The organism is Paenibacillus sp. BK033 (assembly GCF_004345425.1).
Lineage (GTDB): Bacteria > Bacillota > Bacilli > Paenibacillales > Paenibacillaceae > Pristimantibacillus.
The window spans coordinates 171,078-228,748 of record NZ_SLVP01000004.1; the positions used below are offsets into that span (position 1 = coordinate 171,078).

General features: G+C 52.9%; 52 protein-coding genes (2 of these 52 cut by a window edge). 36 read left to right on the top strand and 16 right to left on the bottom strand.

Annotated features, from left to right (window positions below):
- Positions 1-952, bottom strand: the 5' portion of a protein-coding gene (locus EV294_RS15660) for a sulfatase family protein (protein WP_132308348.1). It extends 344 nt beyond the left edge of the window; the window shows 952 of its 1,296 coding nt (coding positions 1-952); its start codon is at positions 950-952; the stop codon falls past the left edge of the window.
- A 634-nt stretch (positions 953-1,586) separates the two neighbouring features.
- Between EV294_RS15660 and EV294_RS15665 the strand changes: the two genes are divergently transcribed.
- From EV294_RS15665 to EV294_RS15695, 7 genes are all read left to right on the top strand, one after another.
- Positions 1,587-3,473 carry an FtsX-like permease family protein gene (locus EV294_RS15665; protein WP_132308349.1) on the top strand — a complete coding sequence of 629 codons (1,887 nt, stop codon included), beginning with the start codon at positions 1,587-1,589 and terminating at the stop codon, positions 3,471-3,473.
- Between the two features lie 58 nt (positions 3,474-3,531).
- Positions 3,532-4,017: a MerR family transcriptional regulator gene (locus EV294_RS15670; protein WP_132308350.1), complete on the top strand. Its 486-nt coding sequence runs from the start codon at positions 3,532-3,534 to the stop codon at positions 4,015-4,017.
- A 105-nt stretch (positions 4,018-4,122) separates the two neighbouring features.
- Positions 4,123-4,557 carry an SRPBCC family protein gene (locus tag EV294_RS15675; protein WP_132308352.1) on the top strand — a complete coding sequence of 145 codons (435 nt, stop codon included), beginning with the start codon at positions 4,123-4,125 and terminating at the stop codon, positions 4,555-4,557.
- A gap of 122 nt (positions 4,558-4,679) precedes the next feature.
- Positions 4,680-5,276, top strand: a complete 597-nt coding sequence (locus tag EV294_RS15680) for a GNAT family N-acetyltransferase (RefSeq protein ID WP_132308353.1) — start codon at positions 4,680-4,682, stop codon at positions 5,274-5,276.
- Between the two features lie 62 nt (positions 5,277-5,338).
- A complete protein-coding gene (locus tag EV294_RS15685) occupies positions 5,339-5,839 on the top strand; it encodes an SRPBCC family protein (RefSeq protein ID WP_132308355.1) in 501 nt (166 codons plus the stop codon).
- A complete protein-coding gene (locus tag EV294_RS15690; RefSeq protein ID WP_132308357.1) occupies positions 5,802-6,482 on the top strand; it encodes a YdeI/OmpD-associated family protein in 681 nt (226 codons plus the stop codon). Before EV294_RS15685 ends, EV294_RS15690 begins: the two co-directional genes overlap by 38 nt.
- A gap of 2 nt (positions 6,483-6,484) precedes the next feature.
- Positions 6,485-6,862: an MmcQ/YjbR family DNA-binding protein gene (locus EV294_RS15695; RefSeq protein WP_132308359.1), complete on the top strand. Its 378-nt coding sequence runs from the start codon at positions 6,485-6,487 to the stop codon at positions 6,860-6,862.
- A 32-nt stretch (positions 6,863-6,894) separates the two neighbouring features.
- Here EV294_RS15695 and EV294_RS15700 read toward each other — a convergent pair whose 3' ends face one another.
- Positions 6,895-7,422 (bottom strand): YfiT family bacillithiol transferase, encoded by a 528-nt coding sequence (locus EV294_RS15700; RefSeq protein ID WP_132308361.1) that lies wholly within the window; start codon positions 7,420-7,422, stop codon positions 6,895-6,897.
- Positions 7,423-7,566: 144 nt separating this feature from the next.
- On the opposite strand from EV294_RS15700, the gene EV294_RS15705 reads away from it, so the two are divergent.
- Complete coding sequence (locus tag EV294_RS15705; protein WP_132308363.1) at positions 7,567-8,538, top strand: iron-hydroxamate ABC transporter substrate-binding protein; 972 nt, start codon at positions 7,567-7,569, stop codon at positions 8,536-8,538.
- Between the two features lie 55 nt (positions 8,539-8,593).
- On the opposite strand, the gene EV294_RS15710 is transcribed toward EV294_RS15705, so the two are convergent.
- Positions 8,594-10,087 carry a DHA2 family efflux MFS transporter permease subunit gene (locus EV294_RS15710; RefSeq protein WP_132308365.1) on the bottom strand — a complete coding sequence of 498 codons (1,494 nt, stop codon included), beginning with the start codon at positions 10,085-10,087 and terminating at the stop codon, positions 8,594-8,596.
- A 235-nt stretch (positions 10,088-10,322) separates the two neighbouring features.
- On the bottom strand, positions 10,323-10,871 hold the full coding sequence (locus EV294_RS15715) for a helix-turn-helix domain-containing protein (RefSeq protein ID WP_132308367.1): 549 nt from the start codon (positions 10,869-10,871) through the stop codon (positions 10,323-10,325).
- A 214-nt stretch (positions 10,872-11,085) separates the two neighbouring features.
- On the opposite strand from EV294_RS15715, the gene EV294_RS15720 reads away from it, so the two are divergent.
- On the top strand, positions 11,086-11,856 hold the full coding sequence (locus EV294_RS15720) for a DODA-type extradiol aromatic ring-opening family dioxygenase (RefSeq protein WP_132308369.1): 771 nt from the start codon (positions 11,086-11,088) through the stop codon (positions 11,854-11,856).
- Between the two features lie 54 nt (positions 11,857-11,910).
- Here EV294_RS15720 and EV294_RS15725 read toward each other — a convergent pair whose 3' ends face one another.
- Complete coding sequence (locus tag EV294_RS15725) at positions 11,911-14,442, bottom strand: choice-of-anchor A family protein (protein WP_132308371.1); 2,532 nt, start codon at positions 14,440-14,442, stop codon at positions 11,911-11,913.
- A gap of 145 nt (positions 14,443-14,587) precedes the next feature.
- Here EV294_RS15725 and EV294_RS15730 point away from each other — a divergent pair, with 145 nt between their 5' ends.
- The 4 genes from EV294_RS15730 (at position 14,588) to EV294_RS15745 (ending at position 19,726) form a co-directional block, all read left to right on the top strand.
- Entirely contained in the window at positions 14,588-15,868 is a 1,281-nt protein-coding gene (locus EV294_RS15730; RefSeq protein ID WP_243711680.1) for a glycosyltransferase family protein, read from the top strand.
- Positions 15,869-15,996: 128 nt separating this feature from the next.
- Entirely contained in the window at positions 15,997-17,091 is a 1,095-nt protein-coding gene (locus EV294_RS15735) for an endospore germination permease (RefSeq protein ID WP_132308373.1), read from the top strand.
- Complete coding sequence (locus EV294_RS15740; RefSeq protein ID WP_132308375.1) at positions 17,088-18,563, top strand: spore germination protein; 1,476 nt, start codon at positions 17,088-17,090, stop codon at positions 18,561-18,563. The genes EV294_RS15735 and EV294_RS15740 overlap by 4 nt, the downstream gene beginning before the upstream one ends.
- A gap of 14 nt (positions 18,564-18,577) precedes the next feature.
- Positions 18,578-19,726, top strand: a complete 1,149-nt coding sequence (locus EV294_RS15745; RefSeq protein WP_132308377.1) for a Ger(x)C family spore germination protein — start codon at positions 18,578-18,580, stop codon at positions 19,724-19,726.
- Positions 19,727-19,728: 2 nt separating this feature from the next.
- On the opposite strand, the gene EV294_RS15750 is transcribed toward EV294_RS15745, so the two are convergent.
- Complete coding sequence (locus tag EV294_RS15750) at positions 19,729-20,469, bottom strand: SDR family NAD(P)-dependent oxidoreductase (protein WP_132308379.1); 741 nt, start codon at positions 20,467-20,469, stop codon at positions 19,729-19,731.
- 123 nt (positions 20,470-20,592) lie between these two features.
- Between EV294_RS15750 and EV294_RS15755 the strand changes: the two genes are divergently transcribed.
- The 5 genes from EV294_RS15755 to EV294_RS15775 all read left to right on the top strand — a co-directional run bounded on the left by EV294_RS15755 (position 20,593) and on the right by EV294_RS15775 (position 25,730).
- On the top strand, positions 20,593-21,471 hold the full coding sequence (locus EV294_RS15755) for a LysR family transcriptional regulator (RefSeq protein WP_132308381.1): 879 nt from the start codon (positions 20,593-20,595) through the stop codon (positions 21,469-21,471).
- Positions 21,472-21,555: 84 nt separating this feature from the next.
- A complete protein-coding gene (locus EV294_RS15760; protein ID WP_132308383.1) occupies positions 21,556-22,098 on the top strand; it encodes an NADPH-dependent FMN reductase in 543 nt (180 codons plus the stop codon).
- A gap of 220 nt (positions 22,099-22,318) precedes the next feature.
- The gene (locus EV294_RS15765) at positions 22,319-23,728 is read left to right on the top strand and encodes an MBOAT family O-acyltransferase (protein ID WP_132308385.1); all 1,410 of its coding nucleotides are present in this window, start codon (positions 22,319-22,321) and stop codon (positions 23,726-23,728) included.
- Positions 23,729-23,745: 17 nt separating this feature from the next.
- Positions 23,746-24,897: a DHHW family protein gene (locus tag EV294_RS15770; RefSeq protein ID WP_132308387.1), complete on the top strand. Its 1,152-nt coding sequence runs from the start codon at positions 23,746-23,748 to the stop codon at positions 24,895-24,897.
- A 26-nt stretch (positions 24,898-24,923) separates the two neighbouring features.
- Positions 24,924-25,730 (top strand): DUF4358 domain-containing protein, encoded by an 807-nt coding sequence (locus tag EV294_RS15775; RefSeq protein WP_132308389.1) that lies wholly within the window; start codon positions 24,924-24,926, stop codon positions 25,728-25,730.
- A gap of 323 nt (positions 25,731-26,053) precedes the next feature.
- Here EV294_RS15775 and EV294_RS15780 read toward each other — a convergent pair whose 3' ends face one another.
- Together EV294_RS15780 and EV294_RS15785 are read right to left on the bottom strand one after the other, a co-directional pair.
- On the bottom strand, positions 26,054-26,704 hold the full coding sequence (locus tag EV294_RS15780) for a GntR family transcriptional regulator (protein WP_132308391.1): 651 nt from the start codon (positions 26,702-26,704) through the stop codon (positions 26,054-26,056).
- 77 nt (positions 26,705-26,781) lie between these two features.
- Positions 26,782-27,585 (bottom strand): S-layer homology domain-containing protein, encoded by an 804-nt coding sequence (locus EV294_RS15785; RefSeq protein ID WP_165930694.1) that lies wholly within the window; start codon positions 27,583-27,585, stop codon positions 26,782-26,784.
- Between the two features lie 140 nt (positions 27,586-27,725).
- On the opposite strand from EV294_RS15785, the gene EV294_RS15790 reads away from it, so the two are divergent.
- The 6 genes from EV294_RS15790 to EV294_RS15815 all read left to right on the top strand — a co-directional run bounded on the left by EV294_RS15790 (position 27,726) and on the right by EV294_RS15815 (position 35,113).
- On the top strand, positions 27,726-29,909 hold the full coding sequence (locus EV294_RS15790; RefSeq protein ID WP_243711681.1) for a YhgE/Pip domain-containing protein: 2,184 nt from the start codon (positions 27,726-27,728) through the stop codon (positions 29,907-29,909).
- 139 nt (positions 29,910-30,048) lie between these two features.
- Positions 30,049-30,345 (top strand): hypothetical protein, encoded by a 297-nt coding sequence (locus EV294_RS15795; RefSeq protein ID WP_132308395.1) that lies wholly within the window; start codon positions 30,049-30,051, stop codon positions 30,343-30,345.
- Between the two features lie 164 nt (positions 30,346-30,509).
- Positions 30,510-31,367 carry a class II fructose-bisphosphate aldolase gene (locus EV294_RS15800; RefSeq protein ID WP_132308397.1) on the top strand — a complete coding sequence of 286 codons (858 nt, stop codon included), beginning with the start codon at positions 30,510-30,512 and terminating at the stop codon, positions 31,365-31,367.
- Between the two features lie 152 nt (positions 31,368-31,519).
- On the top strand, positions 31,520-32,224 hold the full coding sequence (locus EV294_RS15805) for a GDSL-type esterase/lipase family protein (protein ID WP_132308399.1): 705 nt from the start codon (positions 31,520-31,522) through the stop codon (positions 32,222-32,224).
- A 175-nt stretch (positions 32,225-32,399) separates the two neighbouring features.
- On the top strand, positions 32,400-33,146 hold the full coding sequence (locus EV294_RS15810; RefSeq protein WP_132308401.1) for an ABC transporter ATP-binding protein: 747 nt from the start codon (positions 32,400-32,402) through the stop codon (positions 33,144-33,146).
- Positions 33,143-35,113 carry an FtsX-like permease family protein gene (locus tag EV294_RS15815; protein WP_132308403.1) on the top strand — a complete coding sequence of 657 codons (1,971 nt, stop codon included), beginning with the start codon at positions 33,143-33,145 and terminating at the stop codon, positions 35,111-35,113. The genes EV294_RS15810 and EV294_RS15815 overlap by 4 nt, the downstream gene beginning before the upstream one ends.
- 61 nt (positions 35,114-35,174) lie before the next feature.
- On the opposite strand, the gene EV294_RS15820 is transcribed toward EV294_RS15815, so the two are convergent.
- The 3 genes from EV294_RS15820 to EV294_RS15830 form a co-directional block, all read right to left on the bottom strand.
- Complete coding sequence (locus tag EV294_RS15820; protein WP_132308405.1) at positions 35,175-36,167, bottom strand: sensor histidine kinase; 993 nt, start codon at positions 36,165-36,167, stop codon at positions 35,175-35,177.
- On the bottom strand, positions 36,164-36,835 hold the full coding sequence (locus tag EV294_RS15825) for a response regulator transcription factor (protein WP_132308407.1): 672 nt from the start codon (positions 36,833-36,835) through the stop codon (positions 36,164-36,166). The genes EV294_RS15820 and EV294_RS15825 overlap by 4 nt, the downstream gene beginning before the upstream one ends.
- 100 nt (positions 36,836-36,935) lie before the next feature.
- Positions 36,936-38,390: an MDR family MFS transporter gene (locus EV294_RS15830; RefSeq protein ID WP_165930695.1), complete on the bottom strand. Its 1,455-nt coding sequence runs from the start codon at positions 38,388-38,390 to the stop codon at positions 36,936-36,938.
- A gap of 122 nt (positions 38,391-38,512) precedes the next feature.
- On the opposite strand from EV294_RS15830, the gene EV294_RS15835 reads away from it, so the two are divergent.
- Complete coding sequence (locus EV294_RS15835; RefSeq protein WP_132308411.1) at positions 38,513-39,415, top strand: LysR family transcriptional regulator; 903 nt, start codon at positions 38,513-38,515, stop codon at positions 39,413-39,415.
- Between the two features lie 50 nt (positions 39,416-39,465).
- On the opposite strand, the gene EV294_RS15840 is transcribed toward EV294_RS15835, so the two are convergent.
- A complete protein-coding gene (locus EV294_RS15840) occupies positions 39,466-40,224 on the bottom strand; it encodes an SDR family oxidoreductase (protein ID WP_132308413.1) in 759 nt (252 codons plus the stop codon).
- A gap of 221 nt (positions 40,225-40,445) precedes the next feature.
- Here EV294_RS15840 and EV294_RS15845 point away from each other — a divergent pair, with 221 nt between their 5' ends.
- The 4 genes from EV294_RS15845 (at position 40,446) to EV294_RS15860 (ending at position 45,771) form a co-directional block, all read left to right on the top strand.
- The gene (locus tag EV294_RS15845) at positions 40,446-41,054 is read left to right on the top strand and encodes a TetR/AcrR family transcriptional regulator (RefSeq protein WP_132308415.1); all 609 of its coding nucleotides are present in this window, start codon (positions 40,446-40,448) and stop codon (positions 41,052-41,054) included.
- Positions 41,055-41,187: 133 nt separating this feature from the next.
- Entirely contained in the window at positions 41,188-41,919 is a 732-nt protein-coding gene (locus tag EV294_RS15850) for a class I SAM-dependent methyltransferase (RefSeq protein WP_132308417.1), read from the top strand.
- An 85-nt stretch (positions 41,920-42,004) separates the two neighbouring features.
- Positions 42,005-43,594: a histidine kinase N-terminal 7TM domain-containing diguanylate cyclase gene (locus EV294_RS15855; RefSeq protein WP_132308419.1), complete on the top strand. Its 1,590-nt coding sequence runs from the start codon at positions 42,005-42,007 to the stop codon at positions 43,592-43,594.
- Positions 43,595-43,779: 185 nt separating this feature from the next.
- Positions 43,780-45,771, top strand: a complete 1,992-nt coding sequence (locus EV294_RS15860; RefSeq protein ID WP_132308421.1) for an ATP-binding protein — start codon at positions 43,780-43,782, stop codon at positions 45,769-45,771.
- 53 nt (positions 45,772-45,824) lie between these two features.
- Here EV294_RS15860 and EV294_RS15865 read toward each other — a convergent pair whose 3' ends face one another.
- Together EV294_RS15865 and EV294_RS15870 are read right to left on the bottom strand one after the other, a co-directional pair.
- Complete coding sequence (locus EV294_RS15865) at positions 45,825-46,187, bottom strand: FlxA-like family protein (protein ID WP_132308423.1); 363 nt, start codon at positions 46,185-46,187, stop codon at positions 45,825-45,827.
- 100 nt (positions 46,188-46,287) lie between these two features.
- Positions 46,288-47,496, bottom strand: coding sequence for an MFS transporter (locus tag EV294_RS15870; protein WP_132308425.1), 1,209 nt, complete (start codon positions 47,494-47,496; stop codon positions 46,288-46,290).
- Between the two features lie 147 nt (positions 47,497-47,643).
- Between EV294_RS15870 and EV294_RS15875 the strand changes: the two genes are divergently transcribed.
- Entirely contained in the window at positions 47,644-48,288 is a 645-nt protein-coding gene (locus EV294_RS15875; protein ID WP_132308427.1) for a sterol desaturase family protein, read from the top strand.
- Between the two features lie 90 nt (positions 48,289-48,378).
- Positions 48,379-49,104: a phosphotransferase family protein gene (locus EV294_RS15880; RefSeq protein ID WP_243711682.1), complete on the top strand. Its 726-nt coding sequence runs from the start codon at positions 48,379-48,381 to the stop codon at positions 49,102-49,104.
- 53 nt (positions 49,105-49,157) lie between these two features.
- Here EV294_RS15880 and EV294_RS15885 read toward each other — a convergent pair whose 3' ends face one another.
- The gene (locus EV294_RS15885; RefSeq protein WP_207918153.1) at positions 49,158-50,525 is read right to left on the bottom strand and encodes a dicarboxylate/amino acid:cation symporter; all 1,368 of its coding nucleotides are present in this window, start codon (positions 50,523-50,525) and stop codon (positions 49,158-49,160) included.
- A 431-nt stretch (positions 50,526-50,956) separates the two neighbouring features.
- On the opposite strand from EV294_RS15885, the gene EV294_RS15890 reads away from it, so the two are divergent.
- The 4 genes from EV294_RS15890 to EV294_RS15905 all read left to right on the top strand — a co-directional run bounded on the left by EV294_RS15890 (position 50,957) and on the right by EV294_RS15905 (position 56,174).
- Entirely contained in the window at positions 50,957-51,733 is a 777-nt protein-coding gene (locus EV294_RS15890) for a hypothetical protein (protein WP_132308429.1), read from the top strand.
- 50 nt (positions 51,734-51,783) lie between these two features.
- Positions 51,784-54,852, top strand: a complete 3,069-nt coding sequence (locus EV294_RS15895; RefSeq protein ID WP_132308431.1) for an S-layer homology domain-containing protein — start codon at positions 51,784-51,786, stop codon at positions 54,850-54,852.
- 68 nt (positions 54,853-54,920) lie between these two features.
- Complete coding sequence (locus EV294_RS15900; protein WP_132308433.1) at positions 54,921-55,616, top strand: cytochrome c biogenesis CcdA family protein; 696 nt, start codon at positions 54,921-54,923, stop codon at positions 55,614-55,616.
- Positions 55,617-55,631: 15 nt separating this feature from the next.
- Positions 55,632-56,174, top strand: a complete 543-nt coding sequence (locus EV294_RS15905) for a TlpA family protein disulfide reductase (RefSeq protein WP_132308435.1) — start codon at positions 55,632-55,634, stop codon at positions 56,172-56,174.
- A gap of 44 nt (positions 56,175-56,218) precedes the next feature.
- Here EV294_RS15905 and EV294_RS15910 read toward each other — a convergent pair whose 3' ends face one another.
- A complete protein-coding gene (locus EV294_RS15910) occupies positions 56,219-57,283 on the bottom strand; it encodes an LLM class flavin-dependent oxidoreductase (RefSeq protein WP_132308437.1) in 1,065 nt (354 codons plus the stop codon).
- Between the two features lie 238 nt (positions 57,284-57,521).
- On the opposite strand from EV294_RS15910, the gene EV294_RS30695 reads away from it, so the two are divergent.
- Positions 57,522-57,671, top strand: the 5' portion of a protein-coding gene (locus EV294_RS30695; protein WP_243711683.1) for a phosphotransferase. It continues 1,302 nt past the right edge of the window; 150 of the gene's 1,452 nt are visible here — the first part of the coding sequence; it begins with the start codon at positions 57,522-57,524; its stop codon lies off the right edge, out of view.

The window sequence follows — 57,671 nt, forward strand, 5'->3', positions numbered from 1 at the left end:
CCGGAATGCCGGCAGCGTCAAGCAGGGTCGGGGGTAAATCAACAAGCGATACCAATTCCTGAAGGCGTCCGCCGGACCGGAAGAAGCCGCCAGAGAAAGCGGTTGGGACCCGAATGGAGCTCTCGTGACAGGAACGTTTATACTCGTAGTTTCTTGTTTTGAAATGGCACGCGTGATCCGAAGTAAACAAAATAATCGTATCGTCGTAGAGATTCAGGCTCGTTAAAGCATCTTGTATCCGTCCTAACGCTTCATCCAGCCGTTTCACCATTCCATAGTAACCGGCAAGATGGGCGTGGGTTGTGCCGCCGAGGGCGGCCAGGTCGGTCGGTACGTATTGCCCGCCTCCATAACGCCCTTCGTAACCTTTAGGCGCCGGATAATTGTCCCACGAATTCTGATGATGCGGTTCGAGATAGGAGAGGAACAGGAAGAACGGATCATCCTTCTTCTGATCGATATAGCGGATAGCCGCATCGGTTAACGCGTCAACCCGATACCCCGGCAGTTTTACAGCTTCGTTCTCGTTATCGTATACGACGGTATCGTAAGCATCCGAAGTAAGCTCAAGGCAATTGGAAGCCAGCCAGTAGCGATAGCCGCCCCTCATGTGCTCAGGCACCGCGCCTGTTCCGCTGGCCAGATGCCATTTGCCGATATAACCGGTTTCATAGCCCGCTTCGTTAAAATAATGCGCCAGCGTCCGCGCATCCTCCGACAAAGGTATTCCGTTCACATGACAGCCCGTTGTCGTCGCGTACTTGCCGGTTTGCAGCGACGATCTCGCAGGACCGCATACCGGCTGGCAGGTGAAGGAGTTGTAAACATGCGTTCCTTCCATCGCCATGCGATCGAAGTTTGGCGTAAGCCCAAGCGGGTTTCCGTGAACGCCAGTGGTGTCCCATCGCTGCTGATCCGTGAAAAAAACAATTACATTTGGCTTTTTCGTCATGATCACGTCTGCCCTTCTATTTAATTTTAGGTATAATTATGATTTTGAACAAGAATATTATAGTAAAATTAAACTGTAAAGTAAACAAATTTATAAAGTGTTGTGTATCTCCTTCCTCAATGGGCCGAACGAACGAATAGCGTTTTTCGGCTATTTTTACCCCTTTTTATGGAAATTAAGATTATTTAATCCTACTTCTTTACTAACTGATGCCGACTTATCTGATGCGTATCCCTGGGGTTAGAGGAGAATAGGCGAAGGCATATTTTAACCGATTAACTGAATTGTTTAATGGGGTGTATTTATGCAAGGAGAACCTGGTTTTGATATTAATGAAGCAAAATTCGAGTCTGTATATTGTGTGTAATACGACAAAAATCGACGTATTTCACCTTTTTGTTTCCGGCTAATTGATCATATATCGCGCGCAGCAGCTGCGATTGAGCCGGGCTTTCAATCTGCTGAACAACAGCGTATTCCACCGCTTGTTCCGCGGGCGGTACTGCGTGTCGGCGTGCGCTTACCGGAAGAGAAGCTGAACCTTTCAATAATGTAAGGAAACGTAAGGTTAATCGATAGCAGCCTCATTCCCTCCTTTGTTACGATGGGATCAAATCAACAGGGAGGGCTTATTATGAGCTTGCGACGGTTTGCTTTCAATAACGTAATCCGCAATCGGAGGATTTACGCGGGGTATTTTCTAAGCAGCGTGTTTTCGGTTATGGTGTTTTTCGTCTACTCGATATTTGCTTTTCATCCGGGACTTGCGGATGGCGCGCTCCATATGAGCGTGTCTACCGCCATGCACTTCGCGGAATCGGTCATTTACGTCTTTTCGTTTTTCTTCGTGCTCTATTCGATGGGATCTTTCCTGAAGACGCGCAAGAAGGAGTTCGGCATTCTCATTATGCACGGAATGACCAGCATGCAGCTGCGCCGCCTTGTGTTTATGGAAAATATCGTGATCGGCTTTGGCGCAACGGCAGCGGGCATTGCAGCCGGGCTTGGCTTTGCCCAGGTCATTCTTCTGCTGTCCCAGAGGCTGCTTAGTCTCGATGAAAGGCTGCCCTTTTATTTTCCGACCAAGGCGATTGTGCTGACCGGTGCGGCTTTTATGGCGCTGTTCCTGCTTATTTCGTTATTTACGGTGACGGTGCTGCGCAACAACTCGCTTATTGATCTGCTCAAGGGCTCGAACAAGCCTAAGCCGGAGCCGAAGGCATCCGCGCTGCTGTCCTGGCTGGCGCTGCTCTTGATCGTTGGCGGTTATGCCGCGGCGCTGGCGGCCAAAGGCATGATCGTCTTTTATGCCATGATTCCGGTGACGGTTGTCGTGATTATCGGTACGTATTTCCTATTCACGCAGCTGAGCGTGTATGCCGTTCATAAAGGACGCAAGAGCCGTTCGATTTTCTGGCGGAAAACCAACATTGTTCTGTTATCGGATTTGGCTTACCGAATGAAGGATAACGCAAGAACGTTCTTTATGGTGGCGATTCTGTCGACGGTGGCTTTCTCCGCGATTGGCTCGCTGTTCGGGTTCAAATCGATGTATACGGATATTATTCGGAACGACAATCCGTTCGCTATGAAATATACCTCGTATGACAAGCCTTCCGAGCAGGACGTTGCGATGATTGAGCAGACGCTGAAGGAAGCGGGGCTGTCTTATCAGTCGTATGCGCTGACCGTTAAAAATGTGGAGACGAAAGACGGCAAGCGGCTTTCCGTCGTGCCGCAATCCGCCTTTAATGCGCTCGAAACAGCTGTCAAAGGGACTAAGGCCGATGTGCAAGGCGATGATGCGGCTATTGTCCATTACAGAAGCACGATGATGGGAGCGGCGCAGCCGGAGCTGACGCCGGTTACGCTGAAGGAAGCGGGGATTACTTTTAAGCCCGTGCAGACGCTCGATACGCCGGTTATTCAGGCAGGATCCGATTATTACGTGGTGCCCGATGAACGGTTTGAACAGTTGAAGCAGCCGGAGAGCGTCATTTACCAGTATGCCTTTGACGTTTCGGGCTCGCATGATGCGCTTAAAGAGGCAGGAGAAGAGATTGACGGCAAGCTTGGCAAGACCGACAATTGGTTTATGGGCGTGGATTATGCGCTGTACCAGCAGGATCAGATTTTTGGCGTCGTCCTGTTTGTCGGATTTTTTATCGGTATCGTATTCTTCGTAGGTGCGGGCAGCTTCTTGTATTTTCGCCTCTATACCGACCTTGGCGAGGATAAACGGAAGTTCCAGGCCATCCACAAGATTGGGCTTACGGACCGCGAGCTGTCCTCCATTCTGACGAAGCAGCTGATGATTCTGTTCTTCGCCCCGATTTTAGTGGCCGTAATTCACGGAGCGGTTGCCCTTACGGCGATGCAGCATATGTTCGAGTATGGTATGGTGAAGCCGTCGCTGACGGTGCTTGGCTCCTTCGTTGTCATTCAGCTTGTATACTTCCTCCTTATCCGCACCAAATATATTTCTAATGTAAAATCGGCTTGGGGGTTGCACCTTACGTAACGTCATGTTTTAAAATAGAGTTACCGGTATGAAGCTAGCATCCACGAAAGGACTGAGCATGAACAATCTTTGGAAAGTTGGAGACCTCGCCAAACTGACGGGGCTGACGGTCAGAACTCTGCGCTTCTACGATCAGATCGGCTTATTCTCGCCGTCGGGGCAGACCGATTCGGGTCACCGGCTGTACGACGAGTCCGATCTTTCCCGCCTGCATCAGATTCTGACGCTGAAGGAGCTGGGCTTGTCGCTGGAAGAGATTAAGGAGACCTTATCCGCCAAGCAGATCAGCCCGCTGGAGATGGTAACGCTGCAGAAGCAGCGGATCAAAGAGCAGATCACGCGGCAGCAGAAGCTGCTTGAACAGCTGGAGCACGCCTCCAAGCTGCTCATCGGCAAGAAGGGCCTGACGGTGGATGATTTTACGGGTCTTCTACAGGCGATGAAGATGGAGTTCGAGAAGCCGGTGCTTGAACGGCGCATCAGTTGGGAGCAGCGCTTGGACAGGCTGGGCAGCCTGCTTGAGCAGGGGGAAGACGAGCCGTAATCGAAGGGAATTCGCTTACGTGGCTTGAATGGCATCGCAATTCATTACGTTTATGCTTACGAAGCATGAATTGCTTCACAATTCATTTGAGGAGGATCACTCACTATGAGCGAAAGATTTGTTAAGCATGCGACCTTTGTTGTCGAACGTACTTACAAGACGAATGCGGAGCGGGTATTCGAAGCTTTTGCCGACCCGGAGGTAAAGGGCAAGTGGTTCTCGAAGCCCGATCAATTCGAGTTCCGGGTAGGCGGGCGCGAATACAGCAGCGGCGGGCCGCCGGAGGGACCGGTGTTTACGTTTGACGCGGTCTATCAGGAGATTGTGGCGGCCGAGCGTATTGTCTATACCTACACGCTGGATATGAACGACACGCGAATGTCCGTCTCGACGACCACCATCGAATTGTTCCCCGTAGACGGCGGAACCAAGCTGGTATTCACCGAGCAAGGCGCCTTCTTCGACGGGCATGATACGCCGGAAATTCGCGAGCATGGCACAGGCGAAATGCTGGATGCGCTGGGTAAGCTGTTTGAATAGAACTTGGAAGAGTCTCTTGGCAGAGGCTCTTTTTTTTGCGTTTAAACGCCGATTGCATTGTGATGGCCGTTCACGGTATTTTAGTTATACAAGAGGAAGAGATGGCATGCGGGAGGCAAAACATGACGAATATAACGATAGAAGTTGTAAAGGACGGCAACATTGAACCCTGCCGGGAGCTGTGCAACGAGCTGATGGCCTTTCAGAAGTCCCGGGCTGTCATGGCTCCGGAGGTATTCGACTGGATGAACTTTGATACGCGGATGCGCAGAAGCTATGACGGTGCGCTTCATGCCCATGTCCTGATCGCCAGGGACGAAGACGTGCCGGTTGGCTATGCATTCTCGACCATAGAAGATCTTGAGCCCGGGGATGATAAGCTTCCTGCTTGGGCTCCCAATCGGCACCTTGCCGACAGCAAGGGCTTTTACCCGGACTGGGTAGAGCTGCCGAAGAAGATAGGCTTCCTCAGCAATTTGTATTTGCGTGACGGCTACCGGAGCATGGGGCTTGGCGCAAAGCTGTTCAAGGCCTCGATGGAATGGCTGGAAAGCTTTCCTGACGTTGACCTGCTGCTCATTTATGTATCGAATGGCAATGAAGACGCGCTTCAATATTACCTGAAGCATGGGTTCACCTACAGTCATGACGTATTTGGAGGGTTTATCAAGGCGGTTTACAAGAAGCTAAGCAAACCGGCGAAGGCAGAGCAGGTTTAGCAGGTCGACCGCCGGCCAATATAGAAATAAGGAAGTAGTAAACGACAGGGGGAGGTTTGAAGGTGACAGCAGCAATAGCAGCTAAAGCTGAAATGATGATCAGGCGTCCGGTGAGCGATGTGTATGAATCTTTCATCGATCCGGCTATAACGTCGAAGTTCTGGTTCACAAGTGGCAGCGGGAAGCTGGAAGAAGGCAGTCAGGTGGAGTGGTTCTGGGAGATGTACGGAGCATCGGCACCTGTCCGCGTACTGGAGCTCGAGACTAACAAACGCATTGTTATCGATTGGGGAACAAGAGCCGAATGGACGTTTACGGCTTTGTCCGAAACGGAAACCTTTGTGACCGTTACCGACTCCGGCTTTCAGGGAGAAGCAGAGGAAATCGTGCAGCGGGCGATTGGCTCGACGGAAGGCTTCACGATTGTATTATGCGGGGCAAAGGCCTATCTGGAGCATGGCATTCAGCTTAACCTGGTTTATGACAAAGCACCCTACGCGCATGTAAAACAATCGGAGGTTCCTGATGAGCAAGACGATCGTGGAGAAGTTGAATTTACATAAGTATAAAAAAGCAGCCGTTCTGCATCTGCCGGAGGGCAGCGAAGCGCTCGCCGGCTTGGAGCCGTATGAAAGCGAGCTGCAGGCGGGCAGCCGCTACGATCTGATATTCGCTTTCGTTCTCGATATGCCGGCTCTGCAGCAGCTAATGACCGAGGTCATCGACAACCATTACCTGGAGGAAGGCGGTTATTTGTATGCCGCCTATCCGAAGAAGGGCAATAAAGCATATCCGACCTACATCCACCGCGACAGTCTGTTTGAGGGGCTGGGCGCGAGCGAGGAGGATGGCTATATCGGAACCAGCGAGGTCAAATTTGCCCGCATGGTGGGATTGGATGACGTCTTTACGGTTGTAGGCTTCAAGTCCGAGGCCCGCAAGAAGGGTTCGTCGGCCTCCAAGAAACCGAGCCAAAGCGTAGCCGACTACGAGGCTCTTGTGACTCAGATTGAGGAGGAGCTTCAGGATCATCCGGAGGTTCTGTCGTTTTTCCGTTCGCTTACCCCGGGGTACCGCAAGGATTGGGCCCGTTATGTGTTTAGTGCCGTGCAAGAGGAGACCAGAGCCAAACGGAAAGCCGAGATGAAGGTTATTCTTGGAGAAGGCTATAAGAGTATCGATCTGTATCGGAGAAGAGAGGGATAGGGATGAAGACGGAGCTTGGGAAAGCGATGCTGGAGCGGGTGCAGGGCATTTGCTCGGCATTGCCGGAGGTAGACCAGATCGTTGACGGGTTTGGGCATGACGTGATGAAAGTAAGGGGCAAAACCTTCATTATGATGGGGGAAGGGCATAATAGCGTCCTGCCAAGCTTGTCGATCAAAGCGACGAAGGAGCAGCAGTACCTGCTGCTTGAGCAGGGCGGCTATGTCAAGACGCCGTATATCGGCCATCATGGCTGGGTTTCCGTTGACATGGAAGCGGGTCCGAGTTGGGACGAGCTGGCCGTGCTTATACAGGAGGCTTATTTGCTGGCGGCGCCGAAACGTCTGGTGAAGCAGGTGTTGGAGAGCGTCGCAAGATAACCGCAGGAGGCATTTAAATGTAAGCGTATGGGCTACCAGCCCATACGCTTTTTTAATGAATTGATCTGCGCAAGATGATGCCGGCCATGCCATTCGAAGCGCTGTATCGCCGTATCCAGCGTCATAAGTCCGTTTGTCGGGCTCGTAAAGGTTCTCGCGAAGTCCCATGACTGCATCCCTTGCAGCAGCACGGCAAACCGGCTGCGCAGCGCTTCGATCAGAACAATCGATGCCTCAATGGGCGCTTCATAGTCGTTAAGCTCTGCCCACATGTTCTGCCGGTACGTGGAAGCCGCCGGATTATCTTCGGTCATGGCTTTCTTGAACCGGATATAGGCGTTCATATCGTTATCCGCCAGATGGTGAACGACCTGCCGAATCGTCCAGCCGCCGGGGCGGTAAGGGATAGCCAGCTGCTCTTCGGACAGCTGTTCCACCGCTTTCCGAAGCCGCGACGGCATCCGTTCAATCTCCTTCATCCAATTGCTGCGCTGTTCGGCGGTGGGATCGCATACTTCTTCGAAAGGTCCTATGGGATACCGCAAATTGTCCGTAGTCATTGCACAATCATCCTCCAGCCTAATCCTAATAAAATTTTATTTTGCGCTCATTGACAGAGTTTCAATAACCATTTATAGTTATTCATTGTGATATTGATAATCATTATCGTATATAATGCCATTTCAAATAAAAGGGGTTAAACCATGAGAAAATGTATTCCCGCAATCATGCTGCTTGTACTTGTTGTTGTACTGAGTGCCTGCGGCAGCAACAAATCCAACAACGCGAACAATGCCGATAACGGCTCCGCAGCAGCTGCCGAAACGCCTGCGGCAACAAATTCCGCAGCGGCGGAACAGCCGGCCTCCGGTACGGTTACTTACCAGTCCGAAAGCGGTCCGGTTGAGATTCCCGCCAATCCCAAGCGCATCGTAGCACTGGCTTACGCGCCAAACATGATTTCCATGGGAGCCGACCTTGTGGGCGTAGACCAATGGACCAACATGAGCCCGCTCTTCAACGACAAGCTGAAAGGCGTTGAGGTAGTATCCGATGAAGATCTGGAGAAAATCATCGAGCTTGATCCGGACCTGATCGTCGTTGGCACGGAGAGCAAGAACGTTGCCAAGCTGAGCGAAATCGCTCCTACGGTTGCCTTCACTTGGGGCAAATTGGATTACCTGAATCAGCAGGTCGAAATCGGCAAGATTCTTGGCAAAGAAAAAGAAGCGCAAACTTGGGTTGACGACTTCAAATCCCGCGCTGCCGCAATCGGCGACGAGGTGAAAGCGAAGATCGGCGAGAACGCAACCGTATCCGTTATCGAAACGGACGCGAAAAGCTTCTACGTATTCGGCGACCACTGGGCACGCGGCACGGAAGTGTTGTACCAAGCCATGGGTCTGAAAATGCCGGAGAAAGTAACGAAGGATGCTCAAGGACCAGGTTACTTCACACTGTCGCAAGAAACGCTGTCCGATTATGCCGGCGATTATATCGTACTCAGCAGAAGCACGGCAAACGACAATGCCTTTATGAATACCGATACATGGAAGAACATCCCTGCGGTTAAAAATAACCATGTCATCGAAATCGATACGGAAGCCTCCACCTACAGCGACCCTACTACACTGGAAAGCCTGCTTGCTATCTTCAAAGAAAGCTTCCTGAAATAACTTCAAACAGCAAGCGCCCTTCAGAATCTTCTGGAGGGCGCTTTTGTTTTGTTGATTAATGGCTCATGCTGACTTGCTTCTCGCCTTCCGCTCCCTGATCGCCCTCGGGCGGCTTGGTGCGTTTCACAAACAAACCGATAACAATGGCAGCAATGGCGACAACAAGGCCTATCCAGAAGGCATCATGGATACCCGCGACCATGCCGTGAGCCTGCTCGGCCGGCGAGCCCGGATCGGAGGAGGTCTTCAGATAATCCTTGGTGCCGTTACTCATAATACTGATGAACAGCGCTGTGCCGATCGCGCCCGACACTTGCTGCAGGGTATTCAGGATTGCCGTACCGTGCGGATACAGGTGGCGCGGCAGCTGGTTCAGGCCGGAGGTTTGAGCCGGCATCATGACAAGGGAAATACCGATCATCATGATGATGTGAATCAGGATGATATGTCCGTTGCTTGCCGCGGCATCAATGCCGGTAAACATCCACAGCGAGATCGCTACAAGGATAAGACCTGGAGTTACCAGAATGCGAGGCCCGAATTTATCGAACAATACGCCGGAGATCGGAGCCATAATGCCGTTAACGATACTGCCGGGAAGCATAATGAGACCCGAAGTGAAAGCCGTCATGAGCAGTGCTCCCTGCAGGAACATCGGCAGCAGCGTCATGGTGGAGAACAGCGTCATCATAAGAACAAAGAGCAGAATCGTTACGATGGAGAACATTGGCGATTTGAAGGCGCGCAGGTCCAGAATCGGAGCCTCCAGCCTCAATTGGCGGAAGATAAAGATAATCAGTGCGACAGCGCCGATTGTTATCATCCAGATTACCTCCTGATCCGACCAGCCCTTTTCTCCCGTCGAGCTGAAGCCGTACACGAGTCCGCCGAAACCGATTGTGGAAAGCAGGATCGAGAGGATATCCACCTTTGGCTTCGTAATATCCGACACATTCTTCAGGAACATAAAGGAGAAGATAATCGATAAAGCCGCCAAAGGAATAACGAGAATAAACAGCCAGCGCCAGTTGAGCGAGTCCATGATAACGCCGGACAGCGTTGGACCGATCGCCGGAGCCGCCATAATGACAAGACCGATGAGACCCATCGCTCCTCCGCGTTTCTCGGGCGGGAAGATAGCCATAATGGTGTTCATCAATACGGGAAGCATTAAGCCGGTCCCGATAGCCTGAACAATCCGTCCGACAAGCAGAACGCCAAATTCGGGCGCAACGGCCGAAATAACGGTACCGGCAAAAAACAACGTCATAGCGCCGATAAACATCTGCCTGGTTGTAAACCATTGCTGAAGCAACGCCGTGACCGGAACGAGTACGCCAACAACAAGCATGTAGGCGGTTGTGAGCCATTGAATAGTTGAAGGGCCAACTTCAAAAGCTTTCATTAATTCCGGAAGCGCGTTACCAAGCAGCGTTTCATTCAGAATGGCGATAAAAGCGCCAATTATAATCGTAGCAATAATAGGCCCGCGCTTAATATTCGTTAAGTCGGGGGCAGTGCTGGATCCACCAGCATGAGAAGCATTCATGGATAATGGCCTTCCTTTCCTTCGCTTTTCAACGAAAAGGTATGTATATTAGTTTGTTTAGGCTCGCCGGACGGTATTCGTCCTTGTTTTCCCCTCCGCGGATCTTTATTTGGCCCAATTTCCACTTTATCACAGGGTGCTAGGCCGAGAAAAGGGCGTCAGGCGGGAACAAATGTGTATAATTTATTTTGTTGCTGGATGAAGAAAGGGCGCCCCGGGGCACCCTTTCTTCTTCTTATAGAAATGCTTTTGAAGGATCGGATTCGGTGTAAACCGAGATCATGACGATCGCGGTATCCTCTCCGATATTCTTTACCGTATGCGGCGTGCAGGCATTCCAGCTGAAGGAATCGCCCGCGCTCAATTCGGCTGCATCCTCGCCTTGCTCGATATAGAGGGTTCCCTGAATGACGACATGGACCTCTTCGCCTTCGTGGGCATGATTTTCTCCGGTCGACGCGCCGGGCGGCAGCTCAACGATCATCATATGGACGTTTTTGGTGGAGCTCAGGTGAGACACCTTCAGCTTGTCCGGCCCGCTAGTCGTTATCCGGCGCTCATCCTTGCGGACGAGCTGCATTTTTTCCTTTTTATCCAGCAGCAAGTAAGCTAGCGGAACCTCAAGCGCATTTGCAATGCTTTGCAGCGTTGTAATCGACGGGGAGGTTTTATTCGTTTCGACCTGGCTCATAAAGCCTTGAGACAAACCGGTCTCCTCGCAAATTTGGGCGATCGTGATATTCTTCCGCTTGCGGATGGCCCGAATGGTGGAGCCGATATCCATAACGCAGCTCACTCCTCGAAATATTAGTGGTACAAAACTAATATTTATATTAACAATTTTTCAATTGACAGGCTAGTCGTTGCGGCATTATATTTCTTATAGAAAATAATTATTTTCATTACTAATATAATTGAAGCAAAACGGATTTCCTGCGATGGATCAAGGAAGACGCAAGAGGATAAAAACCATAATCATAGATAAGGAGTGAACGGCAATGCTTCCATCTTATTTCTTCGCGCATGGCGCGCCTTCGATTGTTTTGGAGGATAACAGCTATACGGACTTGCTGAAGTCCTTCGCGGTTAATCATCCAAAGCCGAAGGCCATTGTTCTGTTCTCGGCCCATTGGGAGGAGAACGTGCAGGCTGTCAGCGCCGTTAAGACGTACAGCACGATTTACGATTTTGGCGGATTCCAGGATGAGCTGTACCGGATGACTTATCCGGCGAAAGGGGATCGCACCCTGGCGGACCGCATCGTATCCCTGTTTGAATCGCAGGGAATACGGGCGGTAACGGATGAAGAACGCGGCCTGGATCACGGTGCGTGGGCGGTACTGAAGCTCTTGTATCCGGACGCGGACATTCCGGTTATCGCTTTATCGGTGAACCGGTACCTGACGAACGAGCAGCAGTATCAGATCGGCAAAGCGATTGCTGAGCTTAGAGAGCAGGATGTCCTGATGATCGGAAGCGGGGGGACCGTTCATAATCTGCGGGCTTTGAACTGGCGACCGGATGGCGTGGATGAATGGGCAGCAAGCTTTGATCAATGGCTGCAGGATCATCTGGAGGCATGGGATCTGGACGCGTTGTTCCATTACCGTACACTCGCTCCTTACGCGACACAAGCGGTGCCGACAAGCGAGCATTTTATTCCGCTCCTGCTGGCCATGGGGGCGGGGGACGGTACGCGTCAGGCGAGGCTGCTTCACCGCAGCTACCAGTACGGCAACTTGAGCCTTAGCTGCTGGGAATTTGCCTGATCAAGATGAGAAAAGCCCAAGATCCTTGTTCACAGAGGTCTTGGGCTTTTGCTATTATTCTTCCTCTTCCTCGACGATAACGCGAACCGTGTTAGTAAGCAGGCCTGCCCGGAAGCAAGAGGCCCCATACCGGAATTCGAAAAGAACGGCCGCTTGGTTAAGGACAATGCCCCCCATCGGCTCAGCCAGTACGTTCACCTGGAAGGTAAGCCTGCGCGTTACTCCCGGCGCTATTGTGCCAAGCGGAATGCCCGCTTGAGGGTCAGGCTGCGGAATGCCATCCACGGTAAGGCTTCCCGAGATGTATTGCAGCTGATTGTCGAGCGGATCGTAGAAGATGACGTTGGTTGCGATGATGTCCGTCGATAGGTTGGTGAGCATGATATTGTAATGGTAACTTTCCCCGGCCTTGACGATTTGAGCATCGGCTGTTTTGAGGAAGGACGCGTAATCCGATGCCCGAATCATGGATACCGGATTGGATATCGTGTTGGATGCGAAGGTTTGCGAGAGAAGCTGCTGATTCGGCAGCAGGAAATCGGCCTTTACTTGCGCGGTATTCGTTAGCGAGCCGCTCCCCCTTACGAGGATGTCAAACCGGACCAGGATGCTTTCGTTTTGAGCAATCGGCCCAAGACTGATGCCTTCGTTAGGATTGTCATCCAGTCGAAGCACGTTGTTGACTCGGATGGTTCCCGGAATGAAGACGGCATTGGAAGGAAGGATATCCGTTAATACCGTTCGGCCGGATACCGCGTTGCCATTGTTGACGACGAAGATGGTATAAGTAATTCGCTGCCCGACAAATAAGGTAAGAGCAAGGAACGTTTTGGAGATGTGCAGGTTAGGGGCGTTCATCACCGTTGTCCATGGGACCGTCACAAAGCTGGTCGAGACGATCGGCTGAATCGAACCTGTCAAAACCGGAATCGTTACGCCAACAAGCGGCGGAAGCGTAATGCCCGGAACGGATATTTGTTGGTTCAGCAACACGCTTCCGTCCGGATCGGTTATTGGCCCCAAATTCGGAACCTGACCCGGTGTCGGCGTTACACCCGGTTTGAAGACGGGAAGGACAGGAAGAAAAAGTCCCGGAACAGGCGTTACGCCTGGCAGGGCGTTAACGGAGATATCCCCCGGTGTACACGTTGCGGGTACAGTGCCTGGCGGAACCGTAACCACAAAGCCTGTATTCGTAATCAGTCCGTTCGGAGGATAGCCCGTAACAAAGGCCTGAAATTGAATCGTGACAACCTGACCGACATTGATAATACCGATAACGACCTGTTCCGTAATGTCGACGCCGCTAAAAAAGCCGCCGTCTATCAACAGGCTGGATGGAATGAAGTGAACGCCCGGCGGCAGCGCCTCCACGATTACGGCTTCTCCCGGAGCGGTTCCTATGTTTGTTACGGTAATCGTATAAGTAATCGTATCTCCAATCTGTGCCGTCGTGACATTAGGGGTTTTGGTCGCTGTAATAATCGGCCCCGTGACAATCGCAGGCGTTGTTGTTGAAGTAGAGGTTGTGGTTGTGGTTGTCGGCACCGGCGTTGTGCTTGTCGTCGTGGTCGTTGTTGTGGAGGTGGTGGGAATGGCTGTTGTTGTACTGGACGTGCTCGACGTTGATGAGCTGCTTGATGTCGATGTCGTGCTTGCGGTGGATGTCGTTGAAGTTGTCGAAGCTGTCGTCGAAGCTGTCGTTGTTGATGTCGTCGACGACGTTGTCGAGGTCGTTGTTGTTGAGGTTGTAGGCGGATTTACATCCGGCAGACAGCCCATAAAAGGAACATTATGCGCTTCAAGCGTGCCGCCTACATTCGTGAGAGATTGGGCGACAAGCGTACCGTCAATATTGCCGAAGCCGATCGCTTCCCAGTTCGCATAGGGAGCAAGTACCGAACCGAGAATCGAAAGATTCTGGTTATAAGCCGTGGTAGCCTGATAGAGGTTCCATAGAATGAATTGTCCCTCGGATGGGTTAGGCGTAACGCCGTTGCGGAAGATCTGATAGCTGCCGAACCCGACATTGTCATCCCCTACATTAATGAGAATAGTTGAGCCTGCCGGTGCAATGATATTAATGCCGTTGGCCGTATCGAGCCGCAGCCCGTTGCCGTCCACGTTATTGCCGTTAAACATAAATATGTTAAGAGCCGGATCTGTTCCGAATAGAAATATGGTACCGAAGTTATTGACCACGGTTCCGTTGACCGGCAGCCCGGCAAGGTTAAGCGATAGTTGGGCCAGCGATTGTTCCGCACCGTCGAAGTCGACCGGTGTCCCTACAAGAGGCTGGCCAGGCACTCCGTTATTATTGGTCATCGAATAATTGATAACCGTGCCGTTCGGGAATATGGTGGTGTTCCCCGCGAAGTTGGTTCCCCCCGTAATATTGATATTTCCCCTTACGATAAGGTCCGATCTCGTTGTAGAAACGGGCAGCTTATCGCCTATCCCATAGCTGTTATAAGTGGCATTGCCGCCAACGGCTACTCTCCCCTCCGAATCAACGAAGGATTGCGTGTGGTTGCCGAACAGAAACAAGTTGAAGCCGTTGGCTGTTCCGAGATTGACACAAGCCATCCCATTATCCCCTCCCAAGGTCGTTTGTCAGCCGAATTGCACACACCCTAAATACCTATGCATAACCCCTTTGTTTCAGGCATAGAAGAAAGTATTATTTCTGATTAAATAAGGGGTGAAGGCCATTAAGACGGCTATTTTGACCATGTTCAACGGGTTATCCAAGACTTATTCCTTAGTCAGCGTGGTGGAAGAGCACCTGCATATGCTGCTGGGCGGCGGAGTAGACGTCAAGGTGCTTGTAAGTCAGGATTGCCCGGACTCCGAACGATACGGCGTCTATAGCGATGAACGGATTGAATGGGTGAAAATAACGAACAGACTGCATGGCAACCAAATTCATTGGATGGATTACACGCAGCCTACGGGGAGAGTCCACCCCAGCTTCTTCCAGGAGGCGGAGGTTATTGCCGACAGCTTGCATGAGGCTTTGCTGGATGTGGACGTTGTGTTCCTCCACGATATCCTGTACCAGGGCTGGCATCTCGTTCATAATATCGCCGTCCGTCACGTTCAGGCCCGGCTTCCCAGGCTTCGTTTCCTTGCCATGACGCATTCTTACCCGGCCGTCAGGCCGCAGCGGATGGACTGGCCCCTCTCCGCAAGGTTTTCGCCGCTGCCGAATACGACGTATCTGTATCCGGCCGAGTCGGGGCTTGCCGCGCTTGCGGAGCAATACATGGTTCCGATTGAGCAGTGCAGGGCTATCCCTAACAGCCTGAATCTCTTTGGCGGAATGGGAGAAGAAGTGCGGCGGCTTGGAACGCGAACCGATCTGCTGTCGCCGGACATTCTGGCGGTCTATCCCGGCCGGCTCACGACAGGCAAGCAGCTGGAGAAAGCCGCTGCGCTTCTGGGGGCAATAGGATTGGCGTCGGGCAAAAGGGTGAAAATGATCTTTTGCGATTTTCCTTCACTGGATATCGAGCCGGCTGCTTACAAACGGAGAATCAGGAGCGAAGGAGAGCTGTACGGTCTTGGAGGGGAAAACCTTGTATTCACCTCGGAGCAGGGCTGGCCGGATGGCTTCCCGCATTCCGGGGTCATGGATCTGTTTACTTTGAGCAACCTGTTTATATGTACCTCTTATTCGGAATCCTTTGGGCTTATTGTGCTGGAGGCAGCCAGCCGGGGCAATATGCTTGTCCTTAATCAGGCGGTCCCGGCCTTGGAGGAGCTGGGCAGCCGGCTTCATGCGTATTTTATGAGATGGAATGCGAGAGGGTTCGGCGTGGATACGAGGGAGAGCTATCATCCCTCGGAGGAGGCGTATTTGCTCGAGCATGCGGAGCGGATCGCGGGCCTCATGGCGATTAATCCGGTTCTTCAGGCCAAAACCCTGATTCGCCGGCAATACAACCCGATGTGGATCTGGGAGAACCGGCTCAAGCCGTTAATTGAACATCGGCCCATAGCCGAGCAATAAATGAGGGCTCTCCAACTCCGGAGAGCCCTCATTTATTGCCGCCATGAATAATTTGGCAGGCAGGATGGGAATGAATAACCTATCTTTTGCCCTGTGCGAAAGGGAACAACAGGAACGGAATGATGCTTATGAGTGGAAAGGCCAGCAAAATCAATATCGCCCAAATGCTTATGATTTTTGCTTTGACCAACGGTCTTATCGATCATGTCATTGTGAATCCGATGCTCCTCGACGCTTCCGGGCGGGATGCCTGGATTACGGTCATCGTGACGGGTGCCGCATTTATCGTATGGTGCTTGCTGCTTACATGGATGATGAGAAAATCCGGGCAGCTGAAGTGGCAGAAGTGGATAGCGGATAGGACTCATCCCATTGTCTCATGGATTCTGATTCTCCCGGTGTGCGCCATTCTTTATTTGATTGGAGCAACAACCGTTCTCCATACCGTGAAATGGAACACAACCAACTATCTGCCGGACTCCCCCGCGCTGGTGCTTGTCCTTACTTTAGTTATTATCTGCTTTTTCATTACGGTATGGGGTCTGCGCTCTATTGCGATAACGGCGGGCGTATTGTTTCCCATTGTCTGCGCATTGGGGGTATTCGTCAGCGTCTTTAATCACTCGGAAAAGGACTACAGGCTGCTGACTCCGATTCTGGAGCACGGATGGGCGCCTGTTGCTGACGGCATTTTGTATGCGGCAAGCGGTTATATCGAGGTTGTTTTCCTGCTTCTCTTGCAGCATAGGCTAAGCGAAAAAATCAAAATGTGGCAGGTCCTCCTCTACAGCCTGTTTATTGTAGGAATTATGCTGGGCCCAATCGTTGGGGCTATTACCGAATTCGGTCCCAGGGAAGCGGCCAATCAGATGACCTCGCCTTACGAGCAGTGGCGTTTGGTGAAGGTGGGGCAATATATCGAGCATGTCGATTTCTTCTCGATCTTTCAATGGATGTCGGGGGCATGTATTCGCATATGCATTGCGGTGTATCTCTTGACCGATGTTCTGAAGATGACGGGGAATGTCCGCAAATGGACAACGGCCATAATTATGGCCAGCTATATTTTTATTGGTATCATCCGTACGAATGACTACTCCTATTACCAGTGGATGTACAAGGTGTTTTTGCCTTCTTCTCTTGCTATTCTGCTGGTTGTCACTCTGACATGGATGATCATCACGCTGTTCGCCAAACCATTTCGGAAGGATGAGCCTCAATGACAGCATCCGCAGGGACAGCACCCGCAGGCAGCGTAATCTGGAACGAAGAACGATTGAGGCAGCTCTATCAGGGATCGGCGGACGTATTCGTCAAGCCATGCCGGTTCGGAGCCAGCGACAAGCCTTCCGTTGTTCTGGTGTACGCGAATGCACTATGCGATACCGGGCAAATTCACGAGTTTGTCCTCCCGGTTCTTACCGAGTATTACGAAGCAGCCGGCAAAGCCTCGGCAGAAGACATCCATCAGATGATTTCCCGGCTGTCGCTGTTTTCTTATAAAGGAATCCCCACCGCGGACGACATTGACGAAGTCGTCTTCGAGGGAGGGCTATTTCTTTATTTTGTTCAGGAGAAGCGTTACTTCAATATGGGAATCAGCGACCGTCCGCAACGGATGCCAAGCGAATCCAGCACGGAAATTTCCATTAAAGGCCCCAAAGACGGCTTTATTGAGGATATGTCCGTCAATGTAGCGCTGATCCGCAAACGGCTCCGCAGTCATTCGCTGCACGTAAAGGAATATACGATCGGCAAGCGGACGAAGACAAGGCTGTCCCTGCTGTATTTCGAGGACATTATTAGTCCAAAAATATTAAATGCGGTGCATAAAAGTCTGCAGTCCATTGATACTGACGGTCTCTACAGCATTAACCAGCTGGAGGAGGCGTTAACCGGCTCGAAATACAAGCTTCTCCCGCTGCTGGACTATACGGGAAGACCGGATTACTGCGTAAACTCCCTGCTTTCCGGCAGGTTTCTAATTGTTATGGACGGCAATCCGCTTGTTATCGTAGGGCCTGCGGGATTAAGCCTGCTGCTGAAGTCGCCGGAGGACATTCATTTCAACTACACCTACATTTCGTTTGCACGGTTTATTCGGATATTCAGTCTGTTTCTTACCGTATTTCTGCCAGGGATCTGGGTAGCGCTGATGGCCTTCCACCAGGACCAGCTGCCGTTCCGGATTATGGCGACCATCTCGGTCTCCCGGCTGGGGCTGCCATTTTCCGCCCAGATCGAGATGTTTATTCTGCTGATGCTCCTGGAGATCTTCCGCGAGGCCGGTGTCCGGCTGCCGACCTCCATCGGTCAGACTTTAACGTCGATCGGCGGTCTCATCATTGGCGATGCCGCGATCCGCGCGGGACTGGTATCGCCGTCGGTTGTTGTGATTGGGGCGATTACCGCAGTCTCGGGGGTAACGCTGGTTAACCAGTCGTTAAGTACGGTCGTCAGCATTATCCGGCTGTTCTTTTTCCTGCTGTCCTCTTTCCTTGGCATGTACGGGGTTATTCTCGGGATCGTCATCTTTATTGCGCTTATGGGAAGCCAGCGGTCCTTCGGCGTGAGTTATCTTGCTCCCCTATCGCCGCTTAAAATCAAGGATGTTGCGGCTTCGTTCCTAAGACTTCCTTGGTTCTTAATGAAGCGTCGTCCGTCTGTCCTGCAAAATCCGGATGACGAGCGATAAAGGAGTGGGGTAGAGTGCGTTTTTGGATTGGGAAAATCCTAATTTGTCTATTGGCTGCCGGATCTTTGTCAAGCTGCGCAAACTCGCGGGATATTCAAAACATGGCCTATGTTACCGCCCTTGGCATCGATTACGTAAATGGCGAATACAAGACTTATATTCAAGTGCTGAATTTCTCGAATATCGCGAGATCCGAGAATACGTCGCTGGGCCAAAAGGTGCCGATCTGGATTGGCACGGGACATGGGAAAACCCTTGCTCTCTCGCTCTCGGATACAAATGCGACCTCTCAGTTTCCTTTGTTCTGGGGACATTTGAAAGCCATCGTGCTAAGCGAGAATCTGATGAAGCGGGGCGGCAAAGAAACGTATGCGACGTTAAACCGCTATTACCAGATCCGTTATAACGTGCTTGTATTTGGAACCAAGGATAGGATGGAGGACATTTTAACTCAAAAATCGATCTTTAATCTGTCTCCGCTGGATACCATCATGTACACGAGCGCGCAGAATCACAGTCAAAGTCCCTATATCATTGCCTCTTACGGCAATCGGCTTATCGCCAACATGAATGAACCGGGCAATTCCCTCTATATGCCTTCGATCACCATTAATAAGGACACGTGGCTGGAGGATAAAGCTACCCGGGGGATGTTTCAAATGAACGGGGCGTATTTTTTCGATAAAGGCAGTTTAGTAAACTGGATGTCGATCGCGGAGCTGAAGGGACTGCGGTGGGCAACGGAAAAAATCAGCAAGACCACGCTTCAAGTGCCTCTGGAGGAAGGGAATGAAGGGGCTATTCAATTCGGGCATCCCCGAATGAAAGTCATTCCGAAGGTGCAGAGCAACGGGGACGTCAAGTTCGATCTTAAGGTTACCGCAAAAGGAACCATTAGGGATTCCGACAATGCAACGATCCCCGAGCTGGAAAAAAGGGCTGAGCAGGCCATACAAGAGGAAATTAAAGAGACGTACCGGGTTGGACTCGCGAAGCATTGCGACCCGTTTCAAATGGAAGAGACGTTGTACCGGCAGTGCCCACGCCTGTTTCATCAGCTGACCAAGGGAGGCTTCTTTTTCCTGAATGAGCGCTCCCTTGGCGCGGTGCAGGTTACCGTAAAAATTACAAGCACAGGGAAGTACAAGGAAATCGTGAAATAGCGCTACATCGTTTGGCCGCTGTCGACGGTAATCATCTGGCCGGTCATGGCCTCCTGCTCCAACGAGGCGCAGATCAGCTGCGCAATATCCTCTGGAGTCGAGATGCGCTGCAGAAGCAGATTAGGGGCAAGCCGCAGCATTTGGTCCTCCCGGCCGGACCACCACCTGGTGGCGACGGCGCCCGGCACCACGCAGTTGACTCTTATATGAGGAGCCAAAGCGCGCGCGAGTGATTTGGTAAGGCCATGGACGGCGGCTTTGGATACCGCATAAGGCAGAGACGAGCCTAAGCCGGTTGAGCCGGCTATGCTGCCGACGTTTACGATGGCGCCTTGTCCCTGTCTGTTCATGAGGGGAGTAGCTGCCCTTGCGCAATAAAACATGCCCTTTACATTGACATCAAACAATTCGTCCCACACTTCGCCGGTTGCGGCGTCGAGGTCGGAGAATGGAATGTGGCGGGTGATGCTGGCATTGTTCACCAGCAGATCCAGGGTGCCGAAGGATTGGACGATGGTCTCCGCCATGTCTTTGACCTCCTCCTCCTTCGAGACATCCGCCCGAATGGCTATTGCCTTCCCGCCCAAGCTCTGAATGAGCTTCACGGTTTCTTCCGCTTCTTGCCGGGAACGCGAATAATTAACGGCAACGGCCGCCCCTTTGCCGGCTAATGCCAGACTTGTCGCACGGCCGATTCCCGTGCCTCCGCCGGTTACCAACGCTGTTTTATGTTTGAGCTCCATAAGATGACCTCCCTGCTAGTTCGTTTATTGTCATTGTATAAGTCGCTCATCGATTTGTATAATTGAATAAAATGAAGGATTGGTTCAAAAATATTGAATTCATCCGGGGAGATCGAGAGACGAATGGATTTGAAGACTTTAAAGACCCTGCATGCCATCGTCCGGCATGGCAGCTTTCATCAAGCGGCGGAGGAGCTGAGCTATGCCCAATCCACGGTGACGATGCAGATTCAGAGACTGGAGGCGGATCTTGGCGTCAGGCTGTTTGACCGGGGGAAGAAGGTAAGGCTGACGGAAGCGGGAAGGCTGTTCCATGAGCAAAGCCTGGATATTGTCCGCCGGATGGAACGGCTGCAGAGCGATCTGGCCGAGCTGCAAAGCGGCGAAGCCGGGAAGGTGAGGCTTGGCGTAACGGAGCCGACGGCCAGCTTCGGTCTGCCGCGGCTGCTTACGGCTTTCATGGGCTTGCAGCCCAAGGTTGAGGTATCTCTTGAGATTGCCAGCACGCCTCTGCTGGTGAACAGCTTAAGGCAGGGCGAGCTGGACTTTGCGCTATGCTCCGCGCCGGAATCCGGAGAGGAATTGTATTTCCATCCGCTGTTTCAAGAACGGTTTGTCTTGCTGCTTCCGGAGAACCATCCGCTGACCGGCTTTGAACGCATCGAGCTTGCCGACCTGGAAGGGCACCGGCTCCTGATTACGGCGGCAACCTGCCCCTACCGGAAGAAGCTTGAGAGAATCCTGCAGGATCGCGGACCTCTGTCGATCGAGACGATGGAGATCGGTAGCATGATGGCGCTTAGGCATTATGCGGCAAGCGGATTTGGCATCGCTCTTGTTCCGCTTGCCGCCCTGCAGCCATTGCCCGAAGGCACGCAAATAAGGGAGCTTCGGGACGTATCGGTAGACATGCTGATGGGGCTGGTCAGCCGTACGGGACCGTTGTCGCCGGCGGCCCATAAGCTTTACGAGAATTTAAGGCAGGCTCTGGAAAGGATTTAGACCCTTGCATAGAGAAGGAATGATATGGAAACGATAGTGCAAGGTTCAAATCGTTTTTACTATTTCTAAGAAAGAAGGTATATCATGTCTAAGCTGAATATCGGGATTATTTTGGGAAGCACGCGCCAGGGCCGCGTATGTCCGCAAGTAGGCGAGTGGGTGAAGGGTGTTGCCGATAAACGCGGCGATGCCAACTACGAGATCGTGGACGTGGCAGACTACAAGCTGCCGCTGTTTGGTGAAGTGGATGCTTCGGAGCAAGCAGGCGCTTGGAATGCCAAGCTGGCGGGTCTCGACGGTTTTGTGTTTATCGTAGCGGAATACAATCACAGCATCACGGGCTCCTTGAAAAATGCGCTCGATTTCGCGCGCGAAGCCTGGAACAACAAAGCAGCCGGCATCGTGAGCTACGGCTCGGTGGGCGGCGCCCGCGCCGCAGAGCATCTTCGCGGCATTCTTGGCGAGCTGTCGGTAGCCGACGTACGCGTTCACCCGGCGCTGTCGCTGTTTACGGACTTCGAGAACGGCTCGGTATTCAAGCCGGCCGATCTTCATCTGACGAACGTAAACGGCATGCTGGACCAGGTTCTTGCCTGGAGCGGCGCGCTTAAGACGCTTAGACAATAAAACGATTGCCTTTACGAAGAGCATCCTCCTTAAGAGGGTGCTCTTTTTTGCTGTTTTTTTGCGGCAAATTGTAACTTTCTTGTCCTAATCCGCGTCAGTAGCACTGATATGTATGCGATATCATTACCTTGCATCGAGGAGAGTGCTGGACGTGAAACGATTAGTAGATCAATTGAAACCTGCCGCGCAAGGCGGATTTTGGACAGTGACGTAACCGGCTATGGTATTTAGCAGCCTGTTGTTCCTGTTTATTTTTTTGCCGTCGGTGCTCCTGCTCTATTGGCTGTCGCCGCGAAGAGGGAAGAATCTGATTCTGTTCCTCGCCAGTCTGGTCTTCTACGCCTGGGGCGAACCGGTCTATATCGTCATTATGCTGATTTCGACGGTGACGGATTACAGCTTCGGCCTTTTGTTAAGCAAGCCGGAGTGGGGGCCGAAGCGGCGCAAAGCGATCGTCGTTGCCTCCGTTATCGTGAACCTGGCGCTGCTGTCGTATTTCAAATACGCCGACTTTGCGATCCTCAACGTCAATTCCCTGCTAGGCACGGATATTCCGCTGACGGAGCTGGCGCTTCCGATCGGCATCTCGTTTTATACGTTCCAATCGATGTCCTACATGATCGACGTATACCGGGGAACGGCGAAAGCCCAGCGCAACTGGATCGACTTCGGTACGTTCGTAGCCCTGTTCCCGCAGCTCGTTGCGGGGCCAATCGTGCAGTACAACACGCTGGCGGGGCAGCTGAAGGAACGCCGCGTAACGATGGAGATGTTTGCGGAAGGGGTAAGGCGTTTTATTGTCGGTCTCGCTAAAAAAGTGCTTCTGGCCAATAATATCGGCCTGCTCTGGCATGCCATCTCTGATGTCGATGCGGGGACGCTGCCGGTGCTCACCGCATGGCTTGGCATGATCGCTTTCGCGTTCCAGATCTACTTCGACTTCAGCGGCTACTCGGATATGGCTATCGGTCTTGGATTGATGTTCGGCTTCCGGTTCAATGAGAACTTCAATAAGCCCTATGCGGCGCAAAGCATTACGGATTTTTGGCGTAGATGGCATATATCGCTGAGCACCTGGTTTCGCGATTACGTCTATATTCCGCTTGGCGGCAACCGGAAGGGTCTGCCGAAGCAGCTCCGCAACATCCTGATTGTCTGGCTCCTGACCGGAATCTGGCATGGGGCGGCATGGAACTTCATGTTGTGGGGCTTGTATTTCGGCGTTATCCTTATTTTCGAAAAATGGGCCGGTCTACGGCTGCTCGCCCGCGCGCCGCGCTGGATCCGGCATGTCTACGCCAGCCTGCTTATCCTGATCGGGTGGGTGCTGTTCGCCTTTGACGAGCTGCCGAAGGTTGGCCGTTACCTGAAAGCGATGTTTGGCCTAAACGGCCAGCCGGTCTGGGATGACGGGACGGTGTACTTCTTGTATACGAACCTGGGATTGCTCGCGGTGCTTGTTCTGGCCTCAATCGCCTGGAGGGAACGGAAGGCGGCCGACCGGGAAAACGGCAGCTTATCGGCTATCCGTTCGCTGGCGGGCTTTGCCGCGATGCTTGTGTTGTTCTTCCTCTCCGTCTCTTATCTCGTCGACGCGACGTTTAATCCGTTCCTGTATTTCCGTTTCTGACAGCAAGGGGGGACATCATGATGAAAAAACAAACCGACCGGCTGCTCGCCATCTGGTTTATCGTCACGATCTTTGTGCTGGCCTTGGCATTCCTCTTCTCGCCGGCAGGCAAGTTTTCCGAGCTGGAGAACCGTTATTTGCAATCGGCGCCCAAGCTGACGTGGGATAATCTGATCTCGAAGCGGTTTGCGGAGGAGGCGGAGACGTACGTGACGGATCATTTTCCGCTGCGCGGGCAGTGGGTATGGGTAAAGTCGCTTTCTGAGCAGCTGCGGCTGCAGCAGGAGAACAACGGAATCTATAAAGGGAAGGACGGCTATCTGTTCGAGAAGTTTGCGAAGCCGGATCCGGCGTTGCTTGCCCAATATACGGCCGCGGTGAAGGCTTTTGCCACCGCTAATCCGGGCGTTGACCTGACGTTTCTGTTGGCGCCAACCTCGATTGGCCTTTATCCGGACAAGCTTCCCTGGAAAGCGCCTCATGACGGGCAGGATCGGGTGAACGAAGCCGTAGGGGAGCAGCTTCAGGGGCTGGCTAATCTAACGTATATGAATGGGTTCAACGTTCTGAAGCCGCATGCCTCTGAAAATATTTTTTACCGGACCGACCATCACTGGACAACGCTAGGCGCTTATTACGCTTATGAGGCATATGCGAAGCAGATGGGGTGGACGCCGCATCCGCTGCCCTCCTATACGGTCAAGACGGTCAGCGATTCGTTCCTCGGCAGTTATCATACGCGCGGGCAGTTCAGCCTGGTGAAGCCGGACCTGCTGCAAGTATTCCTGCCGAATAAGCCGGTGGCGACGTCGATGTATGTAGCGGATACTGATACAACCACGAACAGCTTGTACGACGAGAGCTACCTCGCGAAAAAAGACAAATATTCGTATTTCCTCGGCGGCGTTCACGCGCTCTTGACGCTGACAAGCGACATTCCGCCGGGTGATGTGGATCTGGACAAGCTGCTTGTAATCAAGGATTCGTATGCCCACAGCGTCCTGCCCTTCCTCGCGCAGCATGCGAAGGAGATCCATGTGATTGACATGCGTTATTACAACGGAAGCATCAGCCAATATATGAAAGACAATGGCATCAGTCATGCGCTGTTGCTGTTTAACACAGCGACATTCGCCGAGAACAACGAGATTCTGAAGCTCGGCAAATAATCGATATAACAAGGGAGAGTTCTTACATGAAAAAACGCGCCATTATTCTTCTTCTCGCGACTATGATTATGGGCGGCGTGCTCAGCGCCTGCGGCGGCAATAACAACAACAGCAGCAGCAATAATACGGCAGCTTCGCCAACTCCTTCGGCTTCGGCTCCCGCGGAGGAAAGTCCGTCCGTAAGCCCGGATCCGCAGCCAAGCGAAGAGGCATCGGAGACGCCTGCCGAAAGTCCGTCGGCAAGCCCGGAGCCAGCGGCAAGCGCTTCACCCGCGCCAAGCAAGACGCCGGCGCCAACGAAGGAGCCTTCCGCCACGAAGGAGCCGTCGGCAAGCGCGAAGCCTTCCGAGCCCGCAAAGAAGCCGGCGCCGACCGCAAAGCCGTCCGCTACGCCAAAACCAACGCCAAAGCCAACCGTAAAGCCTAGCCCAAGCCCGTCTGCGGAGGCTGCCGCAAGTGGTATCGTCGATGCGATGCTGAAAGCGGTCGAGCAGCCTGCCCTGATCGCGATGACCGCCGATGACGTGAAGAACATGTATGGCATTGATGCCTCAATGCTTGCCGATTACTCCGGCCGCATGCCGCTTATGAACGTAAAGACAAACGAGATTGCCGTATTCAAGGTGAAGAAGGAGAAGGATATCGACGCCGTGAAGAAAGGCATGGTCAGCCGCGCCGAAGCGGTTCAGAAGCAGTTCGAATCGTATTTGCAGGACCAATACGAGAACGCGAAGAACTACAAGATTGTCGTCGAGGGTAATTACGTGCTCTTCGTTATTTCGGAGAGCGCCGATGACCTGGTGAAAGCGTTCAAGGCCGCGGCGAAAAAGTGAGAGAATCTCGATCGAGACCTCTAGAAGATGGGCGGCCGCGAATTCTATTGCGGTAACAAGCCCGGCAGCCGTATAATTTGGCGCGTTGGATTCATCCTATTTGGGTAACGGTTGGCGTAAGGAGGTTACCCAAATGAATGAATCCCTGTTCCATCTGTCTTATATCGTTCTGCTTGGCGTGCTGCTCGCGCTTGGTCTCGGTTGGATGGGATGGTTGATATACCATCGGAAGAAAAGGAAAGCCAGATAAACAAAAGCCATGGATTCCATTGCGGGAATTCATGGCTTTTTTCAAAGAATATAATCCATGCCGAAACGACTATTTATTTCATCAAGCCATGGAGAATGAACTGCTCGTGCGTATCCGAGTATTGCGAAGCGACAGCGGCTTTAGCCACGGCGATATCGCCTCTCTTAAGGGCTTCGAGAATGCCGCGGTTCGTCTGAATGGAACGGCTTGGCTGGTATTGCGGGTATTTGATGCGGTAGGATACGGTTGTGAACACGTAACGGCCGCGATACAGCTCTATAATTTGCAGCATGCTTTCGTTATGGATCGTCCCCAGGATGGTTTCGGTAAACTGCAAATTGCTATTGTAGTAGCCGTAATAATCCTTTTGCTCCAAGGCGGATTGCTGCTGCTCGAGCAGCTGCTCCATGGTGGCGATATCGAACTTTAACTGCCGTTTGGCTGCTGCGTCCAGCACGAACAGCTGCATGGAGACAAGAACCTCGTACATTTCGCTGAATTCATGGACGGATACTTCCTTCACCATAACCCCCCGGCCCCGGAAGGAGCCTACGAGACCTTCACGCTCAAGCAGGGAAACAGCGGCGCGGACCGGCGTCCTGCTCATGCCGAGCAGGGCGGCAAGCTCGTTCTCCGACAGCATCGAACCCGGCATATATTCAGCCCGCATAATCCGTTCCCGGATTTCGCGGTAAGCGATTGTTTCTAATGATGTTGAGGACATGGCGGATGTTCCTTTATCTGTTTTTTAGACTAATAGTACCAAATAACCGGAAAGCAATGCTATAGGCAGGCCGAATGTCAGCCGATCGTGTCACCATCCACTACGACATCGATAAGGCGATACCCCTCGCTGCCGCTCTTGATAATCAAATCCCCTTTAATATGCAAATTTCGCAAAGTAATATCGGGAGCCGCTATCGTAACGTCTCCGTACACCGTCTCGACGGCGGATTCAAGGCCATAAGTACCCGGGGCCGAGTAAGTCCGGTTCACGATGCCGGACTTCAGCAATCGGTCGATCATGCTGACAGCGCTTGCACGAGTGACCGGTTCGGCAGGCCGGAAGGTGTCGTCCGGGTAGCCCTGCACGATTCCTTTTTCCGCCAGGTTCGCAACGGCTCCGCGGCTTGCTTCCTGAATCCGATCATTGTCCTTGAACGGACTGTCCTGTTCTCTCGGAAGCTCCAGCTGAACAAGGGTTGCGAGCATAAGCGCCGCTTCCTCCCGGGTAATGATCTGCCCCGGTCTTATCTTGCCGTTGCCCCCCTCGGGTATGTAGCCTGCTTGAACAGCCTTGCCTATCTCGGTGTAAAACCAGTCGGACGTCCTGACGTCTTGATAAAAGAAGGGCGCCGCGTCGCTCAATTCGAAAGCTCTGTTGATCATCGATACCATCTCCGCCCGGTTCACGGGCATCTCCGGTTTAATCGTCCCGTCCGGATAGCCCTGCAGCCATCCGAGATCGAGCCATTCCTTCAAGGCCGGGGCGGCCCATGACTGCTCCGCTTCTTCGTACGCCGCCTGAGAGGCGGCATAGCCCGTTATTGCAAAGGTAAAGAGACAACCGATTAGCAGCGGCACAACGGCTTTCCATCGACTCATCAGCATCGCATCCCTTCAAAATGTAATGTAGTCCTCTATTAAAGTGTACAAGATGGCGAATGCAATAGCTGTCGAATGGAAGTGGAAGCCGCAGGAAACAATAGGGGCACAATGAATGACAGATAAAGGATGGATCCGAATTGGCTAATCCGTTTCGAGTGTTTAAGAAGGACCTGGGTTATTTTCTGAAAAACAGGATGCTTATCATTACGTTTCTTGGCGTATCAATCGTGCCGATGCTGTACGGAGGATTCCTGATCAAGGGGAACTGGGATCCTTACGGGAAGCTTCAGGATCTGCCGGTGGCCGTTGTCAATCTCGATAAAGGCGCGGAATATCAAGGGAAAGCGATGAATGTCGGCGAGGATTTCGTAAAGGAGCTGAAGGAGAACGAAACCTTCGACTGGCGGTTCGTCAGCGAGCAGGCCGCCCGCGAGGGGATGGTCAGCAACCGGTATTACGCGACGATTACGATTCCGGAGAATTTCTCCGGGAATGCGTCCTCCTTAACAAGCGAATCGCCGCAGAAGGCGGATATAATCTTCGAATCCAACAGCTTTTATAACTTTATATCCGGGCAGATCAGCGAAAATGCGACAAAGGAGCTGCGAAACAAGCTGTCGCAAAATCTGACTGAGGCGTATTCGAGAAGCATGCTTTCTCAATTCTCGGAGCTCTCGAGCGGTTTATCCCGGCTGGCAGCCGGGGCTTCCGATCTGCATGATGGCGCGGTGCAGCTAAAGAATGGCGCGGGGACGCTAAGCAGCAAGCTGCAGGAGCTGTCAGGCGGTGCGGCCAAGCTTCGCGCCAGTGTCGGCCAGCTGGAAAGCGGGGCATCGGAGCTGAATGCGGGGCTGTCGAAGCTGAGTAGCAGCGCAGGAACGTTATCATCCGGGGCGTCGCAGCTGGGTGCGGCGGCAACGCAGCTGAAGCAGGGCGCGGATAAGCTGGCGGATGGATCGGGGCAGCTGAAGGACGGCATTCAGTCCGCCAAGAGTGGGGCGGATGATCTGTACGCCGGTCTGCAGCAGTCCGCGGCCGGAAGCAAGCAGCTGGAGACGGGGCTGACCGCATCGGCCGCCGCCAGCGATGCGCTGGCAGACGGCAGTGCACAGATAGCCGCTGGCCTCAAGCAGCTGGCGGACGGCAATGCCGAGCTGGCTGCCGATCCTGCGGTGCAGAAGCTGCTTGCGGCAAGCCAAGCGGCAGCTGACGGTGCGAAGGAACTGAGCAAGGGCCAGCAGAAGCTGCTAACGGGCAGCCGCACCTTGAATGCCGGGCAGCAGAAGCTGCTTGCCGGCGGCAAGCAGCTAAGCGCCGGCCAGAGCAAGCTGCTGCAAAGCGCCTCGCAGCTGGCGACGGCGCAGGATCAGCTGCGAGACGGCTTATCGCAAATGGCTGCCCGGTTCCCGGCCTTTGTATCGGGCAGCAAGCAGCTTGGACAAGGCGCGGCGCAGCTGGCGCAAGGATCGGAGAAGCTGAAGTCCGGCATCTCGCAGTTTGAAGCCGGCGGCGCGTCGCTTGCAAGCGGCGCTTCGCAGCTGGCAGCCGGGGCGGGCGAGCTGAAGACCGGTGCCGATAAGCTTGCAAGCGGCTCGCAGCAGCTGGCGGATAATCTGGCGAGCGCTGCCGAGCAGACGGCCAGTCTCAAGGCGGACGAGAAGACGATCCAGATGATTGCCGAGCCGGTTACGATTGTGGCGAATGACGACCGCAAGGTGAGGCTGTACGCGAACGGGATTGCCCCTTATTTTCTGTCGATGGCCTTATTCGCGGGCTCGCTTGTTTTTACGACGATGTTCTCGGCCAGGCAATCCGCGGCGGAAGAAGCGGACGGACTACCGCTGTTCCTGAGCAAGCTGCTCACCTTCGGCATCATGAGCCTGGCCCAGTCGCTTATTCTTAGCACCGTGATTTTGTATGTGCTGGGGTTAAAGGTAGAGAGCGTGCCGCTGTTCTATCTGTACACCGTCCTAACCGGCTTTACCTTTATGTTCACCGTTCAGGCGTTTGTTACCTGGCTTGATAATCCCGGGCGGTTCGTCGTGCTGCTGCTTATGATCTTCCAGCTTGTCTCCAGCGCGGGCACGTTCCCTTACGAGCTGCTGCCGGGCTGGGCGCAGGCGATGAACCCGTGGCTTCCGATGACCTACAGCATCCGAGGCTACAGGGATGTGATCTCGAGCGGCGATTTTGCTCATATGTGGCAGCAAGCCGGGCGGCTCGCCTACTACATTGTTATTTTCGTCATGCTGACCTGCCTGTACTTTGCCCTGACGAAGAAAAAAGAACGTGACGAGCAGCTGATGCCGGTGAAGATCTAAGTGAAGATGCAAAAGCAAGCTGCCGGTCCCCGAAGGGCCGGCAGCTTGTTTCTGCGGGCTAATAACAAAACTTTGTTTTAAAATGGTAAAATAGCAGAAGGTTAAAAGTAATTATTTTTTAAGATGGGGAATGGTAACGATGAGCCTGAAAGCAACGGTATGGCAGGGCGCATTGCTCGGGGTGATCCTTGCAGCGATTCTTGTTTTGACGAACAATAGACTTGTAAGAGGCCTGTTTCGAACGGATAGTCATTACGACGATTTCCAGTACCGCGACTCGGTTTTTATCGTCTATCGCGGACCCTTTCAGGACTTTCCGTGGCTGGCGGCCGCCTTCTGGTTCGCGCTAATATTAATCGCTTCTATTATAGCGCTTACAATTTTTAAAAAGCTCTGGTTTGCCTTGCGACAAAGGAGCTTGGCCTCCAATAGGTAGTCTTATGCCGAATTTTGTGATAACATATTGACTTAAAGAGAACGTGAACGAGTACATACGCCCATTCCGTTCGGGCCGATAGATCTGCCGGTTGGAACCGCATAACAGCAGTTGAATTGGGTATGATTGAAAGGTCTAGTCATTTATCTGAGGAGGATTTAACAATGGCATTGGAATCAATGAAAGACATGCTGAACAAAGCTTTGCAAGGCGGTTACGCTGTTGGTCAATTCAACATCAATAACCTCGAATGGACGCAAGCGATCCTTGACGCTGCTCAAACAGAGCAATCCCCGGTAATCCTGGGCGTATCTGAAGGCGCAGCTCGTTATATGGGCGGCTTCAAAGTAGTAACAAACATCGTTAAAGCCCTGATCGAAGAAATGAAAATCACGGTTCCTGTTGCCATCCACCTGGACCATGGTTCCAGCGTTGACAAATGTAAAGCAGCGATCGATGCTGGCTTCACATCCGTTATGATCGACGCTTCGCACGATCCGTTCGAAGAGAACGTTCGCATCACTAGCGAAGTGGTTGCTTACGCTCACGAGCGCGGCATTTCCGTTGAAGCTGAGCTGGGTACAGTTGGCGGCCAAGAAGACGACGTAGTCGCTGAAGGCGTTATCTACGCTGACCCTAAAGAGTGCAAAGAGCTTGTTGAACGCACGGGCATCGACTGCCTGGCGCCAGCTCTTGGTTCCGTTCACGGCCCTTACAAAGGCGAGCCTAAACTGGGCTTTGCCGAAATGGAAGAAATCTGCCAAACAATCAAGCTTCCGCTTGTATTGCATGGCGGTACGGGTATCCCTACGGAGCATATCCAAAAAGCGATTGCTCGTGGTACGGCAAAAATCAACGTGAACACAGAGAACCAAATCGCGTTCACTAAGGTTGCCCGCGAGATCCTGACTAAAGACTCCGACGTATACGATCCGCGTAAATTCCTGGCTCCAGGCCGCGAAGCGATCAAACAAACGGTTATCGGCAAAATCCGCGAGTTCGGTTCCTCGAACAAAGCGTAAGAATGATATAAAAGGGCTGAACGGCTGCCACTTGCGGCTGTTCAGCCTTTTTTTTGTGTGGTTGAAGTGACGCGTGCTCCGCTATAATAGAGTCAAATCATAGGGACTGGGTGATTCAAGTGACCAAGACAGCAGCAGAAGGCAACAAGTTAATGAAAACGCATACGGTGAATACGGCCGTTATTCCGGCGACAAAGCTGGAGGAGGACAGCTACGACTGGTGGGAGCGGCATGAGCAGGTGCTGCGGATCAAGCATGAGATTAATCCGGAAATCGTCCTGATCGGGGATTCGATTACGCATTTCTGGGGAGGGCTCCCGGTCTCTTCAAGCCGGCATGGAACGGGACAAGCCTGGGAGTCCGTGTTTGCAGGCCGCCGGGTTCTGAACCTTGGCTTCGGGTGGGATCGGACGCAAAACGTATTGTGGCGTCTGGACAACGGGCAGTTCGAAGGGCTCTCTCCGGAGTGGGTGGTTATTAATATCGGCACGAATAATACAAGCGATACCGAAAACGCCCGTTCCAGCACGGCCGAGGAGGTCCGCGACGGTGTGCGCGCGGTTGTTGAACGCGTTCGCCAGCATGCCCCTTCCGCGAAGATTATTCTCATGGCGGTATTCCCGCGCGAGGAGTCTCCGGAGGATCCGCGCCGCAAGCTGATTGGCCGGATGAACGAGCTGTACGCGGAGCTTGCCGCTGAATTGGGACTGATCTTCCTCGATATCGGGCCGTCGATGCTGGCCGAAGACGGAACGCTGCCGCGCGAGATTGCTTTCGATACTTGCCACCTGACGGAGCAGGGCTACCAGCTGTGGGCGGATGCGCTGAGCAAGATTATCGGGAAGAAATCGAATTAGAGCAGAGGTTGCCGTCCGGTCATGAGGGCGGCAAATTCTTTATGTAGCGTTGCGAGCTTGGAGGGACGCCGGACCGCTATCGTGACAAAAACGTCACCTGGAACGATCTTACTTCGATGGATGCCTCTCTCCGATCTGTCTATATTAAAGATAGAAAGAGGAGAGGGGCTTTGAGATGGAGACGGTTATCCAGACGAAAAATTTATCAAAGAGCTACGGGGCAACCCCCGTATTGAAAAACATTGATTTGACGGTTCAGCCCGGCGAGCTTACGGCGATTATGGGGCCTTCGGGATCGGGCAAATCCACGCTGATGAACGTGCTTTCCACGATCGATCAGCTCAGCGGCGGCGAGGTATGGATTGAGGGGAAGTCGCTGCTTGATATGAAGAAAAAGTCGCTTCGGCAATTTCGCCAGGAGCGGATGGGGTTTATTTTCCAAGACTACAATCTGCTCGACACGCTGACGGTGAAGGAGAATATCCTGCTGCCCCTGTCGCTGCGCCAGTACAAGGCGGCGGATATGGAGGCGCGGCTTAAGCCGATCGTTGAAGCGCTCCACATTGAAGGGCTGCTCGAGAAATATCCGAACGAGATCTCCGGCGGGCAAAAGCAGCGCGCAGCCTCGGCGCGGGCGATTATAACGGAGCCGGCGATCGTATTTGCCGATGAGCCGACGGGTGCGCTTGATTCGCGTTCGGCGACCCAACTGCTTGAGCAGCTTGTATCGCTAAACGCGGCCTTTAACACAACCATCCTGATGGTTACGCATGACAGCTATGCGGCGAGCTACTGCAAGCGGGTTATTTTCCTAAGGGACGGAGCGGTCGTAAGCGAGATTTACGCGGGCGAGCAGAGCCAGAAGACCTTCTATGAACGCATTCTGGAGACGCAAAGCCTTCTAGGAGGCAAGCTGCGATGAGCCTGTTCGATCTGACGATCCGCAATGTCAAACGCAACTTCCGTCTGTACTCCATCTATCTGATGTCCATGATTATCGGCGTTATTATCCAATATACGTTTTCGTCGCTCATGTACAATAAAGACATTATCGACGCGCTGCAGAACCGGGAGCTGTTCCAGACCGGGGTAGCGATTGCGTCCGTCGTCATCTTCCTGTTCATTATTTTCTTTATCCTGTATGCAAACTCGTTCTTCATGCGGCAGAGGAAGAAAGAGTTCGGCATGTATCTCCTGTACGGCCTGAACGAACGGCAGCTTGTACGGATGATCTTCTACGAGACGCTTGTAATGGGCGCGATCTCGCTGGTTGTCGGAATTTTGCTCGGCGGGCTGCTCTCGAAGCTGTTCGGCATGCTGCTTATGAATCTGATGCAATACGATCAGGTCATCTCGCTGTCTTTCCCGATTGGAGCAATGGCTACGGCGGCAGGGGTTATTCTATTGATCGCGTTGATCGTCAGCGTTCAAAGCTACATTCTGGTTAACCGCGTGCAGCTGACGGAGCTGTTCCATGCCAAGCAAAAGGCGGAGAAGCCGGTCCGCGTGTCCCCTGTCATGGCGGTTCTGGCCGTTCTGCTGATCGGCCTCGCTTTGTTTCTTATCTGCAGCGGACAATATTCCGCCGTTTGGCAGGATTACGGGGTCTTTAGCTTAATTGCCACGGCCATAGGCATCGTTGGCGGCACGTATCTTTTCTTCCGCCAATTTGCCGGATGGCTGCTTCAGCTAATCAGCCGCGGGCGCAAGTACCATGAAGGCAACACCGTGTTGTGGACGTCCTCGCTCCGTTTTCAAATCCGGGGCAACACGCTCAACCTGACGTTTATCTCCTTGTTCAGCGCGGTCATTGTGATGCTGCTCTGTTTCGTGACGATCAACTACAAGGTGCAATTCGAGGCGGTTGGCATGAACGTACCCAATGCAATCGCGTATGAATCCCTCGATCCGGCGGCCAATGAGAAGATTGACGAGTTGATCAAAGGCTCCGGCCATGCTATTAACTATCATCTGAAGCCCGAAGTGCTGGTTGCGGAACCGCTGACGGACCGTGGCATCGCTTTCGACAACCCGGAGTATTACGTTCCCGGCCTATGGCTGATCTCCCAGAAGGACTACAATGAACTAATCGGTCTGCGGGGCGATAAGCAGAAGGTAGAGCTGAAGGGATTGGAGGCTGTCGCCCTCGCGCAAGGCTCCGACTTTCCGAAGCGTTACGCCGCTGGAGAGATGCCCGATTTCAAGGTGAAAGCGGATGGCGAGAAGACGTTTACGATCGTGGAGAAAAAGGACTATGCCTACCTCGGCTGGGCAACCGACCCGGTCCTGTCCATGGACAAGAAGCCGCCGGTGTTTGTCATCTCGGATGAGGCTTACGGGCAGCTAAGCGGCGGCGCGATGGATAAAAAAGGCTTCGAGATTTACGGGCTGGCGGACGCTAAAAACGCGGAGGAATTATCCGAGCAGGTTCATGCCCTTGTTGTCTCCCAAGACAAAGAGGCCTATTACTCCTCGTTTGCGGATATCTATTCGAAGCAGATCGAGAGCTCGTCCCTGCTGCTGTTTGCCGCCGGCTTCCTGGCTCTGATCGCTACCTTCGCGCTGGCGAGCGTCATCTACTTCAAGCAGCTGCGCGAAGCCACCGACGAAAGACTCCAATACGCCATCCTGCGCAAAATGGGCGTCCACAACCGCCAGTTCCGCAGCGTCATCCGCAAGCAGCTGCTGTTTGTCTTCCTGCCCCCAATCGTGCTGGGGATGTTATACAGCTGGACGATTATCAAGTATTACATTCTCGACTCGGTAACGGACTTCCCGGAGCTGCCGGGCATCGTGTGGAGCATTATCGGGGTATTCTTCTTCATCTATCTGGTGTTCTACATCTCGTCGGCCAATCTGTATTACCGGATTATTAATCAGAACCCTTAACTTGCGAAAGGGCTGCCCCGTCGTCAACTCATGACGTTTTGGGGCAGCCCTTTGTCTTCCTTTACTCTTTCCGCTGAAGCGTATCCAAATAAGGATCATGATGCTTTGGAAAATGAATCGTGAACACCGAGCCGCTGCCCGGTGCGGACTCGCAGGTAATGTAATGCCCCAGCTTCCTCGACAGCTCCTGGGCCAGGTATAGCCCCATGCCGGTCGACTTGGCATGCGTGCGGCCGTTTAATCCTGTAAATCCCCTATTGAAGATGCGCGGCATATCCTTGGCATCGATGCCGATGCCGTTATCCCGAAGGATCAGCAGCTTCTCCTCGTTCGTTTCCGAGGCCTTCACGCTGATCTCCCCATGATCCCTTGTATATTGCAGGCTGTTCGTTATGATCTGGTTAATAATGAACAGCAGCCATTTGGAATCGCTTTGGACGACGGTGGACGGAAGGTCGAGCCGAACGCGGATTCTTTTCGAGATAAAAGACTTGGAATGGGCTTTGATGACATTCTTGACGAGCGGCTCCAGATCGCAGTTCACCATCTCGTAGTCCTGATTGAAGCTGTCGAGCTTCGCGTAATACAAAGCCTGATCCACATAATGCTCGATCCTCGACAGCTCCTCGTTCAGGCTTTGCGGATCAACCTCGGTCTGCTGCATCAGGCGGAGTACGGAAATGGGCGTCTTGATCTCATGGAACCAGGAGATGATGAAGTCGTAATATTCCTTCTGCCGCGCTTGAACCTCGTTCAAGGAACGGATATGGGCGATGCCCGATTCCTCCAGCGTATCCCGGTAAGCCTCGGCCTCCAGCGACAAAGGCTCGGCGTCCTCGCTTTGCATCCGGCGGATCGCCTGCAGGTTCCGCGTATAGCGGTAGGCGGTAAAAGCGGCAAGCCCGAGCGCAACCAGCGTTAGCGCGTAGAAGAACGTCGGCCAGTGCCAGGAAGATTGCGGATCCGTTGCGAATACCGCAACCGTAAGCAGAAATGCGATGCCATACAACAAATAATAAGGCCGTTCGTATTTCAGGAATCGCCAGAAGCTCATTCGATGATATACCCCATTCCTTTGCGGGTCGCGATAAAATCCTCGAGCCCAAGCAGCGCGATTTTGCGGCGCAGCCGGTTGACGTTAACGGTCAAGGTATTGTCATCGATGAACTGCTCGTCGTTCCACAGTACCTGCATCAGGTCGTCGCGCGAGACGATCTTGCCGATGCTGCGCATCATCGTCTGGAGGATAATAAATTCGTTGCGCGACAGCTCAGCCGTTCGCTCCCCGTGCTGCACGGAGGAATTCGACAAATGGAAAACAAGCTGCCGGTGCGACATCCGCAGGTTGTCGTCCTGATACGTATAATTGCGGCGGAGCAGCGCGCTCACCTTTGCCACCAGCACGCCAAGGTCGAACGGCTTCTGCACGAAGTCGTCTCCGCCCATATTAATCGCCATGATGACGTCCATATTCTGATTGCGGGACGAAATGAAAATAATCGGCACCTTCGAAGCCATGCGGATTTGCTGGCACCAGTAAAACCCGTCAAACACGGGCAAATTGACATCAAGCAGCACCAAATGGGGCTGCGCGGCCTCGAACTCGCCAAGCACGTTTTCGAAGGACGTCAGCTCGATGACTTCATACTGCCATTTGCGTAATGCGTCGGCGACAATCCGCCGAATCTTCTCGTCGTCTTCAATGATCATAATCCGAAACAACGGCTTTACCTCCTGCTCCACGCGGGCTTGTATAAGGTGAATTATATCATTTTCAAATGCCGAAAGCCCCTCTATACGGATATAGAGGGGCTTTCCGATATTATTTGGATACGGTCGAAGCTGCTTTATTACCGCTGCTCCTGGAGCGGGAGCTCAGAACAAGAATAAACGGAATCGCAACAACCGTAACGATACAAGCCGCGATAAACGTATCGTTCATGGCGAGGACGGAGGCGGTCTCCTGCAGGGAGGTGTTCACCGCGCCGCTTGAGCTAAGCTCCGTGAAATGCGTCTGCGTCCGGACCGAGTAAACGGAGCTGAATATGCCGATTGCGAAGGATGCGATAACCTGTCGCAGCCAGTTCGTAATCGCGGAAGCATGCCCGGTAGACTCCTTCGGAATAGCGCTCATCGAGAGCGTCATGATATTCGGAGACGAGAAGCCCAGCCCGACATAACGGCAAATCATCCACCCGATGATAAACGCATAGGACGTTGTCAGGGATAGACGGCTGAACGCCCATGTCGCGATGATCAGCAGAAAAGCGCCGCCAAGCAGCGGATATTCCGGACGGATTTTCCCGTGAAGACGCCCCGACAATAGAGACGCGCCTATCATAAGCAGAGCGCCCGGCAGCATCATAAGCCCCACCGTCAAGGAGGATGAGCCAAGGGCATTTTCCATATAGATCGGCAGCAGGAAGGCGCCCGCGTACAAGCCGATCGTCAGAATACAGTTGACGACAATGCCAAAGGTGAAGGTCGTGTACTGGAAAATCCGGAGATTAAGGAGAGGCGCTTTCGCCGTCAGCTCCCGCCAGACGAACAAGGCCATGCTGACTACGCCAAGCGTAATCCATAGAATTCCCCAGCCGGAAAACCAGCCGATTTTATTTCCTTGCGTGAAATACATCATTAGGGCCGTACTGCCCGTTACGGCGGTGAGCAGCCCCGCTATATCCAGGGAGCTGCCTTTGTTGGCCTGCTGCATCGGCAGGTAACGGGAAGCCAGCGCGATCGCCAATAGCGCAAGCGGGATGTTCATGAAGAAGATGGCCTTCCAGCCGTAATACTCCGTCAGCAGGCCGCCAAGGGTTGGGCCAATGGCAGGGGCAAACATGCTGGCCACGCTCCATAGACTGACGCCAAGCGCTTGCTTTTCCGCCGGAACCGCCTGATAAACGATCGTTAACGTTGCCGGCAGAATCGCCCCGCAGAACAAGCCCTGCAGGATCCGGAAGAGGACAAGGGAACCGATATTCCAAGAGCAGCCGCATAAGATCGAACATAGGAGAAAGCCGACTAACGAGAACATATAAAGCCGCTTATAGCTGATTTTATCCCCCAGGTAACCAACGATAGGGGCTATTGAACCCATGGCGAGCATAAAGCCGGTCGTTACCCACTGCGTATCGTTCAGATCCGAATGAAGATCCTTCATCATGAAGGGCAGGGCAACCGTTACCGTTCCCGAATTCAAGATCGAAGAGAAGTTGCCGAAAAAGATCGCCAATATAACGAACCAGAACCGGCTGCCGTCTTGCTTCGCATTCATAAATGCCTCACACTCCACTTTTCTCACGTGAGGTCGATTATAATATAATGGATTCAGATGGCATACCATCTATTGTTGATGGTAATATAAGCAACGCTAATATAAAGAACTGAGGAAAGTCCATGAATATCGAACAATTGGAATATGTGAAGGAAGTATTCGAGACGAATTCCATGTCGCTGGCCGCGCAAAATCTTCATGTGTCCCAATCCGCGATCAGCCAGTCCGTCTCGCTCCTGGAGAAGGAAATCGGCATTCCGCTCTTCAAGCGTTCCCGTAATGGAACCGTGCCGACCGAAGACGGGAGAACGATCATCAAGAAGGTGCTCGAAATTCTGATGAAGGTCGACGAGATTAAAGAAGAGGTGCAGTCGATTACGTCCGTTTATAAGGGCGAGCTGGTCATCGCGACGATTCCGAGCTTGAGCATGACCTTTTTGCCCAAGGCGCTGGCAAGCTTCAAGAAGGACTTTCCCCAAATCAAGGTGATGGTCATCGAGCTGGAGAGTCGGGTAGTCATTGACCGAATCATCCATGACAAAGCTCACCTGGGATTAATCTCGCTTAATCCATATACCAGCGACGGACTGCCGGACGAGCCGATTGCCTTCCACTCCTTTCAATACAAAGGGGAGCTGCAAGTCATCGTACCCCGGGATTCGGTGTTGGCGCTTAATAAGGAGCTTATGCTGAAGGATTTGGCCAATCATGCGTTTATTATGTCGGCAAGCAGCTTCTGGGATGGGGTGACGGAGGATATCGATCAGGTATGCGGCGGGATTAACGTTATTTTTACGACAACCAACCCCGAGGTCATAAAGCGAAGCGTCGCGGAGGGCCTTGGGATCAGTCTGATGTCCAGCCTTATGCTGAGAGACGATCCGTATGTGGAGAGCGGAAGGATTGCTGCGGTACCGCTGGCCGGGTATCGGCTGGATGCAAGCGGCACGTTTGGCGGCATCTATTCGAAGAAAGGCAGCCAGCAGCGGCTGGCCCGGAAGTTTCTCGATTATATTGAAGTGTAAAATAAAAGCGCCAGCCCCATCGGCTGACGCTTGTTTGATAAATAGATTTTTTAGTAAGCCGTCCAGCCTGCATCGGCCGTAACTACGGTGCCGTTCACGAAGCTTGCGTCATCGGAAGCCAGGAACAGAGCAACCTTTGCAATCTCCTCAGGCTCGCCTGCGCGAGGATTCACCTGAATGCCAACCATTGCGCGTTCCATGCCAAACGGACTTGGCGCATTGATCGAGGTACCGATATTCGTATTTACGCCGCCGGGAGCGATGGCATTGCAACGGATGCCTTGCGTGGCGTATTGGAAGCCGACGTTTTTCGTCAGACCAACAACGGCGTGCTTCGAGGCGGTGTAAGCCGCGCCTGCGCGGGAACCAAACAGACCTCCGGCGGAAGCGATGTTCACGATAACGCCTGCTTTTTTCTCCAGGAAGAGGGGAAGCACTTTGCGGATGGTCCGCATTGGGCCTGTCGTGTTGATCGCGAAGATCCGCTCCCACAGCTCGTCCGTCAGATCGGCGGCAGGAACAAAGTTGTCCATAATGCCGGCGTTGTTGACGAGAATATCGACCGTGCCGAACTTATCTACCGCCGCATCGATCAGCTGCTGTACATCTTCCTCCTTCGCAACGTTGGCTGCCACGGCAACCGCCGTACCGCCTTTTTCCTCAATCCCGTCAACAACGGTTTGAGCGGTATCCACGCGAAGGTCGGATACGACCACCTTTGCTCCTTCCGCGGCATACAGCTCGGCAATCGCCTTGCCCATACCCGAAGCCGCGCCTGTAATAACTGCAACTTTACCCGATAGTCTCATCGTTAATTCCTCCCGGTTTCAATTGGTTTGTATGCATGTCCTTCCTGCGAAGGAATAAAAAATGTTTTTCAACAGCTGTTGGTTATGAATACAGCTGTTTGTTTTTAGTATAATAAAGCCGTGGAGCAAGCCTCAATCAGTAAAACCTTATGAAATGTGCGTTAACGAACAAACGGCCGCCGTTTGTTGAAAAAAACTTTTTGGAAAAAGGAAGGGATGGCATGCCCAATCATCCTAGCAAAGCGGTCGACCGCCGGGTGATCCGCAGCAGGGAGGCGTTAAAGCAGGCGCTGCTCACGCTTATGAAGCATAAGGATTTCGATGACATCTCCATTACGGAGATCGTGGAGCTTGCCGATTATAACCGCGGGACCTTCTACTCGCATTACGACAGCAAAGAAGCTTTGCTGGACGATATTATTCGCGGTCTGATCGTGGAGCTGCTGCAATCGTTCCGTGCTCCTTACGAGAACGAGGAGTATTTCCGCATTCACGAGCTGCCGGCCCATTCGGTGAAAATATTCGAGCATATTCAGCAGCATGCCGAGCTTTACACCCTGCTGCTGAAGAGCAACGCGCATTCCCATCTGAGAGAGAAAATGTTCAGTGCCATTCAGCAGATTTCAAGGGATGAGCTGGAGCATCCGACTCTGGAGGGCATAAATGTCGAGCTGCTGTCCGTTTATTCGAATCATGCGCTGCTTGGACTGATTTTCTACTGGATTGAGAATGGTCTGCCTTACTCCCCGGCTTACATGCAGGAGCAGCTGGTGAAGCTTATTCAATGGCGGCCGTCCGTCGCCAGGACAAAAAAACCGGGGAAGCCGTAAGGCTATGGGTTATAGGCTATAGGCTGCCAGAGAAACATGCCGATATGGTAAGAGAGAGGTTATACTCATTTTGTAAAAGTGCCTTCGAATAGGCCTGAGAAAGCTGGAGGATAAAAGGGAGAGTGGAAACGCTATGAAGCAAAATAAATACGATGACCCGGACTTTTTCGATAAATACAGTCGGATGGCCCGTTCCATCGGCGGTCTGGAGGCGGCAGGGGAATGGCATGTCCTGCGCACCATGCTTCCGGACATGGAGGACAAGAGGGTGCTGGATCTAGGCTGCGGCTATGGCTGGCACTGCCGCTATGCGCGGGAGCGGGGCGCCCGTTCCGTTCTGGGGATCGACATATCGGAGAAAATGATCGCGCGCGCGAAATCGTTTAACGAGGATGCCGCGATCACCTACCGCCGGGCGGCGATCGAAGATATTTCCTTTGAGCCCGGAGAGTTCGACGTCGTCATCAGCTCGCTTGTGCTCCATTATATAGAGGATTTCGCGGGGGCCTGCCGCAAGATTTACGAAAGCCTGGCTCCGGGCGGAAGCTTTGTCCTGTCCATGGAGCATCCGGTCTTTACGGCCGTAGCCGCACAGGACTGGCATTACGGCCCAGCGGGAGAGCGGCTGCACTGGCCGGTCGACGGCTATCAGGACGAGGGGCCGCGTATCGCCCGTTTTCTGGACTCCGACGTCGTCAAGTATCACCGCACCTTATCGACGATTATGAATGCTCTCGCTAAGGCCGGATTCCGCATTGCGGACGTAGCCGAGCCTGGTCCTTCGCAAGAGGCCTTGGAGCAGTATCCCGACATGAGGGATGAGACGCGCCGTCCGATGTTCCTGCTGCTCGCTGCGCGCAAATAGAAATTTCAGGAACCGCCCACAATTGCTGCTATTTGTGTTACGATCAGTTGCAAGAGATAATCTTTCATAACGGAGTGCACCAAGTATGGGAACACCTTATTCCGCTGTTTTAACGATGATGGTTACAGCCGGTGTTATTAATATCTTAATGGGTATTTACGTATTCATGAACCGTTCCAAGCAAGCGATGGCGAGGACCTTTATCGCGATGTGCTTTCTCTCGGCTATCTATATATTCGGGTCAGCTTTGGAGCTGTCGGCCAATACGCTTAGCGAAGTGAAGTTCTGGATTACGGTAGAGTACTTTGGGATGCCGTTTATTCCGCCGGTCAGTCTGATGCTGATCATGTTTTTCCTTGGAATGGAAAGGTTATTGAAATGGCAGATGCGCTATTTGATGTTCCTGATGCCGTTTATTACGCTTGTGCTTGTCATCACAAACGACATGCATCATTTCTATTACCGTTCGGTCGAATTGCAAATAACCGAAGGTATCCATAGAGTCGAATTAAATGCGGGGCCCTGGTATATCATGCAAGGCGGCTATACGTTTGGCTGCATGATTGGCGGAGTGGCCTTGCTGCTCATCTATTGGAACCGGATGCGGTCCTCTTACCGTCTTCAGCATATTACGATGCTGGTGGGGCTTCTCCTGCCGATCGCCGGCGATTTCCTCTACTTGGGCAACCTGACGCCGGGCGGCATTGACCCGATTCCCGTCATCATGGCCGTTACAGCGGCTTTGTATATGTGGGGGCTTGTCTCGAAGGGAATGCTGAACGTTGCGCCGATCGCCAGGGATACGCTATTCGAAAGCATGAACGACGCGGTACTGGTGCTGGACCGGAGCAATCGGCTGGTCGACTTTAACCCGGCAGCCGCCGCTATTCTTCCGGAGCTTACAACCTCTGCGCTTGGGCAAGCGATTGAGCCGCTGCTTGCTTTGCATACGGATATTTCGATGCTCGACCTGGATACGGAAGCGGGCGAAGATATTCCGCGTATCTACGATGAGGTTAAGTGGACCGTTGGCATGCAGTCCTACTATTATCAGATCCGCTCTTCCTTTATCCGGAAGAGAAGAGGTCCGGAGACGAGCAAGCTGATCGTTATGATTGACGTAACGGAGAGGGTGCGCCTTCAGGAGCAGCTTCGGGTGCTCGCTTATCATGACGGTCTGACGGGGATCTTTAACCGTCGGCACTTCATTCATTTAAGCGAAGCGCTTCTGCATCAATCGGCTGAGCAGAACGAGTCTCTTGCCTTGCTGTTGTTCGATATCGATCATTTCAAGCGGATTAACGATGCTTACGGCCATGATGCCGGAGACCGCGCCCTGCTGCATGTTGTCGATATCTGCCGGAAGCTGCTTCGTCCGGAGGACGTGTTTGGCCGGTATGGCGGCGAGGAATTCGTGGTCGCAATGCCCGGCTTGTCCCGCGAGGAAGCAGAGTCTGCCGCTCAGCGGATCCGGGGCGAGATTGCCGCGCAGGCTATGGCCGCCGCCGCTTCCGAGCCTCCATTGTCCGTGACGGCAAGCTTTGGCATTGCCATGGCGGGAGCGGGCTGCAAGGAAGCCGGGGGCGGTATCAACCAGCTGCTGAAGGCAGCCGATAATGCTCTGTACGAAGCCAAGAACAGCGGACGGAATACGGTCCGTTTAGCCCATATATAGCTCATACAAAAGCGCTTCTCCGATAATGGAGAGGTGCTTTTTTTCGTTGGTCGGTTTCGAAATGCCGCGTATATGACAGAAGTCTCGTCTGAGCCGGAGGGAAAGGAGGATTTTGGCAGTAGGAATCGTATTATAGGGATAATGGAACTAGAAAATGTTGTAAGCAGGCGAGGGGAGGTTCATGATTGTTTCGCGGGAGGGGCTTTGCGGTTTATTTCGGAATGATTCTATTGCTGTTATGCGCGGGCTGGCTTCTGTTTCTGCGGAGGGATTCCTTTGCCGGGGCTGCGGTTAGCCATATTCTTCAAACGTTAGCTGCTCTTTACGCGGCTATCCTCCTGTTCAGGGCCTCTGGCAAAGAGGCGAAATACTGGATTTATTACGGGCTGGGACTCTTGTTTTATTTCGTTGCCCAGCTCATCTGGACCATTGTAACGCTTATGAGGGGCGCCGAGCCCGATTATTTGGGCATCCCCGAGCTGTTATGGAGACTTCAATACCTGTTCTTTCTTATTGCCCTCTATATGCAGTATCAGCAGCGACGTTCCAATCTTGCGTTCCGGTTCATACTCGATATTTTATTGTACGGCACGATGGCATCCACGCTTTATTGGAACCTTCTGATCGAACCGATTCTGTCCCATCATCACGTTAACCGGGATGTTATCGGGTACCACATGTTTAACTCGTCCTTTAACGCTGTCATCGTATTTCTTCTGCTGTTCTTCAGCTGGTACGGCAAAAAGATCATTTCCGGCCGGGCCAATTGGTTTCTGTTGAGCGGCTTTTTAATTAAATTATTAGGCAACACGGCATTTGTCTACTTATTATCCTACGCTGCCGCAGGCGAGCAATGGTCCTGGATTGCGGACTTCTGCTGGTTTATCGGCATGATGTTTATCGGCTTTGCCGCGATGCCGGACAAGGAACCGCTGGGCGCTTCTCTCCGGCCGGGCAACGAGTCGAGGCAGACGTTTATGAGACGTTACGCGCTAATTATCTTTGTTTGCGCGGCGCTTATCGCCGTCATCTGCCGGTTGGGCGAATTTTCCATTATTAGCGTAGGCGCGATTGTAGCGGTAGTGCTGCTTGGCGTCCGGCTGTCGGTGGGCATATACGAGCTGGAATCGGCAGGGGCCGCTCTCATGCAGTCGCGGGTCAATTACGATAATTTCGTGGAAAGCTCGCTGCTTGGCGTGTTTATCGAGCAAAATGGCCAGCTGGTCCATATGAATTCGTACGGGGAGAGCATGTTTGGCTGCGAGCCGGGACAAATGCTTGGCCAGCCGCTCGCAAGCTTCCTGCTGGAAGCGGACGGCGACCGGTTAAAGCAGGAATTTAGCATGATCTGCCGGTTGAATCAATCCTCCCGGCTTGCTCTTGCCGCGCGGAAATCCAATCAAACGGATCTGTTTCTCGAGATGCAGGCGGCTCCCGCTTTCTTCAAAGGCAAGCCGGCCATATCCGGCCTTCTGCTCGATATAACGGAGAGCAAGCTGTCGGAGCAGCATTTGATCCGGTCGGAGAAGCTGTCCGTTATCGGCCAGCTGGCGGCAGGGGTTGCCCATGAGATCCGTAATCCGTTGACCGCGCTGAAGGGGTTCACCCAGCTGCTCCACCGGAGAACTACCGACCAGAACCGCCATTATTTCGATATGATGCTGACCGAGCTGGAGCGGATTAACTATATTGTGGGCGAGTTTATGCTGCTGTCCAAGCCGCATCAGTGGCAGCAGATGAGCCGCTGCGATATCGGCTCGCTGCTCGACGATATCGTACCCATCATGCAGTCGCAGGCCATTATTACGAACGTCAACATTTTGGCGGAGAAGAGCCCGAATCTGCCGGCCGTTTTATGCGATGCCAATCAGATTAAGCAGGTGCTCGTTAACCTAATGAAAAATGCGATAGAAGCGATGCCGGGCGGCGGCGAGCTTCACGTCCATATGAAGAAGGATCATAAAGGCCACATTGTCATCGATATTATAGACCGGGGTGTGGGCATTCCCCAGCATGTCATCGACCGGTTAGGCGAGCCGTTCTATACCACCAAGGATACGGGAACCGGGCTTGGACTTACCGTATGCTTCAGAATCATCCAATCCCATGGCGGCACGTTAACGATTACGAGCGAGCCGAATATCGGAACGACGGCAACCATCAGGCTGCCGGCTTAGCTTGTAAAGGAAACAACCCCCTGGACTTGCTCTGTCCAGGGGGTTGTTAGATCTTAGATCCGGATATCGAGACGATTGCCGGTCGTACCGTTAAGCGCCGGGTTGTTCCGGCTGGTGTTCACGCCAAGCCGGCTGCTGGCAGCCTCTTGCTCGTTCATGCTCTGCTGCTGGCTTGACGCCAGATTATTCGCCTGCGATTTTTTCTTGGCGATTTGCAGCTGAATTTGCTGAATCTGCTGCTGCAGCTGCCGGGTCTTGGTTTGCTTTGTCTTCTCGTCATCCTTGCTCCGCGCAACTTCCTTTAACTGCTTCTCGAGATTGTCCAGCTGTTTCTCCAGCGTGCTGGTATCCGAAGCACTGCTCTGGGACGTATACGACGAGCTTGATTGCGAGATGGATGATGATGAAATATTCATCTCCGCTCACTCCTTTCATGTAGGTCTTCCGCTACATGAAGGTTATCGGTTTCAAACATGAACGGAGGATGAACACAGCCTGAAAGTTGGCTGAATTCGCTTAGGGATTCTTCGAATCCGTCCGGTAACTGAGAAGACCAAGCACCAAAGCCAGACCAACCAGGATGGCGCCTACCCACGGGAGCGCGCCAAGGGAAAGATGGGTAATGACCCAGCCGCCGATGAAGGCGCCGGACGCATTGCCGAGGTTGCCGGCCGAATGGCTGGACGTCGAAGCCAGTGCCGGCGCGGACTGCGCCAGACTCATAATCCGGACCTGGAGCCCCGGGAAAACGGCAAAGGATGCCGCCCCCCACAGGAAGATCGTTATTACGGCAGCGATCTCGTTATGAACGGTAAAGGTGAAGACTGTCAGCACAACCGCAATAGTCAGGTAGAGGCCCAGAATGGAAGGCATCAGCTTCCAGTCGGCCAGCTTGCCGCCAACGATATTGCCGACCGTTACGCCAATTCCGAACAGAATCAGAATCCAGGTCACGTTATGCTCCGCGAAGCCGGTAATGTCCGTGAGGAGCGGCGTAATATACGTAAATACCGCAAACAGTCCGGCGTTGCCGAGTGCCGCGATCAGCAGATAGACGAGCAGCTTTGGTCTGGCAATCGCCGATAGCTGCTTAAGGACGCTGACCTGCTTGCTTAGCTTAAGCTTAGGAATAAAGATCATAATGCCGATCAGAGCGAGGACGCCCATGGCGGCAATCGCGCCAAAGGAAGCGCGCCAGCCCCAGTTCTGGCCGATATACGTGCCGATCGGGACGCCGATAATGTTGGCGATGGTCAGGCCCGCCATCATAATCGAGACGGCTCCCGCCTGCTTATCCGCTCTTACGAGCTTGGAGGCGATAACCGCGCCAACGCCAAAGAAGGTGCCGTGGGTCAAGGCCGTAATCATCCGGGCGATCATGAGTACGGCGTAATTGGGTGCCACAACCGACAGGCCGTTGCCGAGAATAAAGAGCAGCATAAGAATGCAGAGCAGCTTTTTCTGCGGAATCCGGCTCGTCAGAATCGTCATAATCGGAGCGCCGACGGCTACGCCGAGGGCATACATCGTAATCAGCTGGCCGGCTGCCGAAATGCTGACGTTCAAATCGTTGGCCACATTCGGAAGAATGCCCATAATGACAAATTCGGTCATGCCGATTGCAAAGGCGCCAACGGTCAGGGACAGGACGGAGATCGGGAACGGCTCTTTCCCGGCTTGCCCTTGCAGAACTTGCTTGCCGTTTAATTGTTGCGAGACTTCCATAAGGTAAAGCCAACCTTTCTGATGAGCATGCATCTTGTTGAATAATAAAACCTATTATTTCGCTTCACGGGCATATAAGCAAGAACATTTTTTGTAAAATTACTGGTAAGATAAGAAGTAAAGGCTTACATCTCAAAAGGGCAGAGGATGGGGTTAATAGTGGGCAAAAAAGGGCTTTACCGCGACTATTTTTTGCATGCGGATATTATGATGATGACAGCGGTGCTGATCGGATTGGCCGCTTGGGCCATGATTGAAGCAGTGACCTGGTACAGTTCGGTATTCTTCATGGCCGGCCTTATCGGATTTATGTTCAGCGAATATTTGACCCACCGGTTCTTCTTTCATTTGAAGGCGCCCAAAAACCCGCTATTCCTCAAATTTCTGAAGCGTCTGCATTACGATCATCACAAGGATCCGCATGATTTGAAGCTGCTGTTTCTGCCGGTCTGGTACAGCCTGCCCAATCTTGGCGTATTTGCGCTCCTTTTCTACTTGATCTCGGGCTCGCTTGCATTCACGCTGGCCTTCGCCGCGGGGCTTGTCGCGATGCTGCTCGTCTATGAATGGAAGCATTATGTCGCGCACCGGCCGATTCAGCCCAAGACGAGATTCTGGAAATGGAATAAGCGGATGCATCTGCTCCATCACTTCAAGAACGAGAACTATTGGTACGGTGTATCGACGCCGCTTGTGGACGCGATCTTCGGAACGTTAAAAGAGGAGAAGGACGTACCGACAAGCGCCACCGCGAAAAACCTGGAAAACCGCGGCCGGACGATGTCGTCCTGACCGCATGAAGGAGGACAAGGATGACTGTAGGGCAATTAATCGGGAAAGGCATGACCGCCGAGGTCTACGAATGGGGGCGAGGGGCGGGTCGTGAAGCTTTATTACGGGAACATTCCGAAGGACTGGCTTCATTACGAGGCGGAGATCGGCACGGCCGTTCATCAGGCTGGCGTCCCCGCCCCGGAGGTTTTTGGACAGGTCGAGGCGGAGGGGAGAAGCGGACTTGTGTACGAGAGGATAGCGGGACCTTCCCTCCTTGCCATGATGCTGCGCGATATGGACAAGGCGGAACATTACAGTACCCTTCTGGCCCGTCTGCATGCCGATATTCACCGCTGCAGGGCATCCCGGCTGCCAAGGCAGAAGGACCGGATGGCCATGTTCGTGCGGCAGTCCGCCTCTTTTCTGGGCGACCGGGTGGAGCCGGTGTTAGCGGAGCTGGAGCGTCTGCCGGATGGCGAATCGGTCTGTCATGGCGACTTGCATCCGGATAACGTGCTTCAAGCGGGAGGGCGGCTGACGGTTATCGATTGGATGGATGCCAACTCGGGCGACCCGTTATGCGATGTGGCGAGGACTTCCATGATGTTCCTGTCGCCGTTTGTTTCCATGCCTCCTCTGTCTATTCCTCCAGATACCGGGCAGCGGCTGAACGAAGCGTATTTGTCCGAATATTGCAGGCTGACGGGGGCGGAGAGCACCGCAATCGACCGCTGGAGGCTGCCTGTTGCCGCTGCAAGACTGCGCGAGCAAATTCCCGGCGAGCGGGAATGGCTGCTGGCCTATATTGACCGGCGGCTGCAGGCTAGCATATGAAAAAGCCGCCTTCTCCGCGTTATGCGGGAAAAGGCGGCTTTTGTGCTTCTGCATTACACAGCGTTTAACGCGATTTCTTCATCGTCGTCGTTATTGAATGCATCACGGTCGAATTCGCCTTCGGAATGGGCTACGAGAAGAGCGGTAACCGAAGTTCCTGTTGCGTTTACGGCCGTACGAGCCATGTCGATAAGAGCTTCAACGCCGGCAACAATCGCAAGCGCTTCAAGCGGAAGACCAAGCGCGGTAAGAACAACCGTCGTCGAAATAACCGCCGGTCCGGGAACGCCCGCGACGCCAATGGAAGAGATGATGCTTACGAATACAAGCACGATGTAGTCGGTCAGGCCAAGCTCAATGCCAAAGGCCTGCGAGGTAAAAACGACAACAATCGCCGGCCATACGCCGCCGCAGCCGTTGAAGTTGACGGATGCGCCAAGCGGAGCAACAAAGCTCGCGATTTTCGGCGAGACATGGAGACGCTTCGTAATGACTTCCAGGTTGATAGGCAGCGTAGCATAGCTGCTTCGGGTCGTGAAGGCAACGGCCACCGTCGGATACACCTTTTTGAAAAACTTGAGAGGATTAACCTTCGCTACGAAGAGCACCAGCCCGCCAAACACAAGCACGAAATGAATGATAAGGGCGACATACGAGGTTACGATAACGCTGCCGAGCTCCTGCAGGGTATCCCAGCCATATTTGGCCGCAACGCCGGCAATCAGGGCGAATACGCCATAAGGCGTAAGGCGGATCACGAATTTAACGACTTGATGCAGCACTTGCGTAGCCGATTTGATGAGATCCCGGACAGGCTTGACGGCCTCTTCGTTTTTCGAACCAACCTTAATGATGGCTACAGCCAGGAAAATCGCGAAGATCAGGATCGGAACAACCTTGCCGTCCGCCGCTTCGCTAACCGGGTTGGAAGGAACAAGGCTAAGAATAACATCCGAGAACGTCGGAATTTCGCGCGCTGCCGCGTCGCTTGCGGCAGGCTGCTGGATACCTTTGCCCGGGTTAAATACCAGAGCGGTCAGTAAGCCGATAACGGATGCGATACCGGTTGTGCCAAGGAACCAGGCAAACGTCTTGAAGCCGATTTTGCGCAGGTAGTCAAGGCTTGTGAGCGAAGCGATACTATTTAATACAAGAACAAAAACAAGCGGAATAACGAGCATGCGGATCAAGCTGATATAAATGCTGCCGAAGGTGGTGATCCCTTTGATTTCCAGGGAATCAAGGCTCTGGAACAGGATCCCGACGACCAGCCCCAGCCCTAATCCGACAAGCACCCGAGTACCGAAGCCAACACGCTTGCGTGCCAAGAAATACAGAAAAGCAAAGACGAAGATTGCGGTAACAAAGCTGTACCAGTTCGTCTCGATAGCCAGCAACAGGTTGTTATCTATTTTATCCATCTTACCATTACCCCCTAATCCAAGTTGTTTGATAGGAATTATAATTCAATAATTTACAAACGTCTGAAGCAATTGTCAATTGTTTTTTGTTGAAGCAAGGTGAAACGGTTATCGCCGACCTTGGAGGAGCGCGGTTTAAGCCGGAGAATTCTTAGCCGTGTTTATTAAGAAAAACGTATAATCGCTTAGAAAAAAATAAATCCGACTATTTCTATTGGAAATTATTAAAAAATGATTGACATCCAATCTTTTACATCCTAAGATAGGGTTAGAAATCGGAACATCATAACGTAATTCGGATAAGAAATTAGTCGACTGGACCTCCAGAGATTCAATGTTCAAGCATCACTAGATGCGGGCATTGGATCTTTTTTTATGCCTGATTACTGAATGAGCCGCCTAAAACCAAAGGGGAAAGGATGAGTTTCATCATGAAAAAATGGTTTAGCTCCAAATTGACAGTTACTTTCATAGCCGCAGCCGTAGTCTTCTCATCGCTGACATATGCTGCCGTTTACGCGAACAAGGACACATCCGGTACGGAACCGGCTGCAGCGGAGGCACAAGAGCCTGCTGTAACGGCTGTTGAACAGCAGCCGCAAGCTGACACAACCAATACGGCCGTAGTAGCTGAACCACATGCGACAGCAGAAGTAACTACTGCAACAGCCGAACCGGCAAATGCTGAGGCGCAAGCTCAGGAGCCAGTCGTTCAAGCTGCCGAGGTTCAATCGGCACAGACGGCTGCTACACCTGCGGAAGAGACGAAAGCAGAAGCGAAAACAGCCAAAGCAAGCTCCACGGAAGCCGTTCAAAACGCTTCCACTCCGGCTCCAACTTCTACATCTGCATCGAAGCCGGCTTCAACTAAAGCTTCCGAGCCAGCGGCATCCACCAAGCCGTCCACGACTTCAGCTGCTCCCGCAGCAACGCCGGCTCCAGCCGCAAAACCGGCCCAATCCACGCCGGCTGCAAGCAAACCGGAAGCTTCGGCGCCTGCCGCAAGCCAATCGGATGATTCGGGCAAGAAAGTAACGTTTGTCAAGCAAGAAGAGTCGCAGCCTAAGACGCCTGCCGTAAAAGCTCCGGCAAGCAGCTCGTCCTCTTCCGGCTCGACAAGTTCCTCCAGCGGATCCTCCACTTCTCCATCTACGTCGCCTTCGTCTTCGGATGAGGATTGCGCGGTAGACGGTGAAGAAAGCTGCTAATCGGCTTTTTACAAGAAGAATGGGTCAAATAGGGAGAGGAGTATATACACATGAAAACTTTTAATCGTACACTATCCGTTCTACTCGCCTCCGCGTTAGTGCTGCCGGTCTTCCAGGCTGGCACGGCACGCGCCGCGGAAGTAAGCAGCTTTAGTAGCGCAGTCAGCCATTATGATTATTTCAGTGATGTTTACCCGCATTTGAACGACGCGAACCATATTCTCAAGACAGTTACTTACGAGGATCTTGTTACGCTGCTCGATAGCAAAGGTACATATGCCGTCTTGTTCGGCGGAGCCTGGAGCGACGAGACGCAGGCGGATATCGGATTCATCAACCAGGTTGCAAAGCAATATGGCATAGACACCATTTACAACTTCGATACGAAGCTGGACGGCGAATCGGTTGATATTGCCGAGCAGCAGGCGAACCCTTATACCAAAGTGGTAACTTCCACTTCGCAAGGCGTAACGACAAACACAACGAACTTCTATGATTTCAACGAGCTGTATGTGGAACTAGTAGACAAGTATTTGACGAACCTCCAAGCGAATACTGATGCTACGATCACTTACAGCAAGAAATCGCCGCAAAAGGAAAGCGGCGGTACGGTAACGACGCCTTCTACGGTCATTGCGAGCGGCGAGGCGAAAAAAATCGAGTCTCCGTTCCTGTTCATCTATGACAAGGATCACAAGGACGGCGAAGGCAACGCCGCGCCGATCATCGCTTCGCTCGAGAAGCACGGTTCTTCCGCGGATTATACTTGGAACGATTTCCTGACGGCCGATCCTAACGACGGCAATGCGCTGGATACGGCTAAGGTCGACAGCTATAAGGAACAGGTGTTGAATGTATTTAATAAAGTGCCTGCTGCCGATTATGACAGCCTCACCAATTGGGACTTTATTGCTCCGGCGTTTAACAAGCATGAGGATCAAACGGTCGGCCGCGACATTTTCCCAACTCATGAGGAGAACGGCCAAGTCGTTGGCGACGACGGCGAGCTTGTCTACGAGCATGTCACTTACAATGAGTTGACTCATTTGCTGCAAAGCAAAGGCAACTATGTGATTCTGTTCGGCGGCTCGTGGTGCCCGAATACGCAGGCGGCAATCCGCTTCATTAACGAGTACGCGAAGAAATACAACGTCGATAAAGTCTACTTCTGGGATACGAAGCTGGATGCGGGCATCTCGGTGCTTGATCCAAGCGCTGATCCGCATAACAGCACTTTCCTGCAGGTGCGCGATACGAACCACCCGTTGGCGAAGCTGTATGTGGATCTGACGAACAAGTACCTGACTAACATTAAAACGCAATACCTGCCGGCATCCAATAACGTCAACTACACGGAAAACGGCAATAACGTTGTTGCCAACAAGCTGCAGGTTCCTTACCTGTTTGCCTACAACAAGGACAATGTGAACGCCGACGGCAGCAAAGCGCCAATCCTTGGTCACGTTGAGCTGATGTACACCTGGAAAAACATCCAGCCGGATTACGCCGTAGCTGACGGCACGATCCGCAATCATACGAACTACACAAACGCGCTGAATAAATTGCTTACGCGTCTGGAAGCAACGCCAACCGGCTTGACTGGCGTAGCGCCAACGTCGAGTTCGAATAACAACGGCCAAATTACGGGCACAACAAACAAAGCATTGGAATACAAGCTGAAAAGCGCGGCAGACTCGGCGTATACAGCCGTATCCGGCAATGCCATCACAGGTCTTGCGGCTGGTACGTACTCGGTTAGATATGCAGCGAAAAACGGCTATAACGGCCCAACAATCGCTCAGACGGGACCAACGGCAGTTCCTTATGCAGCTGGTCAAGCGGTAGATGTCGTTGTTCCGGCTTATGACGGACCAACAACCCCTACGACGCCTACTACACCAACAACGCCTGCCAATCCAACTACGCCAACAACACCGGTTGAAGAGGTAAATGCCGTGAATTCGGTGACGGTTACCGGTACAACCGATTCGGCAACGGGCGAGACGGTAGCGGCGGTGTCGGCAAGCGATGTAGCAAGCCTTATTACGAAAGCATCCAAAGCGGAAGCAGCGGGCAAAGCGGCAGTTATCGGCTTCCAGGTGCCTGGAACCGCGGATACAACGTCTACGCAGCTGACGATTCCTAGAGACTCCTTCAACCTGATTGCTTCGGGAACGAACGCAGCGGTGAAGGCAGACTTGTCGGTTGGAACCGTAACCTTCGATGCCAAAGCGGTAGAAAGCATTAGCGGCAACGCCTTGTCTGGGGATATCAGCGTGATCGTATCGAAGTTCGAGCTGACGGAAGAAGGCAAGGCAGTATTGGGCGACCGTCCGGTTTATGATCTGTCTCTCTTTGCCGGCGATAAGCAAATCTCGAATTTCGGCGGCGGCAAGGTGCAGGTAAGCCTCCCGTACACGCTGAAAGCGGGCGAGAATGCCGAATCTATCGTGGTGTACTACTTATCTGATTCCGGCGAGCTGCAAACGATTCGCGGTCATTACAATGCATCAACGGGAACCGTGGATTTTACAACCACTCATTTCTCGCAATACATTATCGGCTTCAATAAAGTAGGCTTTGCGGACGTGCCGGCAACAGCTTGGTTCCATCATGCGGTCAGCTTCCTGGCTGCCCGCGAGATTACCGGCGGTACCGATGCCGATCACTTCAGTCCCAATGCGGAGCTGACAAGAGGCCAATTCATCGTCTTCCTGCTGAAGGCATACGGAATCGAGCCGGAAGCGGCAGGAGCGGCGAACTTTGCCGACGCAGGCAATACGTACTACACGAATTACCTAGCGGCTGCGAAACGTCTTGGCATCGCAACAGGCACGGGCGATAACAAATTTAATCCGAATAATAAAATTACGCGTCAAGAGCTGTTCACGCTGCTGTACCGTTCGCTTGAGCAATTAGGCGAGCTGCCAACGGCCAAGACTGGCGCAACCGTATCCTCCTATGCGGATGCGGCCGATATTGCCGGTTATGCGCAAACGGCCTTTACAACGCTTGTTGAGACTGGCGTTATTAAAGGAAGCGGCAATAAGCTGAATCCGGAAGGCGTATCGACAAGAGCGGAAGCGGCGCAAGTGCTGTATAACCTGTTGTCCAAATAATAGAAACTCGAAGAAGAGGTGGGCGGCCGACTTGGCCGCCCCTTTTTCCAATGCGGCGGTGAAAGGTATTGGATATTTTATTAGCTTTTTCGGCGGGATTGCTGTCCTTCCTATCGCCTTGCGTTCTCCCTCTCATACCGGTCTATCTCAGCTATATCGCGGGCACCTCGGCCACCGATCTGAAGAACAGCCCCAATAAACTTACGGTTATCTCGCAGACGGCGCTGTTTATTCTTGGTTTCTCCATTTTGTTTGTCCTGCTCGGGATATCCGTCAGCTCCGTCAGCCGGCTGCTATCCGAGCATATGCGGCTTGTGCAGCAGATCGGCGGGGCGCTGATTGTTGTTTTTGGCCTGCATATGACTGGGCTGCTGCGAATCAAGCTTCTCTATTCCGAGAAGCGGTTTCTGCCAAGCGGATCGCCGGGGAAAAAAGCGGGAGCACTCGTATTGGGCATGGCATTTGCCGTCGGCTGGACGCCTTGCATCGGGCCGATTCTATCCTCCATTCTGATCTACGCCGGAAGCATGGCGACCCTTGGGAAGGGAGTACTTCTGCTCTCGATGTACGCGCTGGGGCTTGCGGTTCCGTTTCTGCTCTCTGCCGTGCTGATCGATAATCTATCCGCGTATCTCCGGAAAGTGACGAAGCATCTCCCGAAAATCTCGGTTGTTAGCGGAGTCGTTATGATGCTGATGGGCGTTCTGGTGTTTACGAATCAGCTGGAGGTATTCAGCAAATATGCCGGGCTTATTCAACTATAAGGAGGCAGGTTAACCGTGAAAAAAACAACCTGGATTCTGATCGGAGCCGTTGTTGCGTTCGTGCTGCTCTCGCTCTACGTCACCCAAAACTACAGTATCGAGACGGATGCTGCCGCTTCGGCAGCGGAAACGAAGACAGAGGCAGCCAAAGAACCGGCGGTTGATTTTACCCTGAAGGACTTAGACGGCAAGGAGGTAACGTTGTCCGGACTGAAGGGGAAGCTCGTCTACATCAACTTTTGGGCGACCTGGTGCAAATGGTGCGACAAGGAGATGCCGGCGCTGGAGAAGGTGTATCAGGATTATAAGGATAAAGGGTTGGTCGTGCTATCCGTTGACGTTGGGGAGGAACAGGGAGAAGTGGCGAAATATATCGCGGAGAAGCAATATCATTTTCCGGTGATCCTGGATTCGGACAAGAGCGTCACGTATGCCTATGGCATCAAATCGATCCCAGTCTCTATCCTCGTAAACGTTTCGGGCGACGTGGTTTACAGAAGGGTTGGCCATATGACAGAGGAGGAAATGCGGACGGCAATTGATCCTCTCTTTCCATAGAAAAAGTGCGAGCCTTTAGCAGGCCCGCACTTTTTTTGCCTAAATTATTTTGCCGAAGCCGCAATTTCCTTGCGGACAATCGGCGCTACTTTGGTGCCAAGGAGCTCAATGGCGCGCATCATATCCTTATGCGGAATCGAGCTGGTGTCGACATGCAGGAAGAAGCGGGTTAAGCCCAGGTTCTTATGAAGCAAAATAATTTTCTCCGCCACGTATTCCGCTTCGCCGACATAAAGCGCTCCGCGCATGCTGCGAGCCGCATCGTAAGCTTCGAAGGTGTACGGCGGCCAGCCGCGTTCGCGGCCGATGACGTTCATCATCGCCTGCTGGGCAGGGAAGAAGAGCTCGGTTGCTCTTGTATCCGTGTCGCTAATGAAACCGTGGGAATGCGAGCCGATCTGCATTTTTTTCGGATCATGGCCGGCACGGGTATAAGCTTCCTTGTACAGCTCGACAAGCGGGGCGAACCGCTCCGGCATGCCGCCAATGATGGCGAAGCAGACGGGAAGGCCAAGCACGCCCGCCCGGATGGCCGACTCCGGGTTGCCGCCGGTTGCAATCCAGACCGGAAGCGGGTCCTGCACCGCACGCGGGTAGATTGCGAGGTTATCGATTGCGGCGCGGTGGTTGCCCTGCCAGCTGACTTTCTCTTCCTTCGTAATTTGGAGCAGCAGCTCCAGCTTCTCGTCGAACAGCTCGTCATAGTCCTCCAGGCTGTAGCCAAAGAGCGGGAACGATTCGATGAACGAGCCTCTGCCCGCCATAATTTCGGCGCGGCCGTTCGAGATCGCGTCGACGGTGGAGAAGCCCTGGTACACGCGCACCGGGTCGTCCGACGACAATACGGTAACGGCGCTGGTCAGCCGGAGATGCTTCGTCTGCGCGGCCGCGGCCGCGAGAATGACATGAGGCGCGCTTGCCGCGTAATCCTGCCGGTGATGCTCCCCGATCCCGTATACGTCAAGGCCAACCTGGTCGGCCAGAATCATTTCTTCCACGCTATTGCGGATCCGTTCCGCGTGGCTGTAAGCCCCGCCCATGCCCGGATGAGGCTTTGCTTCCAGAAAGGTACTAATGCCAAGCTCAAATGGGATTGCTGATTCGGTCATATAAGTCCGCCTCCTTTATTCCTTCTAGTGTACTAATTTTTTAACAGTTTCTCAATTATAGTAAGCAAACATTCTTGAAAAAGAATAGGGGCCGGGAATGGCGGCACGAAAACCTGTATGCAATATTGTTTGCTAAGTTCGTCCCAACCATGTTGCGGACAAGCGGAAAGCCGAGAAACTTAGGATGCAACATTTTCCGTTTGCTTGCGTATCTTTTGTGTGGAAAAGGGGTGTTTCTTTGTTGGTTACGATGAGCAGGAAGCAGTTGAGCGAGCTTGGGGACGATGAGTTAAGGCAGGCCTGCATACGGCCGGTGGCTGATCAAATCCGGGGCAAAAGCATGGCGGTAAAGTCCGAAGCGCTTGCCAGACTTAACCGACCGCAGAAA

Excerpts from the sequence above, each read along its gene's own strand:
- EV294_RS15665 (WP_132308349.1), top strand. The coding sequence starts at position 1,587 with ATGAGCTTGCGACGGTTTGCTTTCAATAACGTAATCCGCAATCGGAGG.
- EV294_RS15670 (WP_132308350.1), top strand. The coding sequence starts at position 3,532 with ATGAACAATCTTTGGAAAGTTGGAGACCTCGCCAAACTGACGGGGCTG.
- EV294_RS15675 (WP_132308352.1), top strand. The coding sequence starts at position 4,123 with ATGAGCGAAAGATTTGTTAAGCATGCGACCTTTGTTGTCGAACGTACT.
- EV294_RS15680 (WP_132308353.1), top strand. The coding sequence starts at position 4,680 with ATGACGAATATAACGATAGAAGTTGTAAAGGACGGCAACATTGAACCC.
- EV294_RS15690 (WP_132308357.1), top strand. The coding sequence starts at position 5,802 with ATGAGCAAGACGATCGTGGAGAAGTTGAATTTACATAAGTATAAAAAA.
- EV294_RS15695 (WP_132308359.1), top strand. The coding sequence starts at position 6,485 with ATGAAGACGGAGCTTGGGAAAGCGATGCTGGAGCGGGTGCAGGGCATT.
- EV294_RS15700 (WP_132308361.1), bottom strand. The coding sequence starts at position 7,422 with ATGACTACGGACAATTTGCGGTATCCCATAGGACCTTTCGAAGAAGTA.
- EV294_RS15705 (WP_132308363.1), top strand. The coding sequence starts at position 7,567 with ATGAGAAAATGTATTCCCGCAATCATGCTGCTTGTACTTGTTGTTGTA.
- EV294_RS15710 (WP_132308365.1), bottom strand. The coding sequence starts at position 10,087 with ATGAATGCTTCTCATGCTGGTGGATCCAGCACTGCCCCCGACTTAACG.
- EV294_RS15715 (WP_132308367.1), bottom strand. The coding sequence starts at position 10,871 with ATGGATATCGGCTCCACCATTCGGGCCATCCGCAAGCGGAAGAATATC.
- EV294_RS15720 (WP_132308369.1), top strand. The coding sequence starts at position 11,086 with ATGCTTCCATCTTATTTCTTCGCGCATGGCGCGCCTTCGATTGTTTTG.
- EV294_RS15725 (WP_132308371.1), bottom strand. The coding sequence starts at position 14,442 with ATGGCTTGTGTCAATCTCGGAACAGCCAACGGCTTCAACTTGTTTCTG.
- EV294_RS15730 (WP_243711680.1), top strand. The coding sequence starts at position 14,588 with ATGTTCAACGGGTTATCCAAGACTTATTCCTTAGTCAGCGTGGTGGAA.
- EV294_RS15735 (WP_132308373.1), top strand. The coding sequence starts at position 15,997 with ATGAGTGGAAAGGCCAGCAAAATCAATATCGCCCAAATGCTTATGATT.
- EV294_RS15740 (WP_132308375.1), top strand. The coding sequence starts at position 17,088 with ATGACAGCATCCGCAGGGACAGCACCCGCAGGCAGCGTAATCTGGAAC.
- EV294_RS15750 (WP_132308379.1), bottom strand. The coding sequence starts at position 20,469 with ATGGAGCTCAAACATAAAACAGCGTTGGTAACCGGCGGAGGCACGGGA.
- EV294_RS15755 (WP_132308381.1), top strand. The coding sequence starts at position 20,593 with ATGGATTTGAAGACTTTAAAGACCCTGCATGCCATCGTCCGGCATGGC.
- EV294_RS15760 (WP_132308383.1), top strand. The coding sequence starts at position 21,556 with ATGTCTAAGCTGAATATCGGGATTATTTTGGGAAGCACGCGCCAGGGC.
- EV294_RS15765 (WP_132308385.1), top strand. The coding sequence starts at position 22,319 with ATGGTATTTAGCAGCCTGTTGTTCCTGTTTATTTTTTTGCCGTCGGTG.
- EV294_RS15770 (WP_132308387.1), top strand. The coding sequence starts at position 23,746 with ATGATGAAAAAACAAACCGACCGGCTGCTCGCCATCTGGTTTATCGTC.
- EV294_RS15775 (WP_132308389.1), top strand. The coding sequence starts at position 24,924 with ATGAAAAAACGCGCCATTATTCTTCTTCTCGCGACTATGATTATGGGC.
- EV294_RS15780 (WP_132308391.1), bottom strand. The coding sequence starts at position 26,704 with ATGTCCTCAACATCATTAGAAACAATCGCTTACCGCGAAATCCGGGAA.
- EV294_RS15785 (WP_165930694.1), bottom strand. The coding sequence starts at position 27,585 with ATGAGTCGATGGAAAGCCGTTGTGCCGCTGCTAATCGGTTGTCTCTTT.
- EV294_RS15795 (WP_132308395.1), top strand. The coding sequence starts at position 30,049 with ATGAGCCTGAAAGCAACGGTATGGCAGGGCGCATTGCTCGGGGTGATC.
- EV294_RS15800 (WP_132308397.1), top strand. The coding sequence starts at position 30,510 with ATGGCATTGGAATCAATGAAAGACATGCTGAACAAAGCTTTGCAAGGC.
- EV294_RS15805 (WP_132308399.1), top strand. The coding sequence starts at position 31,520 with ATGAAAACGCATACGGTGAATACGGCCGTTATTCCGGCGACAAAGCTG.
- EV294_RS15810 (WP_132308401.1), top strand. The coding sequence starts at position 32,400 with ATGGAGACGGTTATCCAGACGAAAAATTTATCAAAGAGCTACGGGGCA.
- EV294_RS15815 (WP_132308403.1), top strand. The coding sequence starts at position 33,143 with ATGAGCCTGTTCGATCTGACGATCCGCAATGTCAAACGCAACTTCCGT.
- EV294_RS15820 (WP_132308405.1), bottom strand. The coding sequence starts at position 36,167 with ATGAGCTTCTGGCGATTCCTGAAATACGAACGGCCTTATTATTTGTTG.
- EV294_RS15830 (WP_165930695.1), bottom strand. The coding sequence starts at position 38,390 with ATGAATGCGAAGCAAGACGGCAGCCGGTTCTGGTTCGTTATATTGGCG.
- EV294_RS15835 (WP_132308411.1), top strand. The coding sequence starts at position 38,513 with ATGAATATCGAACAATTGGAATATGTGAAGGAAGTATTCGAGACGAAT.
- EV294_RS15840 (WP_132308413.1), bottom strand. The coding sequence starts at position 40,224 with ATGAGACTATCGGGTAAAGTTGCAGTTATTACAGGCGCGGCTTCGGGT.
- EV294_RS15845 (WP_132308415.1), top strand. The coding sequence starts at position 40,446 with ATGCCCAATCATCCTAGCAAAGCGGTCGACCGCCGGGTGATCCGCAGC.
- EV294_RS15850 (WP_132308417.1), top strand. The coding sequence starts at position 41,188 with ATGAAGCAAAATAAATACGATGACCCGGACTTTTTCGATAAATACAGT.
- EV294_RS15855 (WP_132308419.1), top strand. The coding sequence starts at position 42,005 with ATGGGAACACCTTATTCCGCTGTTTTAACGATGATGGTTACAGCCGGT.
- EV294_RS15865 (WP_132308423.1), bottom strand. The coding sequence starts at position 46,187 with ATGAATATTTCATCATCATCCATCTCGCAATCAAGCTCGTCGTATACG.
- EV294_RS15870 (WP_132308425.1), bottom strand. The coding sequence starts at position 47,496 with ATGGAAGTCTCGCAACAATTAAACGGCAAGCAAGTTCTGCAAGGGCAA.
- EV294_RS15875 (WP_132308427.1), top strand. The coding sequence starts at position 47,644 with ATGGGGTTAATAGTGGGCAAAAAAGGGCTTTACCGCGACTATTTTTTG.
- EV294_RS15885 (WP_207918153.1), bottom strand. The coding sequence starts at position 50,525 with ATGGATAAAATAGATAACAACCTGTTGCTGGCTATCGAGACGAACTGG.
- EV294_RS15890 (WP_132308429.1), top strand. The coding sequence starts at position 50,957 with ATGAAAAAATGGTTTAGCTCCAAATTGACAGTTACTTTCATAGCCGCA.
- EV294_RS15895 (WP_132308431.1), top strand. The coding sequence starts at position 51,784 with ATGAAAACTTTTAATCGTACACTATCCGTTCTACTCGCCTCCGCGTTA.
- EV294_RS15910 (WP_132308437.1), bottom strand. The coding sequence starts at position 57,283 with ATGACCGAATCAGCAATCCCATTTGAGCTTGGCATTAGTACCTTTCTG.